Consider the following 40669-nt stretch of genomic DNA (forward strand, 5'->3'; position numbering starts at 1 on the left):
TTTACAGTGTTTGGAATTACTATAAAGATACTGATAATCAGCTACTTAACCTTATTTTTTATGTTAAACTTTGTTATATAAAACATTGAATATTAATTAGTTAATTGAATATTTACCGAACTATTGATACATGCTTATCATTTTTTATGAACGGATGCTATCCGTTCTTGTTGGTAGGTGGTATACTTTTCGATTGAAATGTGGGGTACTTTTTGATTAATATATACAGTAAGCAACTTTATCGAAAGCAAACTGAAGCTAATCGTCAACAAAGAGAAAAGTCAGGTTTGCGAAGTGAATCAAACCAACTTCTTAGGCTACACCATACAAAAAGATGGGAACCTAAGCATAGCAAAGAAGAGTATCGAGCGCTTTAAAGAAAAGGTACGCAGTATAACCAAGCGAAACAGAGGAGTGAAATTCGAGCAAGTAATTGTCGAACTAATACCCGTTATGCATGGTTGGCTGAACTACTTTCGGCATGCACGGTGTAAAAGTCTGTTGAAAACACTTGATTCCTGGATTCGGAGGAAACTGCGATGTTACAGGTTAAAGCAATGTAAACGGACGATAACACTACAACAGTTTCTCAAAAGCAGAGGAGTTGAAACATGGCAAAGTTGGATTTTGGCACTTTCGGGCAAGGGACATTGGCGCAAATCGGGTTGCCCGCAAATGCACCAAGCCCTAAGCAAGAAATGGTTTGACGAGATAGGCTTGTACAATCTCACATTAAATTATGAGAAGTTAAACAATTAAAAGAAACCGCCGTGTGCGAGAGCATGCACGGTGGTGTGAGAGGGCGGGGGAGTAATCCCCCTACCTACTCGATTTAATTCTTACCCTACTCTCTTATTCGGCAGAAATCAATTCTTCAATCGCCGGCAAAAGAATCTCGAAAAAAAATGTCATAATATTGTCACATAAATTCGTAATTTTGCGGTTCACAACCAATAATTCGATTTTCTCGTCATGGATAGCCAAACAAAGCAACCACTTGTCGTTTACAATACGCTAACGCGAAAAAAAGAACTTTTCGAACCCATTCATCCGCCTCTTGTCGGGATGTATGTCTGCGGCCCAACCGTTTACAGCGATATTCATTTGGGCAATTGCCGCACCTTCATTTCGTTCGATACTATTTACCGATATCTGCTCCATATCGGCTACAAGGTGCGCTATGTGCGCAACATCACCGATGCCGGCCATCTGGAAGGCGATCGCGACGAAGGCGATGACAAGTTTGCAAAAAAAGCCAAACTTGAACAGCTGGAGCCGATGGAAATCGTTCAAAAATATACCATCGGTTTTCATCATGTCCTCGAAGCTTTCAACACGTTGCCGCCGAGTATCGAGCCTACTGCCACCGGACACATCATCGAACAGATCGAAATGATTCGGGAAATTCTGAAAAGTGGCTATGCCTACGAAGTGAACGGATCGGTATATTTCGATGTCGAGAAATACAGCCAAAAATACGATTACGGTATTCTCACCAATCGCAAACTCGAAGATCTGCTCGAAGGCACACGCGAGTTGGGCGGACAGGACGAAAAACGAGGCCGACTCGACTTTGCCCTTTGGATAAAAGCAAAACCCGAAACGCTGATGAAATGGCCTTCTCCTTGGGGTTGGGGATTTCCCGGATGGCATATCGAGTGTTCGGCGATGAGCACCAAATATCTGGGACAGACTTTCGATATTCATGGAGGCGGAATGGATCTGCAGGCCACCCACCATACCAACGAAATTGCGCAATCGGAAGCTTGCAATCATGTACAACCCGTCAAATACTGGATGCACACCAATATGCTGACGGTGAACGGCGCTCGCATGTCAAAAACGGCCGGCAACGGATTCCTCCCGCAGGAATTGTTCACCGGCAATCACCCGCTGCTCGAACGCGGCTATTCGCCCATGACTGTTCGGTTTTTCATGGCTCAATCGCACTATCGCAGCACACTCGACTTCAGCAACGAGGCATTGCAGGCCGCCGAAAAGGGATATAAACGACTGATGGAAGGTCTTTCGAACCTGCAGCGCATTCAGCCTTCGAGTTCATCGTCCGTTAACGTGGCGGCTCTTCGGGAAAACTGCTATGCAGCCATGAACGACGATTTCAACACGCCAGTGCTCATTTCGCATCTGTTCGAAGGGGCACGCATTATCAATGCTACGATCGACGGCAAGGAGAGATTGTCGGCTGCCGATCTCGAACTGCTGCAACATGTGATGAAAACATTTGTTTTCGATGTTTTGGGGCTTCTCGACGAAACAAAAGCCGATGCGAAGAGTCACGTAGTGGACGGATTGATGAAACTCATCCTCGAAATCAGAAGCGAAGCTCGTGCTAAAAAAGACTGGGCTACATCCGACAAGATTCGCGACAATCTGAAAGCCATCGGCATCGAAATAAAAGACGGGAAAGACGGCACCGACTGGAAATTCATCTGATTCAATAATCCTTAAGCAGACTCACAGATGCAGATCGTCATTTCGCCTGCCAAACTAATGAATTTTGAAGGGAATATTCCCTCTATGGGAACTTCATATCCACTTTTTCCCGAAAAAACGGCCACACTGGTAGAAATCTGTCGCCAACTATCGGAACGTGAAATTATTGCGAAAATGAAAGTAAACACAACCATTGCTCACCATGTGTACGAATATTTTCAAACCTTCGATTTCGAGAGTACGCCCCGACGAGCGGCCGCCCTTGCCTACAACGGCATTGCTTATAAGGGATTGAATGCGGTTGATTTTTCGAAAGAGGATTACGATTTTGCGCAGCAACACCTCAACATTCTTTCGGCACTTTATGGTATGCTGCGTCCATTCGACGAAATCAAGCCCTACCGCCTCGAAATGCACCGAAAAATCGTGCCCGCCGGCTGCAAAAGTCTCTACGACTATTGGGAAGATTCGCTCAACGATTACCTGAGCCGCAAACTCGATAAAGACGATAAAATCGTCATCGACGTTTCGTCGTCCGAGTACGGGAAGATTCTTAATCCGAAAATACTGCCACGGAGAACACGCATCATTTCCATGAATTTTCTTCAGCATCAGGGCAACAATTTCAAACAGATTGTGGTACATACGAAAAAGGCGCGAGGAATGCTTTCGCGTTTTATTATCAAAAATAAAATTTATCGACTCGAAGATGTGAAAGCGTTCGACAGTGAAGGGTACTTTTTTTATCAAAAACTCTCATCTTCAAATGAATGGTTTTTTGTACGTTAAAATAAACGACCGAACATGAAAGAAACGAACAGAGCCACTTTTACTTCGAAAATCGGAATGATTGCAGCAGCTGCTGGATCAGCAGTTGGGTTGGGAAATATTTGGCGCTTCCCGAGTATGACAGCAGATGGTGGCGGAGCAGTGTTTATTTTGGTTTATATTGGATGCGTGCTTTTCTTCGGCATCCCGGTGATGGTTGCCGAATTCATCATCGGACGATCTTCCAAAGCAAACACTACCGGCGCTTTTCACATTTTAGCCCCGAACACGTCATGGAAGTGGGTGGGCCGACTTGGAGTATTAACGGGGTTTGTGATTATGGGTTTTTATATGGTTGTGTGCGGTTGGACGCTCGAATATATCTGGCAGTCGGTTAGTGGAAAACTGGCAACAGTTACAGACTTCTCGGCAAATTTTGCAGCGCTGCAGCAGGATCATCTCAAGCAGACGCTTTTGATGACGGGATTTGCTGCGTTGACCCTTTTGTTTACACTTTCGGGAGTGAGAAAAGGAGTTGAAAAATCATCAAAAATATTTATGCCGACACTCTTTCTACTGCTTATTTTGCTCGGTATCCGTTCTGTTACGTTGCCCGGTGCGATCAATGGTCTTGAATTTTTGTTCAAGCCCAATATGGAGCATGTAAAATCGACCGTTTTTCTGGATGCAATGGGACAGGCATTTTTCTCCCTTTCGCTCGGGATGGGTTGCATGATTACATACGGATCATATTTTTCCGATAGTTCTAATTTGACGAAAACGGCCATCCAGGTTTCGGTTCTTGATATGTTTGTAGCTATTCTCGCGGGAATCGTCATTTTTCCTTCGGCTTTTGCGTTAACGTCCAATCCGGATACTATTCTTGACGATTTGATAAATGGTGGACCGGGATTATTATTCATTACTCTGCCTCAACTCTTTAATGAGATTCCCCTTTCGATGCTTTGGTCTTCCTTATTTTTCATTCTGCTTGCCATCGCAGCTATCACTTCCACCATTTCGCTGCTTGAAGTTGTCACGATTTACATCCAAGAAGAATATAAACGTACGAGACACGAATCAGCTGTTCTCGTCGCCATCGGGGTTCTCGTTTTAGGCACTGTTTCATCGTTCTCTCCAAAGTTTTTTGGTTTGCTCGATTCTGTTTCTGCGGAGTGGATGCTTCCCATCGGAGGATTCTTCATATCACTTTTTGTAGGCTGGTATCTTGACGAAAAATTGGTTTACGCCCAATTAACAAACGAAGGAAAAGAAAAATTCGGAATCAAATTTTTAAAGGGTTATCGTTTCATTCTGAAATATTTGGCCCCACTTGCCATACTTGCTATTTTTGTGTATGGACTGATCGGATGAATAAGAACAAACAGATGTATTGCAAAATAATAAAGATCAGGGTAGAAAAAAGGTGAAGACAAATGAAAGTTGATAAAAGGAGAAAATCTGCTTGCCGTTGAGAATGAAAAATAGTACTTTTGTTGAAAATAGGTTGATAACGACAAATGCAGTTTAAGGTTACACCTCCCGAAAAAATAGAAACGTCCATTGAGTTGCCGTCTTCAAAGAGTGTCAGCAACCGATTGTTAATTCTTAACGCTCTAAGTTGCAGTGAACACCCAATCGAAAATCTTTCTAAATGTGAGGATACTCAGGTCATCATTGATGCTTTCAATTCGGACTCAAACGTTTTTGATGTGAAAGGAGCGGGCACGGCTATGCGCTTTCTAACGGCTTTTCTTGCCACGACGGAAGGAGAATGGATTATCAAGGGAAATGCTCGTATGCACGAACGCCCCATCTATCCGCTGGTGGAAACATTGGGAGTACTGGGCTCCGAAATAGAATATCTGGAGAAAAAAGGATATCCGCCCCTAAAAATAAGAGGGAAACGACTCGAAGGAGGCGAAGTATATCTCTCAGGTAACATGAGTTCTCAATTCACCTCTGCGCTTTTGATGATAGCTCCGACAATGAACAATGGGCTAACCATTCATCTCGAAAACGAGATCGTTTCTAAGCCCTACGTTCAGCTTACTCTTGGATTGATGGAGGCCTATGGTATAAAATCCAAATGGGAAGGCAATAACATCACGATCAAACATCAGCAATACGTTCCAACATCAATTCGAGTTGAAAGTGACTGGTCGGCCGCCTCATACTGGTATTCGATCGTTGCCCTGATGCCCGATGCCCGAATCACGTTGCTCGGATTAGAGAAAAACAGTTTGCAGGGAGATTCGAACCTTCACAATCTTTTTGCGGACTTGGGCGTTTATACCGAATTTGTGCCTGAAGGCGTAATTCTAAAAAAGAAAAAAATCTCGACAAAAAAATTTTTTCATGATTTCTCAAATGAACCCGATATAGCGCAAACATTTGCAGTAACTTGTTGTTTACTGAACGTTCCTTTTTTATTTTCGGGAGTTCAAACGCTCAAAATTAAGGAAACCGACAGAATTGAAGCGTTAAAAAAAGAACTTTTGAAACTCGGTTTTGTTATAAAAGAATCCGAAAATCGACTGATGGAATGGGACGGCGAACGATGCTCTCCGGCCAACGAACCGGTAATAGAAACTTACAACGATCACAGAATGGCAATGTCATTTGCACCGGCATGCATTCCTCTGGGGTCTATTACGATTAACGAACCGGAGGTCGTATCCAAATCCTATCCCAACTTTTGGGAAGATTTAAAATCGGCAGGATTTAAAATTAGGGAGATAGAAAATAAATGAACAGTCTGTTTTTATTTTTGGGAATCATGGCTTTTTTTGTAGTAGCGCTCACATTTTGGAACGCTCTGCAGAGAAGAAAAGGCAACACGAAAGAAAAAAAATCGACTCCTCCACTCGTTGACGGTGGCTGTTGCGGAATGCACGAAGTGTGTGAACGCGACAGTTTGATTGCGGCTTTTACGAAAGAACCGGAATATTTTGACGATGAAGAACTCGACAATTTTGCAGGAAAAGATTCATCGGACTACACAGAAGACGAGGTTGACGAATTCCGAGAAATATTCTATACGCTTCTCGATGAAGATAAACCGCGATGGGTTCGGAGCTTACAGGTTCGCGGCATTCAAGTTCCCGACCAGCTGAAAGACGAAATTCTCATGGTCGTAAATGACATGAGAATGCAAAAGATGCACGCATAATTTTTTATTGAATGGACATTATCGAACTTTTCGATTATGCCTTTTTTCGCAATGCGATTTGGGGTAGCTTATTCGCAAGCATTGCAACAGGAATCGTCGGCGTGTACGTGGTTTCGCGACGACTCGTTTTTATTAGCGGCGGCATTACGCACGCCTCGTTTGGGGGATTGGGCATAGGATTCTTCTTCGGAATCAATCCGCTGACCTCTGCTATGATTTTTTCGGCTTTATCGGCTTTCGGCATAAAATGGATGTCCGATAAGCAAGGCGTGCGGGAGGATTCGGCGATTGCTGTCTTTTGGTCACTGGGAATGGCGGTGGGCATCATTCTCACTTTTCTCACACCGGGATATGCACCTAATCTTTCGGAATATTTGTTCGGAAACATTCTGACGATTACCCGAACCGATATTTTTGTCCTCATCGTGCTTGCCCTAATTCTTACACTTTTCTTCATCATTTTCTTTCGTGCCATCGTTTCGGTATCTTTCGATACGGAGTTTGCAAAAACGCGCCACGTCCCAACAAAGTTTATCGAATACACCATGATGCTGTTCATTGCCGTCACGATTGTGCTCAGCATCCGTTTGGTAGGCATCGTTCTGCTCATGTCGCTCATCACCGTCCCGCAAATGACCGCCAATCTTTTCACCGTGAATTATTCCAAAATGATCATTCTCTCATCCATTATCAGTTTTGTGGGATGTGTAGCAGGATTGTTTCTTTCGTATTTTCTGAATGTGCCTTCCGGTGCTTTTATCATTTTTGTGTTGATTCTTTTGTTTTTTCTGGGAAAGGTCGCAAAGGCTTTTATCGGAAAGTCGTCAAATTGATTGTGAATAAATCTATTCGAATCATTCTTTTATTTATCTTTTTCTTATTTTCGCTTTTTGTAAGGATTCTCGAATTCAGGCCACAAATTTATATATAATGCGAATCAGTATTTAAAAAATCAGATAAATGAAAGCGATGGCAATTTTGCCCATCGTATGAACAAGTAACCCTTTAGTAGATCTTACTTTTTGTGCTCTTTGAATAGTTGTTTTTTCGTTCAGCCGGTTGAAGAATGACTCTATGGGTTGCCTGATTTTGGAAACAGCCGTAGAGAACAAGTCGTTATAAGCTTTTGGCGCTGCCTTTCCTGTTCGGCTTGTCCCTTAATTGCCTTGACAGGAGTATACATTTCAATATTCCGGTTTTGTTTTTTATCATCGTTGAAGTATTCAAAATCAGAGTATATCTTGTCTCCAAAAATTACGGTATCGGAGATATAATCACCCCGGGCCTGTTTAAAAACCGTCAGATCATTATCTTCGGCAGAAGTGACCATCAAGGATTTCGGAAAGGGGATTGTTCCCTCCCTGCGCAGGGTCAGCGCATGAAGTTTCAACCCGTAACAATACATATTCTTTGTTGAGCAATATCCCCTGGCGGTTATTTCCCGGGCCACTTTTCCTTGCCTGTTCCTACCCGCACAAGTTATTATGGGAAGGGAATCGACAAGGGATATGCCCTTGTTGCAATCAGCCGGAATGAATGAAGATATCAATCTTGTGGATAATACCCGAAAGGCTTCATTAAGACGGTTTAATCTGAGATTAAAGGTCTGGTATGAAGGTAATTTGGGAAACCATGAGGAAAGATATTCTGATGCAAAATTGTATATATCCCTGATTCGGAAATACTTTTGACAGTGTCCTGCAAACAGGTAAATTGTCATTATTTCCCGATCTGTGAAAGCGGGATTGGAATTATTGCTGTATCTTTGGCAATAATATTTCAATTCCCGGTCGTATAAATCACATATATACATATAAATCTGTATCAGTTTAAACTCTTTCTCGCTGGGAATCATACTTGAAAAATAATGGGTTTTTATTCTTATAAGTTAATGATTATAAGCTTATTGAGCAAATATTCGGCGCATTTATTTTATTGATTTTAAATACTTTAACTATATAAACTCGCAATCAGTTTCAACTACTGATTCGCATGAATAATGCACTTGCTGCTTAACTCTATATCGGGTTAAAAACTACGGCAAAAAACGATTATTTGTGCAAAATGTGTAATTTTGGAACAAATTAAACGAATAAGGACAAGATGTCAAAAAGAAACTTGCCGGTATTGGGAGGGGTTATTCCCGCTTTAATTACCCGGAGAGCGATTGGACGAATCAATGCCGTACTGACTGCCACTGTAAAGAATTTGAAGGGAATGCCGGGAAAAAGCGAAGAAGGTTTTTTTGGCTGATTTTTCGGTTACTCTTTCAATAAAACTTTCAACAACACTTTTATAACTTCTCTGCCCAAAAATAGACTTTTAAGGAATTGACTAAATAAATAGCCTCAAACCATGCAAAAGATACCATTAATTTTATTATTTCTTTTTACATTATTTTTCACAGAATCATGCGATAGTAAACACCAAAATGAAAAATATACTATAGGATTTTCTCAGTGTATGATGGATGACGTTTGGAGACAAGCGATGATGATAGAAATGAATATAGAAGCATCTAATTATGAGAATTTGGAAATAATTGTGCGAGACGCAGAAGAAAACAATCAAAAACAAATCGATCAAATAAAAGAATTGATACGAAAAAAAGTTGATGTATTAATAATCTCTCCAAACGAATCTGACGAGATAACACCCATTGCCGTCGAAGCCTATAAGGCAGGAATCCCTACAATTATTTTGGATAGGAAAATAAACTCCGATGAATATACTACATACATAGGAGGAGATAGCTATGAAATAGGGAAAATGGCAGGAACTTATGCAAGTTCTTTATTACCAAAAGAAGCAACTATACTCGAAGTTTGGGGTACTAAATCTACTTCGCCGGCTCAAGAACGTCACAAAGGATTTATGGATGGATTAGATAAAAATAAGAACTTTACTATTTTGTCGATAGAAGGTAAATGGAGAAAAGAAATAGCCTATACGGAAGCAAGGAATTTTTTTAATTCTATAAATATAAATAATATAGATCTTGTCTATGCTCATAATGACGTAATGGCTTTAGGAGTAAGAGAGGCCATAATAGAAAAAGATTCCACTCTTATATCGAACATTAAGATATTGGGTGTTGACGGAGCATTCGGGAAAGATGCCGGACTAGAAGCTGTCTCTGATGGAAGATTAGATGCTTCATTTTTATATCCCACAGGCGGAGATTTGGCAATCAGGATAGCTATGAAAATTTTAAAGGGGGAACCGGTTGATAAAAAATACATTTTAGATACAGCTTTAATTGACAAACATACCGCTAAAACTTTATTGCTTCAATCCAACCAACTGATTAATTATCAAAATAAGATTGAACAACAACGTAAAAGCATGGAGGTTATTTTAAATAGGTTTAGTGGTCTACGGCATTCCTTATTTATTATTCTTGTTTTAATGAGCATCATTATTGCTTTTACCATTTACATCTTTTTTATCAACAAAAAAATTGAGAAAAGCAATGCTCAATTAAAACTTAAGAATGAAGAAACCGAAAAGCAAAAACATGAGCTTATTCAACTAAATGAAATGATACAAGAAGTAACAAACCAAAAAGTACGGTTTTTTATGAATATATCTCATGAAATAAGGACTCCTCTAACATTAATTGTAAGCCCCTTGGAAAAATGGATAAAAAACACCTCTAGTTCTCCTTTATATGACGATTTACTAAAAATGAAAAGAAACACGGACAGATTAATTTGTCTGATAAATCAACTTCTTGATTTCAAGAAAATCGAAAGCAACACGAGCACCCTCGATACAAAAAATACCGACATAGTAGCTCTAACAACTTCGGCAAAAAACCTTTTCGACGATTTAGCTGAAAAGAAAAATATTACTTATTCGTTCACGTCAAATACTACATCTGAGTATTTGTTTTTAGATCCCGATAAAATCGATAAAGTTCTGGTAAATCTTTTGTCGAATGCCTTTAAATTTACGAAAGAAGGAGGTACTATTTCCGTCAACTTAAGTAAAAATAACGATACGATATCTATTTCGATAACCGATAACGGATGCGGAATAGAAAAAGATAAACAGTCCCTAATTTTTGAACGTTTTTATACTACAAAAAATAACAACAATACGGGAACAGGAATCGGATTGCACTTGGCTCAAGAATTTGTAAAAATGCATGGAGGAAAAATCACCGTGGAAAGTGTGCCGGAAATGTCAACAACATTTACGGTGCAATTACCCATTGCTCAAGAAAATAGTGCAGATATTATCTTTAAAGATCAAAATAATATTTATGAAGTTGCCGATATAATTACGTCGAACTCGTCCTCTGTAGATGAAATTCTCAACAAAAAATATAATTATACTATACTGATTGTTGAAGATGATCCTGATATAATGGAATATCTTTCCTCCGAACTTTCTGATAATCTGAAAATTGTTACCGCGACCAACGGATTGGAAGCATTAAATATCCTCAACAAGAACGATGAGATTTCGCTCGTTCTTAGTGATGTACTGATGCCGGAAACAAATGGATTTACGCTGTGTAAAACAATAAAATCAACACCTGAATTATCCTATATACCTGTTATTTTATTAACAGCTTTAACTGAAGAAAATCAACGCATTTTTGGGATTGCAGAAGGGGCAGACGATTATATCCCAAAACCATTTAATATCGATTATGTAAAAATCAAAATTATTAAATTGCTCGAAAACCGAAAGCAATTGCAACACAAATTTATGCAAGATATAAAAATCGGCAAAATACCAATTGTTGATTCAACCATCGAAATAGAAACGTCCGATAAGATTTTCATACAAAAATTTGCATCGTTAATAGCCTCCAAATTTAACGATCCCGCTATATCTATTGAAAAAATAAGTAAAGAATTAGGAGTTTCTCGAGTACACCTCCAACGAAAAGTAAAAGAAATCACAGGTTATAATCCAATAGACTATTTACGAAATTTCAGGCTGGCAAAAGCAATCGAATTATTTGAGAGTAGTCATCTTTCAATCAGTGAAGTTGCTTATGAAACAGGGTTTTCCTCACCTGCTTATTTTTCTAAATGTTTTAAGGACGCTTTCAACGTAACACCTTCTGAATATATCAAAGACAAGTAATAGGGATTCTTTTAATTTTGTAACATTTCTGTATCTTTATTGATATAGAAAAGTTTTTTATTCTTGTATTTTACAAGATTTATCGCATTTGTTACTTTTTTTATCGTCTAGTTATCCTATTAAATATAATATCGCATTCGAAAATCTAACCCAATAAATATTTTAATATGGATAAAATTCAAAAAATTAAATGGTGCATAATTTTTTTTATGCTACTCGGTTTGGGGCAGTTAATTTATGCTCAACAACAAACTGTGATGATTAAAGGAATGATTGTGGATGAGAATAATGAACCTATTATCGGTGCAACAATTCTTGAAAAAGGTACCAATAACGGAACGATTTCGGATTATAATGGAAATTTTACATTAAATGTAAATCCCGGAAGTACAGTTCAAATTAGTTATGTAGGCTATGATAATCTTGAATTTAAGGCAAATAGTATTCCTGAAATAATCATAATGAAAGAAAGTTCGCTGGCGTTATCTGAAGTTGTTGTTACAGGTTATACAACACAAAGGAAAGCCGATTTGACGGGTGCAGTTGCAGTAGTCAAAGTTGATCAATTAAAGTCGAGTCCAACAGGAAATTCGATGAGGGCGCTCCAAGGAAAAGTTCCGGGTATGCGAATTAATCTCTCGGGTTCTCCTGATCCATGGAGTACAGTTAGGATACGCGGAGAGGGAACCCTAAACAATAATGATCCATTATATATTATTGATGGTACACCTACAACTCGGTCTATGTCCGAATTGGCTTCTATGGATATCGAATCGATTCAAGTATTAAAAGATGCTTCGTCCGCTTCGATATATGGCGCGCGGGCTGCAAACGGTGTTATTATCATTACCACTCGGAAAGGTAAAAAAGGAAAATTAACGGTAGATTTTAATACTTCCCATACTTTAGTCAGCAGCGCAAAGCCCTATGACCTGATGAATACAAAACAACGCGGCATCGCACAATTCTGGGCAATTGTTAACGATAATCCGAATGCAGATCCTAACGAGGTCGGGATTGCTCAATTATATCAATACAAATATCATAAAGATGAAGAGGGGTACTTTGTTTTGGATGACGTCACCTGGCGCGAATGGCTTGATCCGGAAACGAAAACCATGAGATCAGCCGATACAGATTGGCAAAAAGAAGTATTGAGAACAGGTTATATTCAGCAATATAATGTTACACTTTCTTCAGGCTCTGATAGAGGAAATGCTCTTTTTGCTCTTGATTATTATGATAATAAAGGAACGGTCAAGGAGGATTTATTCAGACGGATAAATGCACGGATTAATTCTGACTATTCTTGGTTGGACAATCGAGTTAAAATCGGAGAAAACTTTACAGTATCTCAGTGGAGAAGCATGCCGAATATCGGAGACGGTATATTGGGCGCATGTAGATCAATCATGTCCATAGTTCCTGTACATACAGAAGATGGGGGATGGGGAGGACCCATAGGAGGCATGAGTGACCGTCAGAATCCGGTTCGTTTGATTGAAGATAACCGTCAAAATCATGACGATCATTTACGATTGTTTGGTAATGCTTTCTTAAATATCCAATTGATGAAAGGACTTACGTTTAATTCCAATTTCGGATTGGATTTGGTAGGCTATTGGCGAAGAAACATGGATTTAAGGTATAAATCGGGATTTTTAAGCGAGGATAAAAATAAAGTCACAAATTGGGCAAATTATACTTTTAGTTGGAATAACAGCAACGTTCTGCAATATGTATTTAATATAGGGAAAAACAATTTCGATATAATGGGAGGTCAAGAAACCATTTCAAATGATTATAATGATATATGGGCAAGCAGAAGAGTCTTTGCATTAGAAACAACCGACTATATGTATCTGAATGCAGGTGAACAAGAAAAAGACAACGGTGGAGGTGCTGCCATGAACAGGATGATTTCATGGTTCGGAAAAATGAATTACAATTACGACAACCGATACTTGGCCTCTTTTACTTTACGTCGCGATGCCTCATCCGTATTCGGCGAAAATAAGCGATGGGCAACATTCCCTGCTTTCTCCGTTGGATGGGTTTTAAGTAGCGAAAAGTTTCTGGAAAATTTTTTATCGGGTTTTTCGCACCTGAAACTTCGATACGGTTGGGGGCAAAACGGCAACTCTCAAATTGATAATTATGCACATTTTCAGATGTACGAATATCTCTATGACAGCAATAACGTTTGGGACTGGAACTGGGGAACGGCTTACGACATCACCGGTCAAGCAGGAACTTTACCGGCTGGTTTCAGACGTATCCAAAGGGGAAATCCAAATTTAAAATGGGAAAGCACGTCGCAACACAATTTCGGATTAGATTTTGTAATTCTTGATTCAAGACTTACCGGTTCATTTGATTATTATTTAAAATATACGCGAGATATTTTAATGAAACCCGGTTATGTTGCAACATTAGGCGAAGGTGCGGGGATGTGGTTAAACGGAGCAGATATTGACAATAAAGGTTTTGAAATTAATCTTGATTATAATCAAAAGATTAAAGATGTACATTTCAATATCGGCGGCATCCTGTCACATAACCGAAATACTATTGTAAAGGTTCCCGAACAAGTAATAAACAACTTTCCCGGAGATGGCATGGAAGATAATATCCTGGGACGTTCAAGATATTCGTTATACGGGTATGTTGCCGATGGGCTCTTTCAATCGCAGGAAGAAGTCGAGAATCATGCAACACAAGTTGGAGCAGCACCAGGCCGAATCCGTTATAAAGATTTGAATGGGGACAAGACAATAGACAGCAAAGATCGCACATGGATAGGCGATGAAAATCCAGATTTCGAATTCGGCGTAACAATGGGTCTTGAATGGAATAATTTTGACTTCAGTTTATTTCTCAACGGTATTTTAGGTAAAGACCTAAACGTTTCCGGTTGGAAAAGTTGGACCGATTTTTATTTCTTGGGCACAGTTGGCGAAAATTACGGAACAAGACTTTTGAATGCCTGGACCCCTAAAAATAACAAATCGACAATACCCGCTCTTTCTGTCAACAACTATAATGACGAAGGTCGTTTTTCAACCTACTTTGTCGAAAGTGGATCTTTCATGAAAATTAAAAATATGGAATTAGGATATACACTGCCCGGTAATCTGGCAAATTCGTTAAAAATCCAACACAGCAGAATATTTCTGAGAGCGGATAATGTTTTAACGATAAAGAAAACCCGGGGTGATGATGCTTATACCGGCCTTGATCCCGAAACACCCGGGAACACCTATCCCTTACCCTTTTCACTGACAATGGGTTTAAATATTACTTTCTGATAACAACAGTTCGGTATTTTTTTAAAGAATCACTCCTAACCGCCTGATTATTAGCAATGAAGAACTCTTTTAAAATATACAACCTAATCAATTGATTACGTGATTATTAAGTAAAAATTTACCGACCCATTATGATAATTAATTAAAAAAAAATAAATATGAAAATAAAAATAACAAAACTCGCTCTTGGTCTTGCTTTAATTTTCTTCTTTTCTTGTGAATCCATGCTTGACCAAAATCCTCAAGGAATAGTAGCATCGGACGAGTTAAATGCTCCTGACAAAGTGGAGCAAATGATAATCGCTGCATATTCGTTCTGTGGACAAAATAATTTCAACAAACAAATGGGAATGCCTTACGCCGAAGGTTCGTGCAGAGGAGGAGAAGCTTACAAGGGAGGAGCAGGAACAAATGATCTTGCAGAACAAAATTTATGGGAAACATTTACCTATATGGAACCCACAACAACCGGTGAGCTTGATAATCTATGGTGGGTTCATTATGTAGCAGTTGGAAGAGTTCACGATGCATTAAGAAGGGTACAAAATTTAAGTGAAGAAGAATTTCCCCTGAAAAAACAACGGATTGCCGAATTACGTTTTTTGCGCGGACATATCTACATGTATATGAAATTGTGCTTCAAGTTTTTCCCTTATATCGACGAAAATACTCCTGAAGAAGAATATGACAAAATAAGCAATGATGAATTAAGTAATGAAGAACTGTGGCAAAAACTCATAGACGATTTCAGATATGGCGTTGAAAATCTTCCTGAAAAACAAGAGGAAGTGGGACGCCCCACCAAATATGCTGCAGAAGCATATCTCGCCAAAGCTTTACTCTTCTCGGCTTACGAACAGGATGAGAACCACAATGTAATAAACATCAATAAAGAAAAACTTACAGAGGTGGCGAATTTATGTAAAGACATTATCGATTATTCGGGAAAAAGTTTATTCCCCGATTTCGCACAAAACTTCCTTTGTGAATATGAAAATGGGCAGGAATCCATTTGGGCAATACAATATTCAGCCAATAATGATGGTTCACCCACAGGGCGTCTAAATTCATGGCTTGTTTGCCCAATGAATCCGGAATATGGTTGTTGCGGTTTTTTGCAACCCTCGACTAATATGATGAATCGTTACAAAACGGTTAACGGTTTACCCGATTTTGATAACTTCAATTCCGGAATCAGGCTCGACAATAAGGATGCAATTGTTTCAACTCCAAGTGACCCTCGTTTATTGCATACGGCGTGTGTTCCCGGTTTACCTTGGAAATATGATCCGGATTTCATAATGGAAAAAAGCTGGGTACGTCAACCGGAAGTTTACGGATATACGATGAGCCAAAAATTAATCGTTTTGCCGGATTGTCCATGTTTCAGGAAAACTAATCCTTTTATGGGAGCCGCTTTAAATTGGGATGTGCTGCGATTGGATGAAGTTATGTTATGGAGGGCTGAAGCATTGATCCAACTTGGAACAGGTTTGGATGAGGCATTGACTCTAATCAATAAAATACGTGAACGAGCCGCTAACAGTACGGGAAGATTGAAATTTTCAGATGGATCTCCTACCGGTAATTTCAGCGTTGAACCTTACAAACCGGGAATAAATTGTCCTGCGTGGAATAAAGATTTTGCATTCAAAGCTTTACAATGGGAGCGTCATTTAGAATTTTCCACGGAAGGCAAATGGTTTTTCGACTTGGTAAGATGGGGAATTGCCGAAGAATTCATGAACGAATATTTTGAAGTCGAAAAAACACGATATACCTATCTGAAGGATGCAAAATTCACGAAAGGACGAGACGAATACTTTCCGATTCCACAACAACAAATCAGCTACGTAAAAGGGATCTATAAACAAAATCCGGGATATTGATTTTCAGTGTCGAACTTGGAAATTTTCAAGTATCTTTAATCGAAATTTGTGTATGCCGGCAGCATTTAACTTTAGTTCGAAGGCTCGAATGTTGCCGGCCATACAAAATTAACAAGGAATTGTGCATATCTTTAATTATTTAATTGCGAAGACAATCATGAAGTATCGTTTTGCTATCGTTTTAGCTATATTGATTTCATCGAAAGTACTTGGTCAATGAATTGAAAAAGAATTTTTCGCTTCGGCATCGAACTGCTTATTGACAAAACATCGATTGAATGTTATATCGACAAGGGAAAACTTTTTATATTGGAAGCATTAAATAAATCAACAAAAAATGACGGGCTTCGACTGGAATGAGACATTAAGATTCATTACCTGGAAGTAGATGAAATGGAATCAATCTGGGAATAATGAAATTGAACTTTTTCAAGTATGGTTGAAAGTGAATTGCAATGCACCATGTTGCACGGCAAAAGGAAATCAGCCACTCTAAGGGGGAAATAAAGATTCTTCTTATTAACTTTAAATTGGAATATTTATGAGACCATGCAGCATAAAATTTATAAAATTGACAGATAAAGACGTATTGTTTTGAATTTCAAAAATTAAATCGATAATAAGCATTAAAAATATGAAAGTAAATTATTTTTTTCTGATTTTCATCGTATTCCTATTTTCGGGATGCAAAAACAGTCGGCCAAAAGAAGAGGGGAATATGCTTTTCCAAGAAAAACATCGTCCGCAGGTACATTTTTCACCGGCGAAAAATTGGATGAACGATCCAAATGGATTGGTTTATCATAACGGAGAATATCATCTTTTTTATCAACATTATCCCGAGAAACCTTTTTGGGGTCCTATGCATTGGGGACATGCCGTAAGCAGGGATCTTGTGCATTGGGAACATTTGCCTATAGCTCTTTATCCCGACAGTTTGGGATACATTTTTTCGGGGAGTGCCGTTGTGGACTTTCAGAATACGTCGGGTTTTGGGAGTGAGGACAACCCTCCGCTCATCGCTTTTTTTACGTATCACGATCCTGTTGCCGCCGAAGAAGGACGCAGAAACGAAACGCAATCGCAAGCCGTTGCTTACAGCACGGATAATGGTCGGTCATGGACAAAATACGCACATAATCCGGTGATAAAAAATCCGGGAATCCCCGATTTTCGGGATCCGAAAGTAATATGGCATGAAGAAACCCAAAAATGGGTTATGAGTATCGCTGCCGGCCAAGTCATTCAATTTTATACTTCCCCAAATTGCATCGATTGGACTTACAGCGGCGAATTCGGAGAAGGGAAAGGCTCTCATGAAGGTGTGTGGGAATGTCCCGATCTTTTCCCTTTAAAGGTAAAAAATACGGATGAAACAAAATGGGTATTGATCGTGAACGTTAATCCGGGTGCTCCTGCAGGAGGTTCGGGCACGCAATATTTTGTAGGCGAATTCGACGGGCGATGTTTCGAAAGCGATCAGGAGGTGACATTATGGATGGACTATGGAAAAGACAATTATGCCGGCGTGACATGGAACAATGCACCGGAGGAGAGGAGGATTTTGATCGGATGGATGAATAATTGGCAGTATGCCAATGAAGTTCCCACGGAAGGATGGAGAGGTGCGGCGACTTTTCCGCGCGAATTGGGTCTTGAAAAAGTGGGTAACCGATATCTGCTGACATCTGATCCTGTACAGGAAATTGAAAAAATATATGGGAAGAAAGTGAATTTAAATAAAATGATGATTTCGGGCACGGAATCTATCTCGGACAAGATTCCTTTTCCAAAAGCTCCAATAGAAATCACGTTAACTTTTAATTTGGCAAATAAGACAAAAATGGGTTTTCCAAATAAATACGGCATCACCCTAAAAAATTCCAAAGGGGAATATTACACTGTTGGATATGACAACATCGACAGGTGTTTTTATGCAGACAGAACCCGTGCGACAGGCGAAAATTTTTCTTCTTCATTTCCTTCCCTGCATTTTGCTCCGTACATTGTTCGTGAGCCCGAGATAACCTGGCGCATGATTATCGATGTTTCCTCGGTAGAGCTGTTTGCGGCTGATGGCAAAGCGGTTATTAGCGATCTGGTGTTTCCGTCGGATATTTTTGACGAAATCGAATTGTTTGCCGAAAACGGACGTATAGAAGTAAGCCAAGGAACTGTTAGAAAATTAAAATCGATCTGGAAATAATCGACAAAAAGAAATATGAGCAAAAAACCTGTTATCATCGGAATTGGCGAACTGCTGTGGGACATGTTGCCAACAGGGAAGAAAGCCGGCGGAGCACCCATTAATTTTGTGTATCACGCCTCGCGGCTTGGAGCCGAAAGTTACGCTATCAGCGCGGTCGGCAACGATGCTTTGGGTGACGAAATTATGTCGGAAATCGACAAAATCGGCATTCATTACCTCATTGAGCGCATCGATTTTCCTACCGGAACAGTGGAAGTGGAACTTAAAAATGGCATTCCCAACTACATCATCAACGAAGGCGTGGCGTGGGATCATATTCCGCTAACGGAAGCGATGAAAGATTTGGCGAAAAAAGCCGATGCCGTTTGTTTCGGCACGCTCGCACAACGTCATCCCGATTCGCGTCATACGATTCAAACCATTCTCTCGCTGGTTCCCGAAAAGGCTTTTCGCATTCTCGATATCAACATCCGTCAGCACTACTATTCCAAGGAATTGATCGAAACATCGCTTCAGCAGAGCAATATTCTGAAAATAAACGACGAAGAACTGCTGCTGCTAAAGGAACTGTTCGGAAAACAAACGGCAACGGACGATGAAATGTGCAAAGAGCTTATCGAAAAGTATCATCTGAAATATCTGATTCTGACGGCCGGAGCTTCATACAGCAAGATCTTTACGCCCGAAACGAGTTCCCGTATCTTAACACCGAAGGTGGAAGTTGCCGATACAGTGGGTGCCGGCGATGCTTTCACGGGAGCTTTCATTTCGTCGGTTATCGACGGAAAATCGCTCGTCGAATCCCATCAGGCGGCCGTGGACAGAGCCGCTCTCGTTTGTACCCGACCCGGAGCGTGGGTCAACGAATAAAATCCGATTCTAAAACAATTTTATCATTCATAACAACCTAACCCGATGAACAACAAAAACACCCTTACGCAATTGATCTCCGTCATGCTTGCCTTTTTCACGATGGGATTCGTAGATTTGGTAGGCATAGCCACGAATTATATCAAAAGCGATTTCGCCCTCAACGACACGATGGCAAACTTAATGCCCTCGATGGTTTTTCTGTGGTTTTTAATTTTTTCGGTTCCTACCGGAATGTTAATGAATCGGATTGGCCGTCGCAAAACGGTGTTGCTTAGCATTGTAGTAACGATCATGGCACTTCTCGTTCCACTTCTCCATTACAGTTTTGCCATGATGCTCATTGCCTTCTCGTTACTCGGAATTGGCAACACGCTGATGCAGGTTTCCCTCAATCCGCTGGTTTCGAATATTGTTAGCGGCGACAGGCTTGCAAGCACACTCACTTTCGGACAATTTGTAAAGGCGATCGCCTCGTTTCTCGCACCCATCCTCGCAGCATGGGCAGTTATTCGGTTTGGCGACTGGAAAATGTTGTTCCCGATTTTTGCCGTTATTGCCCTCATAGCCGTTATTGCGCTCAACTTTACCAAGGTTAAGGAAATGCCCGTAGAACATCAATCCACGTTCGGCGAATGCTTGGCATTGTTGAAGGACTCATCGATCTTGATGCTGTTTCTGGGAATCATGATGCACGTGGGCATTGATGTAGGCGTAAATACTACTGCGCCCAAACTTCTGATCGAGCGTACAGGCATGGCACTTGCACAAGCCGGATATGCCACAAGCATATATTTTTTGTTTCGAACCGTTGGGTCATTAAGTGGCGCATTTATTTTAGCCAAATATTCATCAAAGACATTTTTCCTGGTCAGCATCACGATGATCGGACTGGCAATCCTCGGACTGTTTTTTGTGCAGGGAGCAATCGCCATCTATTTCTGCATCGCATTGATAGGGTTCGGAAATTCTAATATTTTCTCCATCATGTTCTCGCAAGCATTGCTCCATCTACCTTCGCGAAACAACGAAATTTCGGGTTTGATGATCATGGGACTTGCTGGTGGCGCTATTTTCCCGTTGCTAATGGGCATCGTTTCCGACGCACTGAAAAGTCAAATCGGTGCCGTGATTGTTTTGATGCTTTGTCTGTCCTATTTGGCATTTCTATCGCCTCGCATCAAGGACAGCAACAAAGTTGCCGAATGAAAAGTGATAGTGGCAGGATTATTTTCGGGATCTTTGTCATCCGATGTTGCATTAAAAAAGGACAAATTTTAGAGGTATTTATTCGAAACTTATTGTATCTTTACGACATATTGAAAGAAGAACTTATTGATCTGTTGTCAACTAAGATGTGTTGAATTATTGGTGGCAAAGGTTGATTTTCTAAAAAAATTTAATCATTAATTAAGGAGGCGTTATTATGGCGGACATTATTAAGAATGCAGTTTTGGCAGGAATTGGATTGATGTCGTTGACACACGAAAAAGCCGAAGAATTCGCAAAAGAACTCATTAAACGAGGAGAACTATCCGAAAACGATAAGTCCAAGTTTGTGAAAGATGCGCTGGATCAATCGGAAAAAGCCAAAACAGAAATCGGTGAAAAAATCGAAAAGACGGTTGAAACGATTATGTCGAAAATGAACATCCCTACGCGGAAAGAATTTGACGAACTAAAAAGTATGGTGGAAGAATTGTCCCGAAAAACAAATAAGACAGAATAAAACCTTTATAAAACCGAATCAATGCCGAATACATACCCACAGGTAGGTTTGAGTTTTCGAAGCAATTTCGACAAGGTAAAACGAAGCCGCCAGATCATTTCGGTTTTCATGAAATTCGGTCTTGATTATCTTTTTGACGTTTCTCGGATTAATTTTATTTCCAAAATACGAAAACGACAGAAAGGTTATCAAAAATTATCGCATGCCGAAAGACTTCGCCTCGCTTTGGAAGAGTTGGGCCCGACTTTTATCAAGTTTGGTCAAATACTGAGCACACGCCCCGATTTTATTCCTGCCGAATATATTTGCGAATTGGAGAAACTTCAAGACAAAGTCTTACCGGTAGATAGTTTTCAGATTGAAAAATGTATAGAGACAGAACTCAACAGACCTTTATCCGACATATTTAAGGAATTTGATGCTAAACCGGTTGCTTCCGCTTCTTTAAGTCAGGTACACAAAGCGGTTTTACACAACGGTGAAGTAGTAGCTCTGAAGATACAGAAGCCAGGCATCCGAAACACCATCGAATTGGACATGGCTATTCTGGAGAATTTGGCTGAATCGTTGGAAAAGCAGCTCCAGAAGACCCCTTTCAGCAACCCAAAAGCCGCTGTTACTGAAATCAAAAGAACAATCAGAAAAGAATTGGACTTTTTAAACGAGGCCCACAATTTCGATAAATTCAGAAAAAATTTTAAAGGAGTTGATTATGTGAAAGTTCCGAAAATCTATTGGGACTTAAGCACTGAGAAACTGCTGACAATGGAATTTATTGAAGGAGTTAAGATCAACGAGATAACTCAAGATAAATACAAAGATCTCTTCGATCCAAAAAAAGTTGCCAACCAAGCGGCTGAAGCGCTTCTGAAGCAAATCCTACTCGACGGCTTCTTCCATGCCGACCCTCATCCGGGTAACCTTTTCATTCAACCTCCGTCAACCATTGTCATGCTTGATGTGGGAATGACGGGACATCTCGATAAAAGAACCATCATCATCATTGCAAAGATTTTACGTGCAGCCAACAAAAAAGATTATTCCCGCATCATCAGGGGATTTGAGGAATTGGGAATGGTTGTACAGAAAATCGATAAGCTATCGCTCCGTCAGGATTTGGACGAACTACTCGAAGTATATTCCGATCGTCCTTTCAAAACGATCAGCATGATGCGGCTCAATCAACAGATTTTAGAGGTTATGAATCGACACCGGATGTCAGTTCCTTCCAATATGGTAATGATGCTCCGCACCATGTCGATTGCCGAAGCAATCGGTAAACAATTGGAGCCCGATTTCGATTTGTTCACCCTCGTACAACCATTTGTCAGAAAAGTATTTCTCAACATTAATTCCCCTCAAAACTGGAAAAATCGAAGCACAATCATGATCGATGAAAGTGCACAACTTATTGAACATCTGCCACACAATTTATCTGAATTGCTCAGAAAACTGAGGGATGGACAATTTGAAGTAAAACTCGAGCATCACAACCTGGAAAATCTTACCCGTGAGATGAAAGGTTCAAGCAACCGCATTTCGGCAAGCCTGATTATTGCGGCACTTATCGTAGGATCTTCCCTGATTTTGCAACAAGGAATTGGTCCTCTGGTCTCGAATATTTCCATTTTAGGGATTATCGGTTATATTCTTGCAGGAATCTTGGGATTGGGACTTCTCGTTGCTATTTTACGATCGAGTCGAAAAAAATAAATTCTTTTCTCTTTTTTGCCCGAAGATAAAAATTACAATCGATATAATTATCTAATATTCAGAAGTATATTTTCATTCTTAATTTTTGTCAAAGTCATTTCAACAAGTATGGCGGCAATCCGCACATATCGATAACGACAGCGTCGAAGTTTATTCAAAAACAGCTAACTCTGTCAAATTATTCTCCGGGAGCTTTAAAACCGGCCGCTGCATCGTCGAGAACCAACACCCAGTCTAAATTTTCACCCGGTTGCGGCGGTACAAATGTACGAGTTCCTTCATTGGAAAAATTTCCGATTTTCTGAGCCTCTCCATTACGTGGATTATACCACCATGCGGTTACTTTTTTCCCGAAATAACATCCATCCTTACCGTAAACGGCCTGCCCACCGGAACATAAACCATAGCATAACGGCCGTTTTCATCTCGGGTAGCTACAAAACGATAACGTCCGGCACCGGGCACCGAGGTTTTTACCTTATCGGGTACAATTACCGAATCATCGGGAATACGCGTGAGAAAAGGCCTCGACTCCATCAACCGCCTGCCGAACTGCATCTGCCATGCACCCGGCTGATCAACGGCTTCGTACCACGGCATTAACGGAAAATTGATCGGATCACGATCCGGATGCCACATCTGCCAAACGGAATGATGTCCATAGGTATGTCCGAATGCACCGCCGAACAAGTCCCAGTAAAGCGGACGTCGAACATCGGCAGAAACAGAATGCCCGTTTTTTTCCGCATTGAATTCAATGGGATGATCTTCATAAAGCGGTTCACCATCCATTACCGGTTTTGCGGGCGTACGCTTATAATCTTTCAGCGTATTTTCATAACTTCCCGTGAAATTAGGCGTATGCCCGTTCTGACGCATGTTGAAATCGAGCCACTCTTCCTCGTGAAAATACTCGGCTGAACCATGTCCTCCCATCGGATGAAAAGTAATCAAATGAGCACCACCGTCGCCTTTGCGTAAACCCGAAGCCATAGCTCTGACGATTTCTCTGTGCTCATCCTTTTCAATGGGTCGGTCTCCGCCGAGAATCCAAATGATATTGGGAAAATCCTTATACCGTTTTCCGAGAATTTCCCCATAAACTGCCGCATTTCCCGGAGTGAAAATCTCGGGGCCGACGCCCCATTTCTTGTTCCATTTATCTCCCCAGGTGGGCAACAGGCCGATAAACAGGCCTTTTTCTTCCGCCTTGCGAATTACCCAATCCACATGACGAAAATAGGCTTCGTTGATCCGGGTGGGATCGTTGTCGATCAACGGCTTTTCGCCTTCGGCATTCGGTGTATTCAATCCGTCCAGTTCGGCCAAAACAACCGCCTGAATGACGGTAAACCCTTTTTCTCTCCGGTTTTCGAGATAGTTTTCGGTTTCCGCTTTATTCAGCCGGTGAAAAAGTTCCCATGCCGTATCACCCAAGTAAAAAAAGGGCGTGCCGTCTTCAAATACCAAAAACCGTCTGTTGTCGGATACCTTCAGCCTGCCATGAGAAAAATCGACAGATTTCCCCTTCCATTTCGTGTCTTGTGCCTGAAGTGTGAAAATTAAAAAGCCTGATAGCAGCAGTAATAAATTCGTTTTCATCGTGTTTGATTTTTTCCTTAATTTGCTCAAAAGTAGCTGTTAAGTCTATCAAGGTCGTTTTTGAAAAATTGGTCTTTTAACCGGTTTCGAATGTATAATTTTATTTTTAAATTCACAAGGATTTTATGGTTCTATGTGAAATACTGAGGATAATAAAAATTGAGTTTGCCTCATGAATTCCGGATGGCGCACTCATTTCCGAGTTTCCCCTCTTCCATTTCTTTCCCATTCCACATGGTCAATCAAATCATAACTGTCCCCGGATATCTTCCGAATAGCGCAAGTCCATATCCATTGTTCGAATGATACTATCGCCGTATTTGCGTCGTACTTGCGTCGTACTTGGTTCGAATCAACACTACACTCTTTGCCGCTGCAAATATTTACTTGTGCCCTAAATAGCGCAAGTTTCCGAACCGGTGCAGGAAAACGACTGCAGTTTTTGAACTGCTTTTTGCTCTACATCCAAGTTACGCCGTCGCTAAACTCGAACGAGTTGGAGGTGCCTTCAATTCTTTGCACCACTATCAATTATACATTATTTTCGGGAATGTTGTGTTGACCTTCTTTGTATTCTTTTTTAGCATCAAATTTACGGAAACCCGGAAAAACCGTTAGCGAAACTTGTTATGTGTTGAAGATAATGTTTTTACTTTTAGCCGTACAAATTCATATGAAACCATTCTTTTACACAATAAAAACCGTTTTTTCGAGTTATTTCAGTGAGGCTCTTGCTTCATACAGAAAACTTACGAATCGAAATTGAAAAGAAATTACCTGTTATTCGTTTCGAGCATCTTCTCTATCGTCCTGATTCTCGGCTGCTCTACGCAAAAAAATACTGCCGGGACAAGGGCTTATCACGATTTGACAACTCGATACAACGTTCTTTTCAACGCCCAACAATCTTACGACGAAACCTTGCAGGCTCTTTATAACAAAAGCATAGATAATTATACGGAACTGATTCCGATGTATCCCAATGAGGTGAAGGAAGAAAATCTGTCGGGAAGCGGGCCGTTTGATGCCGTAATCGAAAAAACAAAAAAAGCGATTCAGGAACACTCCATTTCCGTCAAACCTCGCCGTAATCCCGACAAACCACTCACTACAGAATATCGCGAATGGCTTCGTCAGGAAGAATTTAATCCGGCGCTCAAAGATGTATGGCTGCTGATGGGCAAAGCCCAAGTGCAAAACGGAAGTTACAGCGATGCACTCTCCACTTTTTCGCAAATCCTGCGAATGTACAAGAACGAAGACCGATTGATTTCCGAAACGCAAATCTGGATGCTACGCACCTATTCGGCGATGGGCCGGTTCTACGATGCCGAAAATATCGCTAATATTTTGTTGACCAAACCTCTGACAAAAGTACAAAATCAATTATTTAACGAAACATACGCTTATTATTTTCTCTGTCGTAAAAACTACGAATCGGCCATACCTTATCTTCGCCAAGCGATAAAATCGCAAAAAAACTTTTCACAAAAAATTCGGTTGCAGTTTTTGCTGGGTCAACTTTATGCCAAAATCGGTCTCGAAAGCGAGGCTTATCACACATTTGGCGAAGTCAAGGGATTGAAGACTCCACCCATTTATGCCATGCAGGCAACGATTTTTCAGACACGCGTGTCAAGTGGAAAAAATCGTCTGAAGGCGATTGGAGAATTGGAGAAAATGGCGAATAATTCACGTTTCGTGGGGGCAAACGATTCTCTTTATGTCACGTTGGGAGATTTTTATACAGCCCAAAACGACACGGCAAAAGCCAACCGGTTTTATGCCCGTACCGGGACCTCCCGAAAAACGATTTCTCCGGTCATTCCCGAACAAGACCTCCCCACACTTGCTTCTGACACAGCTCGAACTTCAGAAGAAGAATCCTTTACCGAGAGAGAAATGCTGGCAGCAGTGGCTCGTGCAAGAATTCTGCGTAGTTTTTCCGCCGGAAACGCAAAAATGACCATTGCCCAAACAACCGACAGCATTAATTTTTCAAACCATAAAAATGCGCCTTCACTTTTTCTGGCTCTTTTCGACAAAAACAGTTCCAATAAAAACAGTCTTTTGTTTGCCGTCGCCAATTTCAACTTTTCAACTTTTCAACTCCGCGAATTTCGATTGTCGTTTGTGAATCTGCCGCCTAAAGAAGCTTTACAGGTGAAAGGATTCGACACGTTCGACGAGGCAGTGGAATACGCTTCGATGATCCTTCAGGATAGTACGTTTATCGCCGAGTCATCCGGGGGAATTCAACCCCTGGTAATTACGGAAGAAAATATGAAAATACTTGCTTCCGGAAAAACAATTGCCGATTATCGGGCGTTCTACAAAACAAATTTCGGTGAAATTCCGGTAATGCCAAAAGCCGGTGTCGAGCCACCATTGCCGGATATCGTTAAGTTCGGCAAAAAATCGGAAGAAACACCTATTGCTAAAGAGGAAAAACCCGATTCGATTTCCGAATTTTTTCTTCTACCGATATCTACAAATACTGACAGCGTAACAACGACAGGCCTCGATTTGCTAATGCAACGGCAAGCCGAACTCGAACGCAAAGCTCAGGAAGCACTGCAACGAGAAAAACAGAACAATTCGGTCAAGGATCGAGAAAAATTGATCAAAGAACGCGAACGTGAACGTGAGAAACTCATCAAACAACGCGAAAAAGAGCGCAAGGAGATGATCAAGAAACGGGAACAAGAACTCAAAAAACGTCAAAAAGAGCTTGAAACTATGCGTAAACAGCGCGAAAAAGAACGCTTAAAACAACTCAAAAAATGAAAAAGATCGTATTCGCAACCAACAACAAGCATAAACTCGACGAAATTCGCAAGATTTCAGAAGGAAAACTCGAAATTCTGAGCCTCAACGATATCAATTGCCGGACTGATATTCCCGAAACCGGAACTACGCTGGAAGAAAATGCCCTGATCAAGGCTCGTTTCGTGAAAGATAATTTCGGTTACGATTGTTTTGCCGACGATACCGGCCTCGAAGTTAAAGCATTGGACGGTGCTCCCGGTGTTTACTCTGCTCGTTACGCCGGTGAGGATTGCAGAGCAGAAGATAATATCCGGAAACTGTTGACTAACCTCGAAGGCATAAGTGACAGACACGCCGCATTTCGAACGGTTATTGCCTTGTTGATCGGCGACGAACAATATTTCTTCGAAGGTGCCATTCACGGAAAAATTATCGACGAAAAGCGTGGAGAGAGTGGGTTTGGTTATGATCCCGTTTTCGTTCCCGACGGCTATGGGCAAACTTTTGCCGAATTAGGTGAAGATACCAAAAACAACATTAGTCATCGCGCCATTGCTACGACCAAACTCATTCGTTTTCTCCTGAAAATGGAATGAGTTGAAAGTTAAAGTCAGAAATGAGAAATGAGAAGTCAGAAAACTTAATGGCCCCTTCATTTCTTCATGTTCCAGAAAATATTTATTTTACCATTAAAAAATTCAGGTTATTAAGATTAGAAATAGCAGTAAGTCGGGAAGCAGAACAAAATAATCGGTATCGGTACACCATTAAATCCGTTAACCGGCATATTAATTGAAAATTTTTATGTAATTTTGAACATCTAATCCTTCAATACCATCAACTTATGTCATCAATCATTCGTACAGGCATTATCGGGTATGGACTTTCGGGGCGTGTTTTTCACGCACCCTTCATCGATGTGGTCGAGGGGTACGAACTCACCAAAATCAGCACATCCAAACCCGAAAACGTGAAACTCATCGAAGAACGCTATCCCGTTACGGCTGTCGTACCCGACGGAAGAGGCATCATTGAAGATCCCGAAATCGATTTAGTAATCGTTACTTCCCCCAATACCGAACATTTTCGTTGGGCACGCGAAGCACTCATTGCAGGAAAACACGTGGTAGTGGAAAAACCGTTCACCGTGAATGTGGCCGAAGCCGACGAACTGATTGAAATTGCACAACGGCAAGGAAAAATCCTCACCGTTTATCACAACCGCCGATTTACCAGCGATACAAAAACAGTGCGCAAAATCCTCGAAAGCGGCATTTTGGGTGAAATCGTCGATTACGAATCGCATTTCGATCGTTACCGCCCAAATCCCCGACCCGGTGGTGCCTGGCGCGAAGATCCTCTGCCCGGATCGGGTATTTTTTACGATCTTGGCTCTCACCTTATCGATCAGGCATTGTGGTTTTTCGGAATGCCTCTTGCGGTTACGGCCAACATCGATTCACAGCGTCCGTGGGCAAAAGCTGACGACCATTTCGATGTGCGTCTTCATTATCCATCGTTCACGGCGACACTCAAATCAGGCATGCTTTGCAAAATTCCCGGCCCAACGTACCTGATTCACGGACGTAACGGTTCGTTCGTCAAATACGGATTGGACGTTCAGGAAGTAACACTTGATGCGGGAGCCGTTCCACAAGGAAAAGACTGGGGACGCGAGCCCGAAAGCATTTGGGGAAATATCTGCGTTGATTACAAAGAGGTGAAGATCGAGGGGAAAGTAGAAAGTGAACAAGGCGATTATCGCGATTATTTTATCAATTTGCGTGACGCCATCAACGGAAAAACCAAAATTGCCGTAAAACCCGAAGAAGCGCGTAACGTGATCCAAATCATACAACTTGCCCTTCAGAGCAGCAGAGAAAAACGAACTATTTCAATTTAAAGGGTTTCTAAAGAAAGAAAATTGAAGCACCCACGATACTGATCACCGCTCCCACGACTTGTCGGACAGTGATTTTTTCGTGGAACATGACGGCCGAAGGAGCAATGATAAAAATAGGTACCAGCGCCATCAATGTCGCGGCCACTCCGGTATTGGCATGCTGAACGGCAAAAAGCGACAGGGCAACCCCAACAAACGGACCAAAAACCGTGCCTACCGTAAGTGATTTCATACTCTTCGCATCCTTCACCGCTCCGAAAATTCCTTTCCAGCGTTTCAAATAAGTTACCAACAATGCGAAACAACCAAAACCGAATAGGGCACGTATCTGAGTTGCAGCCATAGCATCATAGTCTCCAATACCTTTTTTGCTGAGCACCAAACCGACGGCTTGCCCCAATGCTCCGCCTAATGCGAAAAGAAAACCTTTTAGGGGAATATAGAGTTTGAAATGCCTGCCGGCAACAGCTATCATGATTCCCGAAACGCTTACCACAATCCCCACAATACTTTTTACGGAAAGTGTTTCGTGCAGAAAAAGCCACCCGATCAGTGCCGTGAGCATCGGGGCAAGACTCATCACCAGCTGCGCCGTTCGCGATCCTATGATGGTGTATGACTTAAACAGACAAAGATCGCCCAAAAAGAATCCGACGATTCCCGACAATCCCAACCAAAACCACTGATACGTAGTGGCATCGGCCGGGAAAAACATTCCTCGTGTGAAGAGCGTCGTCAATCCCAAAAAAGGAATCGCCAAGAAAAGTCGTAAAATATTGACCGAAAGCGAACCGATCCTTCGGCCTGCTTTTTCGAAGAAAAGTGCGCTCAACGTCCAACAAACGGCCGTGAGCAATCCGGCTATTTCGCCAATGTGCGACTGAAAAGGCATTTTTATCAACTGTTTTCCTGTCTCGGACGAGAATCGAAATTATTGTGAATAAAAGAATTGACGATGCTTTGTACATTTTTGACTCTCCTTATCAAAAAAAGAGCCAAAAGGCTCTGATTCGCAAATTTTTCATTCTCATAAAGGAAAGCCGTCAATCCGATTTTCAACGCTCCGTCTCTCGAGTATATTTGGTTGCAAAGGTACATTTTGTTTGTCAAATGTATTTTGTTTCGAAACTTTTATTTTTGAAGCGCTTCCACTAATTTTTTTGCGGCTTCATCTATCGATTTTTCGCTTGCCAACAGCGAAACAAACTTGCTGCCAATAATCGCGCCGGAGGCGTTTTCGCATGCGGCATCAAAGGTGGCCTTGTTGGAGATGCCAAAGCCGATCAGTCGCGGATGGCGCAGGTTCATGTTATTGACGCGACGAAAATATTCCAGATTCTTTTCTCCGAAAGCCTGCTTGGCACCGGTTACGGATGCCGACGAAACCATGTAGATAAATCCCGACGTATTTTCGTCGATCATGCGGATACGCTCTTCGGATGTTTCGGGTGTGATGAGCATGATGGTATGCAGCCCGTATTTGTCGGTTGTGGATTTGTACGATTTCGTGTATTCGGCAAACGGAAGATCAGGAATAATCAGCCCGTCGATACCGCATTCCGCCGCTTTGCGGCAATAGTTTTCGAACCCGAACTGCAAAATCGGGTTCAAATATCCCATCAATACCAGTGGGATAGAAATAGTTTGCCGTACGTTCGCCAATTGTTCGAAAAGCAATTTCACGCTGATGCCGTTACGCAAGGCTTGCGTACTCGACGACTGAATGACCGGCCCGTCAGCCAGCGGATCGCTAAAGGATACGCCAATTTCCACGAGGTCGATGCCGTTTTTTTGTAAGGCTTCCAGCACGGGAAGTGTATCATTCAATTTGGGATAACCTGCCGTAAAATAAACCGACAGTATGTTTTGTTTTTTTTGTTCGAAAAGTTGATCTATTCTGTTCATTTTCTTTTGATTTTGTCGATAAACGATTGTAATAAATGAATGTCTTTGTAGGCTGGTGACGTTTCGAAGCGGCTGTTCAGGTCGATGCCGATGCAGCGTTCGTGTACGAAAGCTTCCACCCTATCGGCATCGTCGGGCGAGATGCCGCCGCTTAGCAGAAAAGGTGTAGTACCTCGATATACTGAAAGAGAGCTCCAGTCGAATTTCTGCCCCGAACCTCCGGGCAACGGCGTTTTCGTGTCGAACAGAAAATAATCGCAAGCCCCTTCATAGAAGGACACTTCTTCAGTTGAAAACGTGTTTTGCACATTGATGGCTTTGATCACTTTCAATCCCTTGCTGCGAATGCGGCTGCAAAAATCGGGTGTTTCATGCCCGTGAAGCTGCACCATGTTGAGGCGAAACAGTTGGACGGTTTCCATAATCTGCTCCTCCGTTTCGTCCACGAAAACACCAACACGCTTGGCACGTTGCGGCAAATAATCGGGAAGTTCACCGACAAATCGAGGCGAAGTGCGATGAAAGACAAATCCCATCCAATCTACGCCGAGAGCTTCCACTTCGCGAATGTTTTCGGCATCACGCATGCCACATACTTTCACTATCATGATGCCTGTAACGATTGGATGAACTCGGCCAAACTTTCGCCAGGACTACCGTTTTTCATAAAATTCTCGCCGATGAGAAATCCGCGATAACCCACCTGTCGCAATTGCCGAACGGTTTGCGGATCGGAAATACCGCTTTCGGAGACCAGCACTGCATTTTTTGGCAGTAACTCGGCCATCTCGAACGATTTATCTACCGTAGTTACGAAACTTCCCAAATTGCGGTTATTTACGCCAATGAGGCTATGCTGAGGCATAATGTATTCGATTTCGCGTTCGTCGTGCAATTCGAGCAAAACGTCGAGCTCCAGTTGTCGGGCTATCTCGGTGAACCGTAGGCATTCGGCTTTGGTGATGGCTGCAGCTATCAGCAGAATGGCATTGGCACGATGCAGCTTTGCTTCGTAAATCTGATATTCGTCCACGATGAAGTCTTTGCGCAACACGGGGATGTTGCTTTCTTCGACCACAGCGTCGAGATCGGCAAGCGAACCTCCGAAAAACGCCTCGTCGGTGAGCACCGACAGCGCGGCTGCACCGTTTTGCCGATAGGATGTCGTAACCTCCCTCACATCCGCATCGCGGTGTATCCATCCTTTCGAAGGCGATTTGCGCTTAAACTCGGCAATGATGCCGAAGTCGTCTTTCGCAAGTGCTTCATGCAACGAGAGGGTTTTATACGTATTTCTTTCGATTTCCCTGTAAATCGAGTCGAGCGGGTATATCGCTTTTTGTGCGGCAACTTCCGCCCTCTTGTGTGCTACGATATCCGATAAAATATCTTTCATTCGGTTTGTCAACTATTTAGTTCGATGTATTGATTGAATGTCTTCAATGCCTTTTTGCCGTAAAGGGAATCGCGCGCGATATCGAGACATTCGTCTATGGATTTGTCCTGTTCGATGGTGCGAATGCCGAATGCGGCATTCACCAGCACAGCGTTCATTTGTGCTTCGGAGGCTTCGCATCGCAATACTAAATCGAAGATACGCGCTGCGTCTTCGGGCGTTTCGCCTCCCGATAATTCCGCTTGCGAAACACGCCTCAGTCCGAGATCTCCCGGTACGAAGAGCTGTTCGCCCCGATTCGATACGACCTTAAACTGACCGGTGAGCGAGATTTCGTCATATCCGTCGATGCTGTGAACGATGCTGAAATTTTTTTTACTCTCCTGATAGATGTAACTGAACAGTCGCATCATCGACAGATCATACACCCCGAGTACCTGATAGGGCGGTTGGGTGGGATTGACCAGCGGGCCCATGATGTTGAAAAAATTTCGCACGCCGAGGCTCTTGCGTACTCCGGCTACTGCCTTGAGCGCCGGACTGAAAAAAGGCGCATGCAAATATACGAAACCGCATTTTTCGATGGAACGTTTCAGTCGATCGGCATCGGTAGTGAATTTGGCGCCATGCAGTTCGAGAACGTTGCTGGCACCGCTGACCGATGTAGCGCCGTAATTGCCGTGTTTGGCCACCGGATATCCGGCTCCTGCAATCACGAAGGCGGCAAGCGTCGAAATGTTGAACGTGTTTTTGCCGTCACCTCCGGTTCCGACGATGTCGATAGGACGGTATTCGGACAAATCAATCGGGACGCGCATGTCGAGCAGCGCATCGCGAAATCCGAGAATTTCGTCCACCGAAATGCTGCGCATCAGGAAAGTGGTAAGGAGTGCCGAAATCTGCGCTTCGGGAACATTGCCCGAGACGATGTCGAACAATACCTGTTTCGCTTCGTCGCGAGTAAGGTATTGATAATCGAACAGTTTATAAAGTATCTCTTTCATGTGATATATATATCGTTTTGTTGCCGTCGCCGGCATGGGGTTAATGTTCTAAAAAGTTTTGAATGATCCGGATGCCGTCGGGCGTGAGCACCGATTCGGGATGAAACTGCACGCCGTGAACATCGAGTGAAGTGTGCTTCAACGCCATGATTCGGTTTTCGTCATCCACCGCCGTGATTTCGAGACGATCGGTCGGGAAGTCTTCATTCGAAACGATCCACGAATGATAGCGTCCGGCCTGAAATTGGTCGGGCAGCCTATCGAAAATATAATCGTTTGCCGTGATTTTGATGGCCGTTTGCACTCCGTGAAAGACGAAAGGAATGTTTTCGAGTTTAGCACCGAAAGCAAGACCGATGGCCTGATGTCCCAAACAAACGCCAAGCATGCTTTTGTGATCGGCATAACGCCGGATGAGCGGCAGGAGCAATCCGGCTTCTTCGGGCACGCCGGGGCCGGGCGACAGGATGATTTTGTCGTACTGTTCCACCGAATCCAGATCGAGGCGGTCATTGCGCACCACGTCCACATCGGCGAAGCCGAGCGATTTCACGGCATGCACCAGATTGTAGGTGAAAGAGTCGTAGTTGTCGAAAATAAGTACTTTTTTCATCGTTTCCAAATTATGCGTTGAACAAATTGGCTGCGCGATCGATAGCACTCTTCAAAGCGCCGAGCTTATTGTTGACTTCCTGCAACTCATACTCGTCGTTGCTCTGCGCCACAATCCCGGCCCCGGCCTGATACCATAGCTCGTTGTTGCGGCTGACAAAGGTTCGGATGGTGATGGCCTGATTGAGATCGCCGTTGAGTCCGACGAACCCGATGCAACCGCCATAAGCGCCGCGATTGTGTTTCTCGATTTCGGAAATGAGTTGCATGGCGCGCACTTTGGGTGCTCCCGATAATGTGCCGGCGGGGAAAGTATCGAAAAAAGCCTGAATGGAATTTGCCTCATCGTCGAGTGTACCGCTCACACGCGAAACCAAATGAATGACATGCGAGTAAAATTGAGGTTCCTTATAGAAATCAACCTTCACGTCGTGCGCATGGCGGCTCAGATCGTTTCGTGCCAAATCTACCAGCATCACATGTTCGGCATTTTCCTTGGGATCGTTGAGCAGAAAATCCAGGGCTTTCATGTCCTCTCTGTAATTTCCCGTTCGCTTTGTGGTGCCTGCAATCGGGTCGATGCTGATGTGCCTGCCCCTGATCTTGCAATGCGTTTCGGGCGAAGAGCCAAAGATGCGGTATCCGCCGAAATCAAAATAAAACAGATAGGGCGATGGATTGATGGAGCGCAATGCCCGATACACCTTGAAGTCGTCGCCCGAGTATCGCTGCACGAAACGCCGCGACAGCACAATTTGAAAAACATCACCCCGCAAGCAGTGCTGCACGCCACGACGTACGTTGGCTTTGAACTCTTCATCGGTCGTGGTGCTGTATTCCTTCCCTTCGGGGAAAAAATTGTAGGAGGCAAAGTTTCGCATGTTGATAAGCACCTCTACACGCTCGAGACGACTTTGTTCGTTGTCGCGCAACAATTCCATCAACACGATTTCGTCGGTGAAGTGATTGAATATCATGATGTATCGGTAGAGAATATACAACATGTCGGGAGCATCGTTCTGCTTCTCGATGCTTTCGCGGATAGCGATGTTTTCGGTATATTTCACACAATTGAAAGTTGTGTAACCGAACAAACCGCATGCGTTTTTGTCGGGGCCTTCCACTTCGATGTCGGCAATAAATCCGCTCAGCGCATCGGCAATAGTAAACGAATCGGTGAGCTGTTGTTCGTAACGGCTTCCGTCGGGATATTTCATCGTGCATACGCCTCGATTGACCTCCACGCTGGCAATCGGTTCCAGGCCGATGTACGATGTGCTGTTTTCGTTGGCATGAAAATCGGAACTTTCGAGCAAAGCCGATTGAGGAAACGTGTCGCGTATTTTCAGATAGATACTCACCGGGGTATGCAGGTCGGCCAATATTTTTTTTGTCTTGGTATGAAAAGTGTACTTCATCTTATTCGTTTTTAAAATTGATTTTCGTACTTGAAATAGGTTTCGAGATCTTTGTCCCCTCTTCCCGAAAGCGTCAGAACCACCACATCTCCGGGTTTGAAATCGACTTTTTCCAATGCCGCCAGCGCGTGTGCCGATTCCAGTGCGGGAATGATGCCTTCCCTGCGGGTCAGCTCGAAAGCTGCCCGAAGGGCTTCGTCGTCGTTGATGGGGAGCACTTGGGCACGATGTTGCGAAGCCAGATTGGCATGGATGGGTCCCACACCCGGATAATCGAGTCCGGCCGAAATGGAATACGGTTCGGTTATCTGTCCGTCTTCGGTTTGCATCAGCAGGGTTTTGCATCCATGCAGCACGCCGATCGTTCCCAATTGAATGGTGGCCGCCGAATAGCCGCTATCGACACCTTTCCCGCCCGCTTCGGCCAACACGATTTTTACCCGATCGTTGTCGAGATACTCGTAAATGGTGCCGGCTGCATTGCTTCCACCTCCAACACATGCGACCAAATAATCGGGATAGTCGCGTCCTTCTTTTTCTGTGAGCTGCACTTTTATTTCTTTACTGATTACCGATTGCAGTCGTGCGACCAAATCGGGATAGGGATGAGGACCGATGGTGGACCCGATGATGTAGTGCGTTTCTTCGGGATGACTGCACCAGTCGCGAATAGCTTCGTTCGTCGCATCCTTGAGCGTCATGTTGCCCGAGGTTACGGGAACGACGGTTGCGCCCAACATCTCCATTTTTTTCACGTTCACGGCCTGACGTTCGACGTCCGTTTTGCCCATATACACGGTGCAGGGCATTTGCATCAGTGCGCAAACGGTGGCGGCAGCCACGCCGTGCTGACCGGCGCCTGTTTCGGCAATGATGCGTGTTTTACCCATTTCGCGCGCAATCAGTATTTGTCCGATGGCATTGTTGATTTTGTGCGCACCGGTATGATTCAGATCTTCGCGCTTGAGGTAGATTTTGCATCCGAAACGCTCGGAAAGTTGTTGCGAGAGATAGAGCGGCGAAGGTCTGCCTACGTAGTCGCGCAACAATTGTTCGAATTCGCGTTTGAACTTTTCGCTTTCGAGTATGCGCAGATAGGAATTTTCCAAATCGTTCACGCATTTGTAGAGAATTTCGGGTACGAATGCTCCCCCAAATTCACCATAATACCCATTACTGTCAACTGAAAATTTTTGCATGTTATGTGTTCTTTAATCTGTATGTGCCCATTTAACGAAAAAAGCCCGTCGCAGGTGCGACAGGCTATCTTTTATTTTTATTCCGTTGTATCACGTTAAGACATGGCTGCTTTCCCTTACGACTGCATGAGTTGTAAGTGGCGCCACCAATATCCGTTTGTGAATGATAAATTCATTTTCCTTTTATTTGTTTGCAAAGGAAAATAATTTGGAAATAAAATGCAACTTATTTTTCGATTTTAACATAAACAAGATGAATATTCCACTTTTTGGTTCGATAATTTGTAGATTTATTGATGAGAAAATGAATTTCTGACCGTATGGAATGGGGGTTGGGGATTAGAGGCTGACGGTTGGTGTCATGTCCTGAAAATAATGGATAATTGTGAATTGAAAATTAGGAGAAGTGGGGAAATGGGAATTGATTTGAGGATTTATTGATTTACTGATGAGAGGATTGGGAGTTGTAGATTTGTTCCCGACTCGTTCATGTTACGCTATCGCTAATTCTTTCATTCAGAAATCACTTCCGACTTCTTCATCCTCACATTTCATTCTCATTGTTCAATAATTTACAATTTTGGAATTTAACTCCAAAATTGTAAATTTGAGGCATGATATATCGAGAAGCCGAAAAAGAATTACAATTGCTTTCTGCGCAGTTCAAGGCGGTAGCAGTTACCGGCCCACGGCAGTCGGGCAAGACTACTTTAGTAAAAAAAGTATTTAAAGAAAAAGCGTATGTCAATCTCGAGAATCCCGACCTACGCCAATTTGCGAGGGAAGATCCCAGAGGATTTCTCTCCAATTATCCCGACGGCGCCATATTGGATGAAGTGCAACGTGTACCGGAATTATTTTCGTATCTACAACAAATATTGGACGAGAAGGAACAAAACGGATTGTTCATTCTGACCGGTTCCAACAATTTCCTCCTAAATAGCAACATTTCGCAAAGTCTTGCCGGGAGGGTTGGTTATTTGTTTTTGCTGCCCTTGGATATTGGCGAAATCAATCCCGGAGCGAACATGAGTAATCAGTTGATTTTTAAAGGCGGGTATCCCGAAATTTATCAGAAAGATATCGACCCGAAAAAATACTATGACAATTATATCCGTACGTATGTTGAAAGAGATGTACGGCTATTGAAAAATATAACGGATCTCTATACGTTCGAACGTTTTTTGCGTTTGTGTGCCGGGCGCACCGGACAATTGCTGAACATGAGCAGTCTGGCTGCCGATGTCGGAGTGGATGTCAAAACGATTGGTTCGTGGTTGGGGGTACTCGAAGCAAGTTTCATTGCATTTCGATTGTATCCCTATCACGAAAATTACAACAAACGGATCGTGAAGATGCCGAAACTTTATTTTTATGACACCGGACTTGCTTCGGCTCTGATGGGAATTGAAGATGTTTCGCAACTGACCATCCACCCGCTAAGAGGCGGTTTGTTTGAGAATCTGGTAGTTGTCGATTTTTTAAAACGGCTATACAACAACGGAAAGCAGAACAACCTTTATTTTTGGCGCGACAATATCGGGAATGAAGTAGATTTGCTGATCAAAAAAGGGGCAAACCGATATCCTGTCGAAATCAAATCGGCCCAAACGATTTCGGATGAGTTTTTTAAGGGCATCCGTTATTGGAACAAACTCACAAACACAGAAGGCGGTTATTTGGTATATGCCGGAGATATGCTCCAAAAAAGAAGTGGAGAAATCAACATCGTACCTGTCCATTTGTTAAATACGATCGAAATATAGCGCACTTCAAAAGATATGATGCAAAATAGAATATGCCGCATTCTTCATATTGAGGGCTTTTCTGCAATCAAAATAAACTGTTCGTAATCGGATAATTTGCCGGGAATTTTTTCCTGTCGCAGTACGTTGTAGGTTTCGACGTGCAGCACCCGAAAACCTGCTTTCTCGAATTGTGCGGACAGTTCGTCGGTATCGAACCCCTTGTGAGGAACGGGATCGAAGCGATGAAACGAGCCGTCTTCGCTGCGAATGTCGCCGATGGCAATTTTTGCGCCGGGCGTGGTGACAGCAAACAGATGTTCGAGCGTTTTCGGGATATCCTCGATGTGATGGAAGGCCATGTTCGAAAACACGAAATCGATATCCGCAGAGCGATATTTACTGATTTCGCCATGCAAAATCTCGACAGGAGCATTGTCGTCGATTTTCGAACGCAACACCTTCAACATTTCCTCCGAAGTATCTTCGAAGACGATGCTGCGCACGCGCGGAAGCAGTTGCAATCCCACCAATCCCGTGCCGGCGCCTATTTCCAACGCTTTCCAATGAGGTTGCGGTTCGATATGCTTTAGCAGCGCCTGCACGAAATTGTCGGCCATTTCAATTTTTGCGGGCTTGTCCCATTCGGCAGCCCGATCGGCAAAGTAGTCGGTCATCTTCGATTTTTTTTGACAACTAAACGGCGTTCGGTTGTATTTTGTTCATTCGGGCAAAAGCTCATCGAATGGGAGACGCGAATGCTGCTTTGTAATGACGATGCAGGAAGTGTGATTAACTAAGCGTGTTCTATGATATTGTAATTCATTTTTCTGTTTTTTGCAAATTTAATGCGATAGTTGAGTAATAGTTGAGTGGGAGGAGAGTGGGAGGAGAGTGGGAGTTGGGTCGGAGCTATGCAAAAGTTGTGTTCTCGGATTTTTTATAAGATGTTGATTTTCATTAGTTATTTAACTGAATAGGTGATTTTTTGGTCATGAATGACGAATTTATCGATTTGTCAGTTAATATTTTTATATTAGCCCTCAAAAAAACCGAGCAGTAAAAAATAAAAGTTATTTTTACAACTGCTATGGAAAAGAGAAAGAATATTACATCGAAAATCAAGGTTGAAATAGTTTTATCCTTGTTACGTGGAGAGGATCCTGAGTTAGTTAGCCGTGAATACGGAGTTACTCTGGCCGACATCAATCTTTGGCGGGATCAATTTATAGAGAGTGGCGCTGACGGGTTTAAGCGAAAGCCCGATGATTCAAAGCTCATTGCTGCCGAGCGTAAGATCGGGCAATTGCAGATGGAGCTTGAACTTACAAAAAAAAAGAACGAATTGGCAGCAAAACTAAAAAGGAGATGATTTCTATTTTGATAAATGAACGTTATCCACTAACAGGGAAGCCATATCCGAAACGTTTGATTTTTAAAGTTGTCGGTTACAGCAGCAGTACCTGGTATGAAAACCCTACTCCCAAAACAGGCAAGCGTGGCAGAAAACCCAAACACAGTGATGAAGAGGTTTTACAGGAGATTAAAAAAGAAATCAAGAAGAGTAAGTTTAACTCTGAAGGCTATATCAAAGTGAAGAATCGCATGGCAAAAAGAAAGATAAACGCTCTGGTAGCGGGCAAGGCACGTGTGAACCGCATCATGCGGGAAAACAGCCTGCTGAGCCCCTACAGAAGGCCCGGGAAGACGAATAAGCGTGAACACGATGGGACTATAACCACGGATGCACCCAATGTAATGTGGGCTACAGATGGAAAGAAGTTCTGGATTGAGGGATCGGGTTGGCACTGGTTCTTTGGTGTAATAGATCACTTTAACGATGAGATTATCTCGTGGCATATCGCAAAGAAAGGTAATCGTTTTGCAGCCATGCAACCGGT

31 protein-coding genes and 2 pseudogenes are annotated in these 40669 nt (G+C 42.5%); 22 read left to right on the forward strand and 11 right to left on the reverse strand.

The genetic code is table 11. The annotated features are described in order from the left end of the window. Positions 1-294: 294 nt before the first annotated feature. The 7 genes and pseudogenes from EJN84_RS12575 to EJN84_RS11515 all read left to right on the forward strand — a co-directional run. Positions 295-558: pseudogene (locus tag EJN84_RS12575) on the forward strand (group II intron maturase-specific domain-containing protein); the annotation flags it as partial. Positions 559-972: 414 nt separating this feature from the next. After that, entirely contained in the window at positions 973-2454 is a 1482-nt protein-coding gene (cysS, locus tag EJN84_RS11490) for a cysteine--tRNA ligase (protein WP_129595560.1), read from the forward strand. A gap of 27 nt (positions 2455-2481) precedes the next feature. After that, on the forward strand, positions 2482-3243 hold the full coding sequence (locus EJN84_RS11495) for a YaaA family protein (RefSeq protein ID WP_129595561.1): 762 nt from the start codon (positions 2482-2484) through the stop codon (positions 3241-3243). A gap of 15 nt (positions 3244-3258) precedes the next feature. Then, positions 3259-4596, forward strand: a complete 1338-nt coding sequence (locus EJN84_RS11500) for a sodium-dependent transporter (protein WP_129595562.1) — start codon at positions 3259-3261, stop codon at positions 4594-4596. Between the two features lie 146 nt (positions 4597-4742). Then, positions 4743-5975 (forward strand): 3-phosphoshikimate 1-carboxyvinyltransferase, encoded by a 1233-nt coding sequence (locus EJN84_RS11505; RefSeq protein WP_129595563.1) that lies wholly within the window; start codon positions 4743-4745, stop codon positions 5973-5975. Beyond that, entirely contained in the window at positions 5972-6394 is a 423-nt protein-coding gene (locus tag EJN84_RS11510) for a phospholipase (RefSeq protein ID WP_129595564.1), read from the forward strand. Before EJN84_RS11505 ends, EJN84_RS11510 begins: the two co-directional genes overlap by 4 nt. Positions 6395-6414: 20 nt before the next feature. Continuing rightward, positions 6415-7227 (forward strand): metal ABC transporter permease, encoded by an 813-nt coding sequence (locus tag EJN84_RS11515; protein WP_165004318.1) that lies wholly within the window; start codon positions 6415-6417, stop codon positions 7225-7227. Between the two features lie 239 nt (positions 7228-7466). Here EJN84_RS11515 and EJN84_RS11520 read toward each other — a convergent pair whose 3' ends face one another. Then, positions 7467-8249 (reverse strand): transposase, encoded by a 783-nt coding sequence (locus EJN84_RS11520; RefSeq protein ID WP_317125867.1) that lies wholly within the window; start codon positions 8247-8249, stop codon positions 7467-7469. A gap of 248 nt (positions 8250-8497) precedes the next feature. On the opposite strand from EJN84_RS11520, the gene EJN84_RS12300 reads away from it, so the two are divergent. The 9 genes from EJN84_RS12300 to EJN84_RS11560 all read left to right on the forward strand — a co-directional run bounded on the left by EJN84_RS12300 (position 8498) and on the right by EJN84_RS11560 (position 23215). Further along, a complete protein-coding gene (locus EJN84_RS12300; protein ID WP_165004315.1) occupies positions 8498-8647 on the forward strand; it encodes a hypothetical protein in 150 nt (49 codons plus the stop codon). 102 nt (positions 8648-8749) lie between these two features. Then, positions 8750-11497, forward strand: coding sequence for a substrate-binding domain-containing protein (locus EJN84_RS11525; protein WP_238944013.1), 2748 nt, complete (start codon positions 8750-8752; stop codon positions 11495-11497). A gap of 167 nt (positions 11498-11664) precedes the next feature. Beyond that, complete coding sequence (locus EJN84_RS11530) at positions 11665-14805, forward strand: SusC/RagA family TonB-linked outer membrane protein (RefSeq protein WP_129595566.1); 3141 nt, start codon at positions 11665-11667, stop codon at positions 14803-14805. A 158-nt stretch (positions 14806-14963) separates the two neighbouring features. Next, positions 14964-16694, forward strand: a complete 1731-nt coding sequence (locus EJN84_RS11535) for a RagB/SusD family nutrient uptake outer membrane protein (RefSeq protein WP_101486497.1) — start codon at positions 14964-14966, stop codon at positions 16692-16694. Positions 16695-17328: 634 nt separating this feature from the next. Further along, on the forward strand, positions 17329-18900 hold the full coding sequence (locus EJN84_RS11540; RefSeq protein ID WP_129595567.1) for a glycoside hydrolase family 32 protein: 1572 nt from the start codon (positions 17329-17331) through the stop codon (positions 18898-18900). 15 nt (positions 18901-18915) lie between these two features. After that, positions 18916-19773: a carbohydrate kinase family protein gene (locus EJN84_RS11545; RefSeq protein WP_129595568.1), complete on the forward strand. Its 858-nt coding sequence runs from the start codon at positions 18916-18918 to the stop codon at positions 19771-19773. 45 nt (positions 19774-19818) lie between these two features. Continuing rightward, positions 19819-20982 (forward strand): MFS transporter, encoded by a 1164-nt coding sequence (locus EJN84_RS11550; RefSeq protein WP_129595569.1) that lies wholly within the window; start codon positions 19819-19821, stop codon positions 20980-20982. Positions 20983-21199: 217 nt separating this feature from the next. Further along, entirely contained in the window at positions 21200-21502 is a 303-nt protein-coding gene (locus EJN84_RS11555; protein WP_129595570.1) for a phasin family protein, read from the forward strand. A gap of 21 nt (positions 21503-21523) precedes the next feature. Then, positions 21524-23215, forward strand: a complete 1692-nt coding sequence (locus tag EJN84_RS11560; RefSeq protein WP_129595571.1) for an ABC1 kinase family protein — start codon at positions 21524-21526, stop codon at positions 23213-23215. Between the two features lie 178 nt (positions 23216-23393). On the opposite strand, the pseudogene EJN84_RS11565 reads toward EJN84_RS11560, so the two are convergent. After that, a pseudogene (locus EJN84_RS11565) lies at positions 23394-24817 on the reverse strand (glycoside hydrolase family 140 protein). 762 nt (positions 24818-25579) lie between these two features. Between EJN84_RS11565 and porW the strand changes: the two are divergent. From porW to EJN84_RS11580, 3 genes are all read left to right on the forward strand, one after another. Then, entirely contained in the window at positions 25580-27604 is a 2025-nt protein-coding gene (gene porW, locus EJN84_RS11570) for a type IX secretion system periplasmic lipoprotein PorW/SprE (RefSeq protein WP_129595572.1), read from the forward strand. Beyond that, complete coding sequence (locus tag EJN84_RS11575) at positions 27601-28182, forward strand: non-canonical purine NTP diphosphatase (protein WP_129595573.1); 582 nt, start codon at positions 27601-27603, stop codon at positions 28180-28182. Before porW ends, EJN84_RS11575 begins: the two co-directional genes overlap by 4 nt. Before the next feature lie 248 nt (positions 28183-28430). Next, complete coding sequence (locus EJN84_RS11580; RefSeq protein ID WP_129595574.1) at positions 28431-29489, forward strand: oxidoreductase; 1059 nt, start codon at positions 28431-28433, stop codon at positions 29487-29489. Positions 29490-29496: 7 nt separating this feature from the next. On the opposite strand, the gene EJN84_RS11585 is transcribed toward EJN84_RS11580, so the two are convergent. The 8 genes from EJN84_RS11585 to trpB form a co-directional block, all read right to left on the reverse strand. Beyond that, positions 29497-30381, reverse strand: a complete 885-nt coding sequence (locus tag EJN84_RS11585; RefSeq protein WP_129595575.1) for a DMT family transporter — start codon at positions 30379-30381, stop codon at positions 29497-29499. 239 nt (positions 30382-30620) lie between these two features. Further along, positions 30621-31394 carry a tryptophan synthase subunit alpha gene (gene trpA, locus EJN84_RS11590; protein ID WP_129595576.1) on the reverse strand — a complete coding sequence of 258 codons (774 nt, stop codon included), beginning with the start codon at positions 31392-31394 and terminating at the stop codon, positions 30621-30623. After that, a complete protein-coding gene (locus EJN84_RS11595; protein WP_129595577.1) occupies positions 31391-32002 on the reverse strand; it encodes a phosphoribosylanthranilate isomerase in 612 nt (203 codons plus the stop codon). Before EJN84_RS11595 ends, trpA begins: the two co-directional genes overlap by 4 nt. Beyond that, positions 31999-32790, reverse strand: a complete 792-nt coding sequence (trpC, locus tag EJN84_RS11600; protein ID WP_129595578.1) for an indole-3-glycerol phosphate synthase TrpC — start codon at positions 32788-32790, stop codon at positions 31999-32001. Before trpC ends, EJN84_RS11595 begins: the two co-directional genes overlap by 4 nt. A gap of 8 nt (positions 32791-32798) precedes the next feature. Further along, positions 32799-33794, reverse strand: coding sequence for an anthranilate phosphoribosyltransferase (trpD, locus tag EJN84_RS11605; RefSeq protein ID WP_129595579.1), 996 nt, complete (start codon positions 33792-33794; stop codon positions 32799-32801). A gap of 40 nt (positions 33795-33834) precedes the next feature. Beyond that, positions 33835-34407: an anthranilate synthase component II gene (locus tag EJN84_RS11610; protein ID WP_129595580.1), complete on the reverse strand. Its 573-nt coding sequence runs from the start codon at positions 34405-34407 to the stop codon at positions 33835-33837. A gap of 10 nt (positions 34408-34417) precedes the next feature. Next, a complete protein-coding gene (locus EJN84_RS11615) occupies positions 34418-35824 on the reverse strand; it encodes an anthranilate synthase component I family protein (protein WP_129595581.1) in 1407 nt (468 codons plus the stop codon). Between the two features lie 11 nt (positions 35825-35835). After that, on the reverse strand, positions 35836-37023 hold the full coding sequence (trpB, locus tag EJN84_RS11620; protein ID WP_129595582.1) for a tryptophan synthase subunit beta: 1188 nt from the start codon (positions 37021-37023) through the stop codon (positions 35836-35838). A 614-nt stretch (positions 37024-37637) separates the two neighbouring features. Between trpB and EJN84_RS11625 the strand changes: the two genes are divergently transcribed. Then, positions 37638-38789, forward strand: a complete 1152-nt coding sequence (locus EJN84_RS11625; protein ID WP_129595583.1) for an ATP-binding protein — start codon at positions 37638-37640, stop codon at positions 38787-38789. 44 nt (positions 38790-38833) lie between these two features. Here EJN84_RS11625 and EJN84_RS11630 read toward each other — a convergent pair whose 3' ends face one another. Further along, positions 38834-39445 carry a class I SAM-dependent methyltransferase gene (locus tag EJN84_RS11630; protein WP_129595584.1) on the reverse strand — a complete coding sequence of 204 codons (612 nt, stop codon included), beginning with the start codon at positions 39443-39445 and terminating at the stop codon, positions 38834-38836. A gap of 413 nt (positions 39446-39858) precedes the next feature. Here EJN84_RS11630 and EJN84_RS11635 point away from each other — a divergent pair, with 413 nt between their 5' ends. Continuing rightward, positions 39859-40140 (forward strand): hypothetical protein, encoded by a 282-nt coding sequence (locus EJN84_RS11635; RefSeq protein WP_129595095.1) that lies wholly within the window; start codon positions 39859-39861, stop codon positions 40138-40140. Further along, positions 40137-40669: hypothetical protein (locus tag EJN84_RS11640; protein ID WP_394343096.1), on the forward strand; the 533-nt coding region annotated here is incomplete at its 3' end. The genes EJN84_RS11635 and EJN84_RS11640, both read left to right, overlap by 4 nt.

The organism is Seramator thermalis (assembly GCF_004138125.1).
Taxonomy (GTDB): Bacteria; Bacteroidota; Bacteroidia; order Bacteroidales; family Dysgonomonadaceae; genus Seramator; species Seramator thermalis.

What these genes read in the sequence shown, in the direction of transcription:
- cysS (WP_129595560.1), top strand. Translation starts at nt 973, where the DNA reads ATGGATAGCCAAACAAAGCAACCACTTGTCGTTTACAATACGCTAACG.
- EJN84_RS11495 (WP_129595561.1), top strand. Translation starts at nt 2,482, where the DNA reads ATGCAGATCGTCATTTCGCCTGCCAAACTAATGAATTTTGAAGGGAAT.
- EJN84_RS11500 (WP_129595562.1), top strand. Translation starts at nt 3,259, where the DNA reads ATGAAAGAAACGAACAGAGCCACTTTTACTTCGAAAATCGGAATGATT.
- EJN84_RS11505 (WP_129595563.1), top strand. Translation starts at nt 4,743, where the DNA reads ATGCAGTTTAAGGTTACACCTCCCGAAAAAATAGAAACGTCCATTGAG.
- EJN84_RS11510 (WP_129595564.1), top strand. Translation starts at nt 5,972, where the DNA reads ATGAACAGTCTGTTTTTATTTTTGGGAATCATGGCTTTTTTTGTAGTA.
- EJN84_RS11520 (WP_317125867.1), bottom strand. Translation starts at nt 8,249, where the DNA reads ATGATTCCCAGCGAGAAAGAGTTTAAACTGATACAGATTTATATGTAT.
- EJN84_RS12300 (WP_165004315.1), top strand. Translation starts at nt 8,498, where the DNA reads ATGTCAAAAAGAAACTTGCCGGTATTGGGAGGGGTTATTCCCGCTTTA.
- EJN84_RS11525 (WP_238944013.1), top strand. Translation starts at nt 8,750, where the DNA reads ATGCAAAAGATACCATTAATTTTATTATTTCTTTTTACATTATTTTTC.
- EJN84_RS11530 (WP_129595566.1), top strand. Translation starts at nt 11,665, where the DNA reads ATGGATAAAATTCAAAAAATTAAATGGTGCATAATTTTTTTTATGCTA.
- EJN84_RS11535 (WP_101486497.1), top strand. Translation starts at nt 14,964, where the DNA reads ATGAAAATAAAAATAACAAAACTCGCTCTTGGTCTTGCTTTAATTTTC.
- EJN84_RS11540 (WP_129595567.1), top strand. Translation starts at nt 17,329, where the DNA reads ATGAAAGTAAATTATTTTTTTCTGATTTTCATCGTATTCCTATTTTCG.
- EJN84_RS11545 (WP_129595568.1), top strand. Translation starts at nt 18,916, where the DNA reads ATGAGCAAAAAACCTGTTATCATCGGAATTGGCGAACTGCTGTGGGAC.
- EJN84_RS11550 (WP_129595569.1), top strand. Translation starts at nt 19,819, where the DNA reads ATGAACAACAAAAACACCCTTACGCAATTGATCTCCGTCATGCTTGCC.
- EJN84_RS11555 (WP_129595570.1), top strand. Translation starts at nt 21,200, where the DNA reads ATGGCGGACATTATTAAGAATGCAGTTTTGGCAGGAATTGGATTGATG.
- EJN84_RS11560 (WP_129595571.1), top strand. Translation starts at nt 21,524, where the DNA reads ATGCCGAATACATACCCACAGGTAGGTTTGAGTTTTCGAAGCAATTTC.
- EJN84_RS11575 (WP_129595573.1), top strand. Translation starts at nt 27,601, where the DNA reads ATGAAAAAGATCGTATTCGCAACCAACAACAAGCATAAACTCGACGAA.
- EJN84_RS11580 (WP_129595574.1), top strand. Translation starts at nt 28,431, where the DNA reads ATGTCATCAATCATTCGTACAGGCATTATCGGGTATGGACTTTCGGGG.
- EJN84_RS11585 (WP_129595575.1), bottom strand. Translation starts at nt 30,381, where the DNA reads ATGCCTTTTCAGTCGCACATTGGCGAAATAGCCGGATTGCTCACGGCC.
- trpA (WP_129595576.1), bottom strand. Translation starts at nt 31,394, where the DNA reads ATGAACAGAATAGATCAACTTTTCGAACAAAAAAAACAAAACATACTG.
- EJN84_RS11595 (WP_129595577.1), bottom strand. Translation starts at nt 32,002, where the DNA reads ATGATAGTGAAAGTATGTGGCATGCGTGATGCCGAAAACATTCGCGAA.
- trpC (WP_129595578.1), bottom strand. Translation starts at nt 32,790, where the DNA reads ATGAAAGATATTTTATCGGATATCGTAGCACACAAGAGGGCGGAAGTT.
- trpD (WP_129595579.1), bottom strand. Translation starts at nt 33,794, where the DNA reads ATGAAAGAGATACTTTATAAACTGTTCGATTATCAATACCTTACTCGC.
- EJN84_RS11610 (WP_129595580.1), bottom strand. Translation starts at nt 34,407, where the DNA reads ATGAAAAAAGTACTTATTTTCGACAACTACGACTCTTTCACCTACAAT.
- EJN84_RS11615 (WP_129595581.1), bottom strand. Translation starts at nt 35,824, where the DNA reads ATGAAGTACACTTTTCATACCAAGACAAAAAAAATATTGGCCGACCTG.
- trpB (WP_129595582.1), bottom strand. Translation starts at nt 37,023, where the DNA reads ATGCAAAAATTTTCAGTTGACAGTAATGGGTATTATGGTGAATTTGGG.
- EJN84_RS11625 (WP_129595583.1), top strand. Translation starts at nt 37,638, where the DNA reads ATGATATATCGAGAAGCCGAAAAAGAATTACAATTGCTTTCTGCGCAG.
- EJN84_RS11630 (WP_129595584.1), bottom strand. Translation starts at nt 39,445, where the DNA reads ATGACCGACTACTTTGCCGATCGGGCTGCCGAATGGGACAAGCCCGCA.
- EJN84_RS11635 (WP_129595095.1), top strand. Translation starts at nt 39,859, where the DNA reads ATGGAAAAGAGAAAGAATATTACATCGAAAATCAAGGTTGAAATAGTT.